A 56,365-nucleotide genomic window follows, 5' to 3' on the forward strand; every position below is an offset into this window, starting at 1 on the left:
AGTTAGAAAATGGGGAACTATTCCACAGTTTTCTTTTGAACCAAAAAGTCACGCAGATTTGATGCTTCAACAAGACATGGTTGATTTTGAACGCGGCACAAAGGTTGCTGGTTTCCGCGGGTACTTTTTAAAGAAAGAAGCGGTAGAGCTTTCATTCGCGCTTTGGCAGGTTGTCTTGGAACACTTTACCAAAAAAGGATACTCACCAATGATGGTGCCATCACTTGTGAAGCGTGAGACACTACTCGGTACAGGATATCTTCCACAAGGAGAAGAAGATTTATATAAAACACAAGACGGAGACTATCTCGCTGGAACTGGAGAAGTTGCAACCATGGGATATTACATGGACGAAGTGATTGATAAATCACAACTACCAATTAAAATTTTGGCATTTTCTCCGTGTTATCGACGAGAAGCAGGAAGTCACGGAAAGGATACAAAGGGACTGATTCGAGTACATGAATTCTTTAAGTGGGAACTTGTCGTGCTTTGTGAGGCGAGTCATGAACAGTCTGTCATTCACCATGAAGAACTTACCAAGGACGCTGAAGAATTAATGCAACTTCTAGAAATCCCATATCATGTAGTTGCAAACTGTGGAGGTGACTTGGGACTTGGGCAAGTTAAGAAGTATGACATTGAAGCGTGGATGCCGTCTGAAAACACATACCGCGAAACAAACTCTGCCTCATATTTTCATGATTTCCAGACTCGACGAACAAATACTCGCTATCGAGATGAAGCTGGAAAAATGCAATTTGCGCACTCATTAAACAGCACAGCACTTTCAGGAAGACCTCTTATTGCACTCATTGAAAACAACCAACAAGAAGACGGATCAATTAAGATTCCTCCTATACTTCAAAAATATCTTGGAAAAGACATAATTGGTGGAGCGAAGTAACTATGCATGATAGGAGAAAGCAATCAGTGCTCGTCTCACGACGCTTTCAGGAGAAAAAGCGTAAACATACTACATGGGTTCGAATCGTACTCTTTGGTCTTACTGTTGTTGCAGTATCAAGTGCAATTAGTGTTTTTTTTATTCCAATATTCAATATCTCAAATGTTCGTGTAGATTTTGGCGCTCAAGAAAATACAGTTTCAAAATCAGTAACTCAAGATATCGAATTCAAGTTGCTTGCAATGGTCAATGAGGCAATGACAAAGCCTCGAGCATTTTTCTTGCCAGCCTCAAGTATTTTCTTTAACCGTGCGTCAAATTGGCAACAAGCACTTGAAAATACTGATCCACGATTAAAAGATCTGGAAGTTGATTCTAAAAATCGAGAACTAATCATCAAGCCGGTTGTTAGAAAACCATATGGCTCATGGTGTGGTTCGGGTTGGTGTGTATCAGTTGATACAGAAGGAGTCGTTCTTGGTAGTCAGGCTGCGGTTGCACCTTCAATGAAAACAGAAGTCGCTGATCTTGTGGTTAACGATGAAGCCCCCGTTCGGTTACTTAGAAAAGATGGTGGAGATGGAGCACCTGACCCAGGTGAGCCATATCTTGATCCTCAGGTGTTTACAGATACGCTGGCATTTGCTGGAGAAATGAAACGGGAACAATTCGATGCTGAAACGCTTATTGTTGACGGCAAATCAAGTATAGGGCAGATTGAAGGTGAACTTGTCAGTGTTTCAGGTCAACGAGTGATGTTTATGCTCTCAAACAAAGAGGGATATGCGGAAACAATAAAGTACTTTCAGTTATTTAAAGCGCAAATACGAAAAGTAGGATTTGTACTTTCTGATTATGAATATATTGATTTAAGGTTTGGTAATGCGGTCTATTATAAGAAAAAGAATTCAGTAAGTAACACAGAAGAAGAAATAACTGTTCAATGAGCATAGGATTTTGGAAACAACTTAAGCGGCCATTTTTTGTATTGGCCCCAATGGCAGACGTAACAGATGCTGCATTTCGACGTGTCATTGCCGCTCGCGGCAAACCAGACGTGATGTGGACAGAGTTTGTTTCCGCTGATGGGTTGGTGCGTGCAACTCCAGAAGGAAAAGCGAAACTGATGAAAGATTTGATTTATGTAAACGAAGAGCGTCCAATAGTCGCTCAATTGTTTTCCGCACATCCTGAATATATGAGAGAAGCCGCAAAGCTCGTTAGGGAACTAGGTTTTGATGGAATCGATATCAATATGGGTTGTCCCGATCGGTCAATTGAAAAACAAGGAGCAGGAGCTGCACTTATCAAAACTCCAGAACTTGCACGAGAGGTTATTAAAGCTGCAAAGGAAGGTGCGAGAGGTGACGGTGTAGAGATTCCTGTTTCTGTTAAGACACGTGTTGGATATAATAGCGTGACACTTGATGAGTGGTTACCAGAAATTCTCAAAGAATCTCCTGCAGCTGTCACAATTCATGCGCGTACTCGCAAAGAAATGTCCAAAGTGCCCGCAAACTGGGACTTAGTTCGACAGGCAGTTCAAATTCGAGACCACCTTGGTTCCTCAGCACTCATATTAGGTAACGGGGATGTTACAGATATTGCTGATGCACGAGAAAAAGCAGAGCGGACTGGAGCCGACGGGATTATGCTCGGACGAGCAATATTTGGTAACCCGTGGTTATTTAATGAAACTCACCCAAAGTCAGCTATTCCACTTAAAGAACAGCTAGAAGCCCTACGAGAGCATGTGCAGCTATTTGATGAGATATTGGGTGGTACAAAGTCTTTTGCGATTATGAAAAAACATTTTAAGGCGTATGTAGAAGGGTTTGATGGAGCAAAGGAGATCCGGGAGGCCCTCATGAATGCAAGTAATCCACAGGAAGTGACCTCGCTACTCTCTGCTATGATAGATGGTACTGCCGACCCTCGTTAGCCTAGGCACAAAGTCACTAATAGTTGACTATATTGATATTTTATATTAAAATAAAGTCCCATTAATTAAAAACTTATTCCATGTTTACATCGTTATTTGCACGTCTTAAGCGCCCAGCATATTACATCCCACTTGCGATTCTCATCGCAGTGTTTGGTGGTATTGCGTACGGTTCATCAAATGGTAACGGAAGTTACGAAGTTGTGACTGTAAAAGAAGGCATACTTGAAGAGATTGCAAAGGTAAACGGAAAAGTTCGTGCTGCACAAAACGTTGATCTGTCCCTTGAGCGTGGTGGACGAATCACCTCAGTCGCAAAGAACGTTGGTGATCGGGTCACTACTGGTGAACTTATCCTTTCAACGTCAGCTGGAAACCTTTCAGCGTCTGTTGACCGTGCACGAGCAAATCTTGATCGTGAAATTGCAAAGCTGGAGTCACTTCGTGAAAGCGCACGACCTGAAGAAATCCAGATTGCAACACAAAAACTGGACCTTGCGGCAACAGAAGTCCGCTCAGCTCTTCGAGATCTATCCGAGCAGGTTAGTGATGCGTACGTTCGTTCAAACGATGCAATCCGAAATACTATTGACCAATTTAACTCAGGTGGAGAAGTCTCACCAAACTTTACACTCCCAATTCGTGATGCAGGTGACGAGACAAAACTTGAAAATGGTCGTCGTCAATTGAAATACACACTAGATCGCTTTGAAGATGCAATTGAAGCCGCAGGGGACGATGCTAGTGATGCTGTAATTTCTGCAAATGTTGAAAGGGGACTTTCGGTACTTACCGACATCAGCACATACCTTACAGATTTTGCTTCAGCAATTAACGATATTCGTCCTGACGATTCATACACTCAAGATGAAATTAACTCGTGGAAAGAAGATATCTCAGCTGCACGAACATCTGTTTCTGTAGGAAGACAAAATCTCATCGCTGGACGACAGCGTCTACAAGATTCAAAAAATGATGTGTTGATCGCACAAAGTGAGCTTGAAATTAAACAAACTGGTGGAAGCGCATCAGAGATTCGAATTCAAGAAGCAGTTGTTGCACAAATGCGCGCAGACCTTCTAGCTTCACGTGCTGAACTACAAGACACAGTCATTGTTGCTCCATTTGCTGGAATCATCACTCGAATCGATGCTGAAGTTGGTGCAAGCGCACTTTCAGGCGACCCACTCGTATCCTTGATCTCAGAAGGATCTCTTGAAATTGAAGCAAACCTCCCTGAAGTGACCGTTGCTCGTGTTTCAGTTGGAGACAGCGCACGAGTGACACTCGATGCCTTTGGAAGCGGAGTCACATATGACGCAGTTGTAACATCAGTTGACCTCTCAGGAAAAGAAGTTGATGGTGTGCAGTCATACCAAACAACACTCCAGTTCGTTAATCCAGATGAACGTGTAAAGGTTGGAATGACAGCAAACGTATCAATCGTCACTGAAGTTCGCTCAAATGCAAAAATTCTCCCAAAGAATGCTGTCTCAAATATTGACGGTAAGTTTTACGTATTAAAAATAAATGGTTCAGAAAAGCCAGTTGAAACTGAAGTAACTGTTGGAATGTCAGCAGAAGGAGGAATTGAAGTTGTTTCAGGTCTTGAAGTGGAAGACCAGGTTGCTATTAAAAACTAATAGGACAGATGACATCATTTAAGGTAGGACTTTTCCTTGCGATTCGCCAACTAAGGCGGGCAAACATTTGGACTAACATCCTGATTTCTTTTGTGATGGTCCTTACCTTCCTCAACCTTGTTGTCATTAACGGTATCCTTGTTGGACTTATTCAAGGCTCAGAAGAGCAATACAAAGACCGCTACACAGGAGATGTTATCGTCTCAAAATTGATCAGTAAGCCGTATATCCAACGTACATCTGAGATTATCGCTGCTATTGAATCTATGCCTGGTATTAAGGACTATGTAGTCCGATATACAGAAGGTGGAAGTGTTCAAGCAGATTATAAAGAAAACATCAAAAAGGAAGGTGACCTCGACATGAGCACGGGTGCACTATTTTCTGGTATTAATCCTGTTAAAGAAAATGAAATCTTCGGACTCGCTGATTTCGTTGTAGAAGGAGAGTACCTACAGCCAGGTGATTTCGACAAGGTGATGATCGGAGCAAACTTGCTCTATCGATACATCCAAATTGACTCCCCTGTCTTTCGTCCGCTTAAAGGAGATATTGGCCCTGGAGACAAGGTCCGCGTAACAATTGGAGACACCATTCGCGAAGTGGAAATCAAGGGTATCGTAAAGACAAAGGTGGATGAAATCAGCTCACGAATTTTCATGGACGAGGCGCAACTTCGACAGATCGCTGGAAGAAATGCGTATGATGCAAACGAAATTTCTATCATCGCTGAGCCTGGGGTAACACAAGAATCAATTCGCGACGCACTTCTTGCTCGAGGATTCGGTGAGTACGCTACGGTCCAGACACAAAAGGAATCTATTCCTGTGTTTCTCGATCAAATCAAAGATACATTCGGCCTCCTCGGTAATGCTATGGGTCTTATTGGTCTTGTGGTTGCCTCTATCACCATCTTCATTGTTATCTTTGTGAACATCATCACACGCCGAAAGTATATCGGTATTCTTAAAGGTATCGGAGTGTCTGGAAAGGCGATTGAAATTTCATATATTTTCCAATCTGCATTTTATGCAATCGTTGGGTCAGTAATTGGACTTGTACTTACATTCTTTGTCCTCCGACCTCTCTTCTATGCGCACCCAATTGATTTCCCATTCAGTGATGGAATTCTTGCAGTTACTTGGGTTGGTACACTTGTCCGTGCTGGAATTCTGATTGTCTGCACAATCATCGCTGGATACATTCCTGCGCGAATGATTGTCCGAAGAAATACGCTCGATTCAATCCTTGGCCGATAATATTTATGTCTATGCAAAATATCATTAGTATCAAAAACCTGACAAAGACATACTCAAGCGGGAATATTGAAACCCACGTGCTTAAGGGTATTGATTTTGAAGTGAAACAAGGAGAATTCGTGGCAATCATGGGACGATCAGGAGCTGGTAAAAGTACACTTCTGTATCAGATGAGTTTGCTCGACCATCCAACTGGTGGCGCGATTGTGCTTGATGGAAAGAACACAGAAAAAATGTCCCAGGACGAACGAACAACATTTCGTTTGATGGAACTTGGATATGTGTTCCAGGACTATGCGCTCATGCCAGAACTTACTGCAATTGAAAACGTAATGATTCCACTCCTTATGCAAGGTTCACCAAAAGCTCGTGCTTCAAAAATTGCAGAAGACGCGCTTACAAAGGTAGGTTTGGGAGATAAGTTGTACAACTTGCCCTCACAGCTCTCAGGAGGCCAACAGCAGCGTGTTTCTATTGCACGTGCCATTGCACACGGTCCGAAGATTATCTTCGCTGACGAGCCAACTGCAAACCTTGATAGTGAATCATCACGACTAATTATTGATATTTTTAGAGACCTTAACGAACGCGCTGGACAAACCATCATCATGGTTACCCACGAAGAGGAATATAGTAAACTCGCAAAAAGAATTGTTACACTTTCTGATGGTCTGATCACGAGCGACATCTCGCGATAAAACTATAGTTACGATATAGTATCTATATGAACGAAGTTCTTCAGACAAATATTTTCCTTGGTATTACCGGGGTAGCAGTCATTATCATAACGTTGCTTGTCATTGTGTTATTGGTATACGGCATCAAAATATTTAGAGATGTTTCTCATATTTCGCATAAGGTAAAAGAGGAAAGCGAAGCGATTGTGGACGATGTTAGAGAATTGCGCAATAATATTAAGGAGAGTTCACCAGTTACGTCGGTTGTTTCTTTTTTCGCAAAAATACTTGGCTCACATACTCGTAAGGCACGCACCAAGCGATCAAAGGAATAATTGAAAGTGTATACTTACTAATTTTAAATTCAGATTTTCATGAGCACTAAGAAAAATACAAATAACGACAGTAAGAGTCTCGTTGAGGCGGGACTAGCCATTGGAGCAATTGCAGCAGGAGCAGCAGGAGCATATTTTATGTTTGGTTCAAAAAAAGCAAAGCAGAATCGAGCGCATATGAAGAGTTGGGTGTATAAGGCAAAGAGCGAAGTGATTGATCGCATGGAGCAGCTTAAAAACGTCAGCGAAGATGAATATAAGAAGCTTGTTGATACAGTCGTGACAACATACCAAAACAAAGGTAATGTAAGCGTCCAAGAGATTGGACAGATCGCAAAGGATCTTAAGGCTCACTGGAAGAACATCAGAAATGACATTAAGAAACACACATCACCACGATCAACAACAGCCAAGCCGGCAGCCAAGAAAAAGACCGCAAAGTAGTCTGGGTAGATCAAAAGCACCAAAAGAGACGTCATGGGGTGGCGTCTCTTCTTGGTATGAGGATGTTGTAGGAGATCCAGCGTCATACCAACAAGCAGTACTTTTACCGAATGTAGTTCGAATGCTCGCTGATACAGCAAAGCCCGGAAACACCATTGTAGATGTTGGCTGTGGTACGGGACTCTTTTCACAAGAACTTGCAAAATCAGGTGCACGTGTCATTGGTATTGATCCAGGTGAGTCCTTTATATCCAAGGCAAACGAAAGTGGAAAGGGAGAATTTAAAGTTGGTACGGCTGACGCACTTCCTGTTTCTAATAACTCAGCTGACGCGGTTATGTGTATTTTGGCACTCCAGAATATTCGCGAAGCACGTGCGGCAATTATGGAATGGAAGCGAATTATAAAAATTGGCGGAAGTGCTTTGCTTGTTCTTAACCACCCTGCATTTAGAATCCCAAAACAAACTGGATGGGGATGGGATGAGGTTGCGAGAAAGCAATATAGAAAGATTGATGCATACATGTCTGAATCAGAAGCAGGTATTGTCATGAATCCAGGAGGAAAACAAGATTCATTGACCGCATCATTTCATCGACCACTACAGTGGTATTTTAAACAGTTACACGCAGCGGGGTTTGCAGTGACACGACTTGAGGAATGGATCTCACATAAGAAAAGCGGAGCAGGACCTCGACAAGTTGAAGAAGACAGAATGAGAAAGGAAATACCACTCTTCCTTTGCTTAGAAGCAAAAAGATTGAGCTAAAGCGTGTCTTTTATATTGTACGCAAATACTACTCCAAGTGCTGCGATGCATGCTACGGCAAAGAATACGTGCGAGAGGGATATGAATGCGAGTGAAGCACTAATTCCGAGTGGAACGAGGATGTATGAAAGACTCGCGATACTCATCCACAGGCTAACAAGTTGTGCCTGGCCGTTCCGTATCATTTTAAAGAAGTAACTCTCGGCCATAATTTCTACAGAACTTGCTCCGACGCGAGTGATAAAGAGAAGCGTTGTCCACGCAACGATTGAAAGTGTATGCATGAAGGGAATTAAGCCTGTTGAAAGTGCAATGATAACAAATCCCAGGATAAGGATTTCTTTTTCACCTAAGTATTTATCTGAAATTTTTCCGAGTGGATACTCAAACAACATAAATGGCAGAAGCATGATGGTAAACATCACACCGATTTCTCCCCAACCAAAACCAATATCTCGAAGATATATAGGCATGTAAATAACCATCGCTGCGAAGAACATCTGCAGGATGAAGTTGCACATGACAATCATCCCAATACTCTTGTTCTTTATTGCAATTCTGACCCCACTTAAAATACTATGGTTACCATAATGAGAATCCTTAAAGTGTTGTACTGAGAGAATTCCGGCGAGCATTGGAAGGGTCATAAGGGCAGAAAGTGCATATACTGATACGAAATCGGTAGCTGAGAGTAGTAGTCCTGAAAGAAGTGGAATGGCCACAAACATGGAGTTAACGATCGTTAAAAACATTCCACGCGCTGATCCCGTCTGACTGTGTTTCGAATAGTGCTGGATGAAAATACTGAAGTGAAAATACATGACAGGGATAATGGCGTGATGGAGGATGAATGCTGCCATTACAACCATAGGGTGTGGGGAAGCTGCCATGACGGCGAGACTTGCCATTTCAATCATGATTGCAACCGCCATCCCTGCTCGGTTACCGATTCTTTGTAAAATAGATGGAAGAATAGCGAGAATCACGATTCCTAAGAATGATCCTCCGGCATATAAAAATCCCACTTTGTCTTCACCGACAATTCCTGAAAGGAAACTGGAGTTTATGTAAATTGTTAAAACGTAATGAACAGCAAAAAAGAGTGTTGCTGTATAAATTCTATTTAAATCCCGTGCAAACGGGTGCATGAACGAACGAAGCATGTGCAAATTATATCAGTAAAAGAAAAAACACCTGATTACCTCTATGAGCATAATCAAGTGCCTGCAATGGGGACTATGAAGCGGGTGTCACGATTCAGGTGCGTCGCCAAATGGATCAGGGTACGGAGAAGCTGTTGGTTGTGTCGAGGGTTGAAGTTCTCGAGCATTTCGAACTTCGTCACGCCCTATTACTTTTCCATTGTGAATGCCGGTTTCATATCCAGTTGCATACAGTCTGTATGCAAACGGAAGTGCTACCACAAAGAAGCACGCCAACATCAAACCCTGTAAAACATCCTTGTTCTTGCTCCTGACTGCGGAAATCATCCAGCCACACGCGAAGCCGATACAGAATACAGCAGCCGTAAGTGAGAACATTGCGAGCAGAGGTGTTTCTGCAAGACGAGAGTACTGATGCATAGGATCTCCTAAAAGAAGTACTGTTATATATTATATCACAAAAGTGATATAAGTCAACTAAACACCTAAGATAACAGGGATGATGATTGGACGCTTAGCAGTCTGTGCGAATAGGAAGTTTGTGATGTTTTCAGTCACACGCTCCTTGAGTGCATCGAAGTTGATTGGGTTCATACCAACAGCTTCGTCTTCGATCGTCTTCTTAATGATATATCGAGTCTGCTGGAGTAGATCTTGCGCTTCTCGGAGGTAGATAAATCCACGAGAGATAATATCAGGACTTTTCTTGAGTTTTCCGGTTGCAGCGTTGATGCTTGCGACAATAACGAACATTCCATCTTGTGCGAGTGCGAGACGATCCTTAAGAACCACCTCTTGCATGTCTCCGATAGAGAAGCCGTCAACAGTCATTGCTTGCCATGGAGCACGTGCCTTAATCTTTGTCACCGTCTCACCATCAGGTGAAATTTCAATGATTGAACCAGTGTCAGGTACAACAATGTTCTTCGCTGGAATACCAGTTGATTCAGCTAATTCAGCGTGGAGGCGTAGTCGGTAATGGTTACCGTGCACAGGCATGAAGAACTTAGGCTTGATCTTTCGGTGTAGCCACTCGAGTTCACCACGATTTCCGTGTCCTGTTGAGTGAATGTACACCTCAGATGTTCTGTAATGGACGATACGTGCACCGGCGCGAGCAATGTTGTCCTTCAACTTCTCTACTGACTTTTCATTTCCAGGAATAATTGAAGAAGAGAGGACAATTGTGTCACGAGGAGTGATGTGAATCACTTTATGATTCTTTGTCGCGATACGCATGAGCGCTGCAAACTCTTCTCCCTGGGCTCCAGTTGAAAGAATGATGATCTTATCTGTTGGATATCGATCCATCTCAGTTGCTTGGATGATGGTGCCTTTTTGCGTTTTTAGCATCTCAGCCAAGATGGCGATCTCAATGTTCACTTTCATACTGCGTCCTTCGATGACAATTTTCTTGCCATATTTCTCAGCAATCTCAATGATCTTGATGATACGTCGGAGTTGGGATGCGAATGTTCCGATGATCAATCGACCAGTTACTTTCTTGATGATTTCTTCCAAGCCTTCGTGCACCAATGTTTCAGGTGTTGAAAATCCGGGGTTCTCTACGTTTGTAGAGTCAGCCATAAGGAAGAGTGTCTTTTCTTTTTCAAATACCGAGTATTCTTTCTCCTCACTTTCAACTGCTTTTCCGTCAACATGTTCAAGTTTAAAGTCTCCAGGGTTAACGATAGAACCGATTGGTGTATCAATAATGACACCCATTGAGTCAGGAATAGTGTGGGTTACACCAAAGAATCGAACGGTAAGTTTTCCAAGTTGGATCTTTGTATCTTTTTCAATGATATTAATAGCCAATGGTTTTGTCTGAGGAAATTCTTCCTGACGTTTCTTGACCATGATAGCAGTCAAGTTTCGTGTGTAAATTGGCGGGTTACCAATACGAGGCATGATATATGGAAGCCCTCCGATATGGTCGAGGTGACCGTGGGTGATGATCATTCCACGGATCTTGTCCTGACGCTCTTCGAGGTATCGTGTGTTTGGAAGGATGTAATCAATACCAGGAGTATCGTCGTCTTGGAATTGGAAACCAGCATCAATAATAATGATGTCGTCCTTGTATTCAATCAAGGTCATGTTTCGTCCAATTTCTTCGACACCTCCAAGTGGGATGATGCGGATATTTTCTCCAGGTGGAGGAATAATCATTACATCTTTGCGAAGTGCTGGGTCTTCAGGACGTGCTTCAAAAGCAGCTGCTGGAATAGGAGGACGCTCAATGCGTCGGTTATTGTTTCGTGGACCTCGTCGACCGTTACGTGCACCAGCGGGAGCGCCAGTTCGTGGACCAGCTGTTCTTCCAAAGTTTCCTCGGGGAGCACTTCCAAAACTACCAGATGGACGACTAAAGCCGCTGCGGTTTCCAGTCGGTCGATTATTAAAACGTGGACGCATTCCTCCTTCAGGACGTGGTCGTGATGTCTCTAGGTGTGCACGATCTGGTCGAAGTGGTGGTGGAGGAGCATCGGGGCGCGACTCAAGACGCTCGCTTCCCATGGGGCGAGGTGAGTGTGGGCGCATTGGCCTATTTGTTGGTCTTCCAAATCCACCAGAGTGGTATGGCCTGCGTCTGCGCTCAGGAGTTCCGCCCATTTGTGGGGGAGTATTCGAATCTGTGTTCATTCTGTACTTGTTCTATGTATGTTAATAATTACAAACCTTTTTATATTTCTATAATATGTCTAAAATATTCTTAAACACCGGCCAAATTCTTTCAGTTTTGAGGTATCCCCGATATACGTGACTCAAGCGCTCTGCGGGAGCTTCGATACGAGCTGGGAACGCCTCCGTGTACTGGATAGGCGAGATGTATATATATGATGGACTATACAGGAAAACTGCCGGCATGTCATCCATGATCTGTGTTTCAATGGCGAGTAATCGCTCACTTCGTGCTGCAATTGAGAGTGTTGAAGAAGCAGATAGTTCATCAAGGGCACGATCAACTTTCGCATTTGAATACATTGCAACGTTAAGTCCTGGATCTGATCGTCGTGTTGAATGCCAAAACGCATAGAGGTCAGAGTCCTTTGCGATAACTTGTCCAAAGAGAAGGGAATCATAATCACGCTTTCGAATGACGTTTTGGTTTAGATCACCCGGTTCAAACATCCGTAGTGATACTTGTACACCAATGCTTTCCCATGCTTCTTTAAGGAGTGATGCAGCAGCCTCAAGATCGGGTGTGCTTGCAGTAGTAATTGTGAGTGTTAATGGAATTTCGTCTGAGCCAACTTTCTTTGAGCGGACACCGCTCTCACGCATAACATATCCCGCTTTGTCGAGCATGAACTCTGCAATTTCAGCTGTTGTTGATGCGTATGGTGCATCAAGTGATTCTGTGGTATCTGAATCAATAGAACGAAGGGAAGATGCAAGAGCAAGTGTGGATGTTGAAGTTGATGCAGCAGCAAGGAGTGCTTCCTGAGCGCTGGTGTCCGCCATCACTTTTAACTCACCAGGAAGTGGAGAAGCAGCTGCGGTACCGAAGCCTGCAAGGACATCAGAAACAATTTGCTCACGTGGTGCAGCGATACTTAACGCTTCACGAACTGCAATATCTGCAAGTGCGCGGTTACGTGATTGGTTAAAGAAAAGGGCAAACACACGTGGAAGTGTATACATTGACCGCTTGGCAGTTGATTCCTCGTCTTCAAGGAGCTCAGATGCACTTTGTGGTGAGAGTCCGCCTACGCTATTAATGTCACCGTTATTGTATGCATTAACGAGTGATTGTTCGTTTTTATAAAAATTAAGTGTAAATGAACGGATGTATGCTTTTCCTGGTGCAAATTCACTAAAACGTCGCAGTTGCAGTGATACCGGAATACCTTGAGAGTCTCGGTTTATTGATGAAATATGAAATGCACCAGCACCAATTGGATTAGTGTGATATTCCGCAAGACCAAAGTCTGCTACTGGAATTTCTGCATAGATGTGTTTAGGTAGTACACCAACTGTTGCAAGTTCCAATGGATCAAGTGATGGTGGGTATGTAACTGTAATTGTTCTGTCATCAACAATTTCATATGTAACCCCTGCAAATTGTGCAGCGAGGGGGCTACGAATAGCAGGATTTTTAATGATGTCGATTGTAAAAGCAACATCTTCAGGTGTTACCGGCTTTCCATCGTGGAATGTTGCGTTGTGTCGAAGTTTGAATACGTATGTTTGAGATCTCTGTTGTATAGGAATTTGCTGCGCTGCGGTCACATCTCCAACAGGAAAGTTTGGAGAAGCAGCGGGTGCAAGTTCAATTGATTCAGCCAGAATTGGTCGGTACCCTCCAGCGTCGCCCTTTTCAACTAGTCCTGCAAATACGAGTCCCACGATATCTCGTGTAGTACCAGTGATTTCAAGAACCGGGTTGATGATTTTAGGCGCACCGATTACTCCTTCTACAACGTCACCGCCGTATCCAGGTACAACAATACTGACCTTTTTGTCTATTGCTGCGATTGCAGAAAAGGCCGAAGTTACTGCAAGGATAGTTAGTAACCCAAATACAATCTTTGCGGTCAGAGAAAAACTAGAAATGACCGATGCCGTCTTGGCTATAAATGATTTCATATGTAAGCAACAGACGCACGCGAGCTATATAACTATACCGTATATATGTAGCAAGGCTACTTTATACGATAATAGAGAGCACGCTTAGTACGGCGAACACGGCAGCTACAAGGATAGTAGCGTTAAAGAGGCCCTTTTCAAGACCACGTCGTGTGAATCGTGTTCCTCCGCCATCAGCGCCGAAAGCGCTACCTAAGTCGGCATCCGATCGTTGCATGAGTACAAGCACGATTAAGAATATCGATAGGCCTATCTGGGCGTACGGAAGTACCGTAGCGACTGTTTGCATTGGTAACCATACTAGCATTTCTGGTATAGTTTGCAAATGGCACACGCGCTCTATCAAAAGTATCGTCCACAAGCATTTTCTGAAGTTATTGGCCAAAGTCACGTTATAAAAGCCCTAGAACAAGCCGTTTCTTCGGGTCGCCCGTCACATGCCTATGTACTTTCGGGAGGTCGTGGAACAGGTAAGACTTCACTTGCTCGTATTTTTGCCAAGGCACTTGGCTCGTCTGACGCAGATATCATTGAAATGGACGCGGCATCGCACACTGGAGTCGATGATGTTCGTGAAATTATTGATAGTGCCTCAGTACTTCCATTCAGCTCTCAATTTAAAGTCTATATATTAGACGAAGCCCACATGCTCTCGAGAGCTGCTTTTAATGCACTATTAAAGACCTTAGAAGAGCCACCTCCACATGCACTATTTATTCTTGCAACAACTGACCCAGAAAAACTTCCTGATACTGTCCTTTCTCGTTGCGCGGTGTTTTTGCTTGATAAACCACGAAATACTGCCATTGAAACAGCACTCTCACGTGCAATTAAAGGAGAGAGTCGCGAAGCAGAAGCCGAAGCGTTAACACTTATGGCAATTATGGCTGATGGATCGTTCCGGGACGGTCTGTCACTTTTGGAGCAGATACTTCGTTCGTATCCACATGGAAAGATTGAGCGTGCGCATGTTGAACAAATGACTGGTGCACCAAAAGGAGAATATGTCTCTGATGTCTTGGCTGCGCTTGATCATGCTGATCCGGAGCGAGCGCTTAAAGCGGTTCGTGCACTTGAAGCTGATGGCGCAAATCCTCAAGTATTTATGCAGCTACTCGTCTCTACTGTTCGTTCTGTTATATATACACGGTTCGGTGGGGCAGGTGCTGGGGAAGAATTATCAAAAGAATCAGAGCATACTCAGTCACTGGTAAACTCGTTTGTAAAAGGAAAGCATGTTAATTCAGCACTCTTGGAATCTTTAATTTCGCTCCACGGAGAAGTCCGTCGTTCTCCAATGCCGTATGTACTTCTTGAAGCACGGTTGATTACGCTTTCAGAGAAAGGGAAATAAAAAAACGCCCAGAACTTAGGTTCTGGGTCGTTTGGTTGTGCCGTCTGTTAAGCGGCTTTTTCAATTTCATTGTCAAGACCTTCAAGGTCGTGGAGGGGGATCGCGAATTCTGTCGGAATGAAACATCCGACATCCGGCAGAACTTTTCCATCGAGGAGGAGTTTCATGTCGAGTTCGGGGTAGTCTGCTTTCGACGCCTTCATCATGTTAGATGTGAGCGCTGGAAGAAGCACTGCTCGCATATCCGCCTCGTCTAGGATTTTATCCTCGACAAGAGATTGAACAAGTAGTGATACTTGCCGTTTACTGATGATTGTTGTGCATCTGGCGTCGTTAAGGAAGAGGTTCCCGTGTGCACCGCATTCGCACATGTCAATCCGTACTCGTGCCTTCGTCGTACCGCTTTCCATTTCGAATACCTCCATGCATTATGAGCATGTTGTTTTGAGAAAAAATAGTGTGCATGGTGGGAACCGTTCCCACCATGCACAATCGGGTGTTAACGAACTTACTTCTATATTATAACACGGTTAAAATAAAAAGCAAGTTTTTTCGGAGAAAACATTGCCAAAAGGGCATTTTTTAGGTATCTTAGTGAGGCAGTATATTGCCGATTCGTCTAATGGTAGGACGACCGCCTCTGGAGCGGTTAATTGGGGTTCGAGTCCCTGATCGGCAGCAACTAACAATGTAGAACATAAGTTGTATTTTAACTCTGGAAAGGAGGGACTATGTCATACGCCCTCGTTCAACAAATTATCGGTTCAGCTGCTCTTATTGCGTCACTGTTCATTGCACTTGTAGGGTTCCCGATGCAAATTCGAAAGAACTACAAGATGAAAAATTGCCAAGGACTGGCTCGATCTCTTGTAATCAGCTGCTCCATTAGCTATACCCTTTGGATGCTACACGGATTTCTTAAGGGTGATTGGTTTTTAGTTATAGCTCAAGGGGCTGGTGGACTTCTTTGTTACACCCTTTTGTTCCAGATGTGGTGGTATCGGGAAGGTAAATGAGGTTAAAACTCATGTGTTTCGCGTGAGGTATATATATTTTGGAAAGACGGGATCAAGACAACATTCCGTTGTCCGTGGTTTTCCATACCACGGCCAGTAGAGGTGATTCGAGACGCTGTCCTTACAGTTCTCTTCCCAGTGCTCGATCTTTTAGATTTTCGGGAATGGTTTCAAAAGAAACTTACCGAAAAACGCGAGTCTGGTTCCTTATTGGTTGCGTCAGTTAAGCATGGTTTTGTATAGGACTGTGCTTATTTTTTTATTACACATTCTGTTGTGGTGCTACGATTAAAGTGTTCTTCATTATTAATATATACATATGGATACAACACTGTTTTTAGCGGGGTTATGGGGTCCGGTTATATTTGCGATGGGCTTGGGTATTTTCATCAGCCGAAATTATTATGTAAAAGCATATCGGGAGTTGGAAAAAGAAACACTCGCAGTACTTCTTTATGGAATTGTTGGGGTTGTAATTGGAATCTTACAAATATCAGCACATAACGTGTGGGATACACTTCCACAGTTCATAATCAGTCTTCTTGGTTGGGGAGTGTTACTCAAAGGAGCAGTATTTATCGTTGCACCGCGATTTGCTGACAAAAGTGGAGATGCATTTCTCAATGCAAAGCTCCTATCAACAGTTGGTGTAGTAATGCTTGTGCTCGGTGGATACCTTTCTTGGTTTGCGTATCTTGTGTAGCTAGTACACACAAATAAAAAAAGCGCTGCAGAGCGCTTTTTTTATTTGTTCTTTTTAGACTTAGGTAACTTAAAATGCCTTGAGTAGAATTCTTTTTGTTCTTTAATTGTATTTTTTGGAAGCCCCTTAAAGAATTCATATTTATCAGCGTGTCCGTCTAAATTGAAGTTGGAAGTCTTTTTTGATGAAACTAAGAATGCGAGACTGATGTCTTGGCTGTAGTGGTTTAGGTATGATTTGTACTCGATGATGCCAAGAAATTTTTCAATCTTGGGGACGATACCTAATTCTTCTTTTGCAACTCGCTTCACTGCTTGTTTCAGATCTTCACCCTTAAGCACAGTTCCTCCTGGAGTGTGCCAGAGTCCCATACCCGGATGAATTGTTCGGCGGATAAGGAGTATAGATTTTTTATGCACATACACGATTTCTACGCAGAGTCGTGGAACTCGGCTGTAAATTGCTTTAAATTCTTCAAAAGGAATTCTTTGTACTTTCATTGACAGTTGAATATATCACAGCGCTTGGCACTTTAAATGTACTAGGTACAATGGGTAGATATTTATAAAATTAATTCTATGCAAAAAATTATCCCTCACCTATGGTTTGATACAGAAGCAGAAGAAGCTGCGACATTGTATATGTCCATTTTTAATGGAGGAAAAATTAAATCTTCAACACGATATGGAGAAGCTGGTTTTGAAGTGCACAACATGAAAGCCGGAACTGTAATGACGATTGAGTTTGAAATTGAAGGACTTACATTTATTGGACTTAACGCTGGTCCAGTTTTTAAATTCACCCCAGCAATTTCTTTTATGGTTAATTGTAAAATCAAAGAAGAAGTTGATGAGTTGTGGAATAAATTAATTGAAGGTGGAACTGCACTTATGCCACTAGACAAATATCCATTTAGCGAGCGGTATGGATGGGTTAAAGATAAATATGGTGAACATTTACAAATTGGGGTTTTTTCTGATTCAGGTATTGTCTATATTCCTGATAAACCGTATCTTATATCCGTGATGGTTCAAACAAAGGGTGGTGACGTGACTGCTGAGGAGAGACAGAAAGTGACAAAATTTATGGAAGATATATCACGTGCTTCCTATGATTTCTTCTCTACTGCAAAAAATACCTATAAATAGCACAACAAAGGCTTGTATCTTGCCTGATTGCTACGTGGTAAAATGAGTGGATGAAAAAAATTATTGGTATTGTTGTCGCAATTGCTGTTTTAGCTGTCGTGGCGTTTCTGTTAGTTAAGAATTTTTCTGATAAGGAAGCGATTCCTAATACAGGGGAAAACAATACTCCAGTAGGTGTTTCTACAACAACAGAGCCAACTGCTACTTCAACTCAAACAACTGAAGATACTGGAAAGAGAGTTATTGGTAAGTCAGTCGAAGGACGAGATATTGTTGCATACTCCTACGGAACTGGTAATACAGACGTGTTGTTCATTGGAGGTATTCATGGAGGATATGAATGGAACACTGCACTCGTTGGATATGAACTTGTTGATTTTCTAAACTCAAATCCATCTGTTGTTCCTGAAAACGTTAAGGTGACAGTTATTCCCGTAATGAATCCAGATGGTTTGAACAAGGTAGTAGGCACAACTGAGAAATTTGATAGCGATGATGTTTCAACTTCAAACACTGTTGTGGTCTCTGGTCGCTTTAATGCAAACAACGTTGACCTTAACCGAAACTTTGACTGTGATTGGAAGGCAAGCGCAATGTGGCAGAACAAGACAGTAAGTGGTGGAACGGCAGCATTCTCAGAACCAGAAAGTCAGGCAATTAAGGCGTATGTTGAAGCAAACAAGCCAGAAGCGGTGGTTGTTTGGTATAGCGCAGCTGGTGGAGTGTATGCATCAAATTGTCATGGTGTTGTTTCAGAGGGAACACTTTCTCTTATGAATACATATGCAAAGGCCTCAGGATACTCAGCTCACAAAGATTTCAATTTCTATGAGATCACTGGAGACATGGTGAACTGGTTTGCAAAGAACAATATTCCAGCAATCAGCGTCCTTCTTACAAATCACGAAGATGTTGAGTGGAACAAGAACAGGGCTGGTATTGAAGCAATCCTTAGATCTTATAACCAATAATGCGTAGGTCTCCGCTACAGAAGTTCATTGGTGTAGCAGTTTTTGTGCTTGGTATTGTTGGACTAATTCTATTCCTTGTTGGGAAGAACGAGCAAGTTAAAGAACCTGATGTTGCCCCAGTCGAACAAGCGACATCATCAGAACCAGTTCGAGAAGTAATTGGCACTTCAGTTGAAGGACGAGAAATTGAGGCGTACACATTCGGAACTGGAGCAAAGCGATTGTTGTTTGCAGGTGGAATGCACGGAGGATATGAGTGGAATAGTGTGCTTTTGGCATATGAGTTTATGGATTACGTTACAGAAAATCCAAACCTCATTCCTGAAGGAATTTCAATTTCAGTCATCCCTTCGATTAATCCAGACGGCGTATTTACAGTAGTTGGAAAAGAAGGGAGATTTACACTTGCAGACATCTCTGCAGCTACACAAAGCATGCTACCAGCTGGCGCCGGCCGCTTTAATGCGAATGATGTGGATTTAAACAGGAACTTCGATTGTAAATGGCAACCAACAAGCACGTGGCGTTCAAAAACAGTCAGTGCTGGAACCGCACCGTTTTCTGAGCCCGAGGCAAAAGCACTTCAAGGGTTTGTATTAAAGTATCGACCGTCGGCAGTTGTCTTTTGGCACAGTCAGGCAAATTCGGTATATGCGTCGGAGTGTACTGAAGGAATTCTGCCTGTAACTATTGATGTTATGAATGCATATGCGAGCGCTGCCGGATATAGTGCAGTGAGCTCGTTTGATGCATATCCAGTTACAGGAGATGCTGAAGGATGGCTCGCTTCAATTGGAATTCCTGCTATTACAGTAGAGCTTAAAACCCACGAAACTATTGAGTGGGATAAAAATCTTGCTGGTGTTAAAGCGGTACTAAAGTATTTTAGTAAGTAACATATATGAAAACAGTTGTCATTACTGGTATCGGAAAGGGAATAGGAAAAGCACTTGCATTAAAGTTCCTTGAGGATGGATTTCGGGTGGTAGGAACAACGCTTTCGTCAATGCCTGATTACTCTCATGAACATCTTGATGTGTACACACTAGACCTTGGTTCGTATGAGAGTATTAGCGCTTGTGTAACTGAAATTACCAACAAACATCCCCACATTGATATTGTCATTAATAACGCTGGAGTACTCCTTGATGAAAGTGAGGTTGCGCTAGTTCCAGAGTTACTTAGAAAAACATTGGAGATTAATGTTATCGGCACGACAACATTTACTGAGCAAATTCTTCCTCATGTTCAAAGTGGAGGTCACGTTGTTGTAATTTCTTCAAGCGCAGGCTCGCTTGAGCGAGCAGGTAAAGCAATTAGTCATTTTCCATTCCATTATCCCGCATACAAAATCTCTAAAGCGGCACTCAATATGTATGTGCGGACATTAGCGTTACGTCTAAAAGAGGAGAATGTTACAGTAAGTGCAATCCATCCGGGGTGGGTGAAAACTGATATTGGTGGTGTTGGAGCAGAGATGGCTCCAGAAGAAGCAGCAGAAGGAATTTACCAAACTTCTATTAATGCTCCTGAAACAGGAAATTTTTGGTTTAAAGGTGAAAAGTTACCCTGGTAAATGCAATCCAGCATTGTAATAGCAGGTACCAATATTTCTTATTCTATTAAGGTTAGTCGTCGAGCAAAGCGAATGAGTGTAACAGTATTTCCCGGTGGAGTGTTAGTGGTGACGGTTCCCAAAAAGACCTCAATTGATGTGATTGAAAACCTATTACACAGGAAGTCTACGTGGATACGCAGAGTAATTAATCGTCTCAGTACTCTTCCACGAGTGTCTCGTATTGAAGACAGTAAAACTGAATATAAAAAATATAAAACAATTGCACTTAAAACTGCACAAAATAAAGTACAAGAGTTTAATACTTTCTATCGGTATCTCGTTAAGTCAATTTCTATTAGAAATCAAAAAACACGCTGGGGTAGTTGCTCAAGACGTGGTTCACTCAATTTCAATTATAAAATTGCTTTCTTACCCGAACCGCTAGTGGACTATCTAGTTGTCCATGAATTGTGTCACTTAGGTGAGTTTAACCACTCAAGTAAATTCTGGGATTTGGTTGCAAAGACTATTCCTGACTATAAAGAGAAGCGGACACTGCTTAAACGGTGTGTGTAGCAAGAATCGGGTTTCCAAGTCCCGTGCTTTACCCTATGATACCTGGATGCATACGGAGTATAAGCACATCGCCAAAGCTTTACAGTTCATCCGTGAACACACAAAAGAGCAACCTAGCCTTGAGGCTGTGGCTAAACATGTGGGAATGAGTCCGTTTCATCTACAGCGCTTGTTTACTGCTTGGGCAGGCATTAGTCCTAAGAAGTTCTTGCAATATATAAGTATCGAGCATGCAAAGGAGGTGTTGCGAGAAAAAGGAGGTACAACAACCGGCGCAAGTTACAAAGCAGGGCTATCTGGCACTGGACGATTACACGACTTATTTATACGTATTGAAGGAATGACACCTGGTGAGTATAAAAATGGCGGTGTTGGAATCACTATTGAGTATGGTTTTGGAACTTCAGCATTTGGAAATTATCTCGTAGCTTCAACTGAAAAGGGAATTTGCAATATATTGTTTTTTGACGCAAAGAAGATTGAAGCAGTGAAAGAATTACAGTCTCACTGGCCACAAGCTCGAATAATTAAAAACAATTCTCGTGCACATGCTGGGGTTCATAATTTTTTTGCTGGTAAAAAAAGAAAGAGAATTGTTCTGCACCTCAAAGGAACGCCATTTCAAATAAAGGCCTGGGAAGCACTATTAAAAATCCCTGAGGGACAACTTACCTCGTACGCCTCTCTTGCTAGTACCTTAGGAAGTGGTGCGTTTCGTGCAGTGGGAAGCGCTATTGGCGCAAACCCGGTAGCGTATCTAATACCGTGTCATAGAGTCATTAAGTCAGTTGGAAACATTGGAGAATATAGGTGGGGTGCAACACGAAAAGCTGCAATGACAATTCACGAGGCACACAAAACTAGAAAATAGCATGAAAAATATTCCATCTGAAATTTTAAAAGATAAGGTATTTGGACCATTAGTGAAAATTTACGGTGCTCCTGACTTCACAAAGTATCATGGTCGCACTACTATCTTTGAGGCATTAATACGTTCTATTATCTATCAGCAATTATCAGGGAAAGCTGCAGCTACAATACGTGGTAGGTTTGCAGCATTATTTCCTCGTAGGAAAATAACACCACAAAAAGTTCTGTTACTTTCCGATGAAAACATGAGAGGGGCAGGAATTTCTCGAGGCAAAGTTGCATATGTTCGTGATCTTGCTCAAAAATTTATTGACGGAACAGTGCCACATCGTTCGTTTAAAAAAATGACTAATGAAGAAATCATTGTTCACTTAACAAAAGTTCACGGTATTGGTGAATGGACTGTTCATATGCTTTTAATATTTACGCTACATCGACCGGACGTGCTTCCGGTTGGAGATTTGGCTATTAGAAAAGGATTTCAGAAAGCCTATGGCTTAAAAACATTGCCAACAGCAAAAGAAATGGAAAAATTAGCGCTCTCTTGGAGGAAATACGCTTCGTTTGCGTCTTGGTATTTATGGAGGCTTGTTGATTAGTTGTGCTTTGGTAAGATAAAACATTAACCCAAAATACATGCGTACATTTGATCCAGAGGTCAGTTCGTATCTTTTAGCACAGCGAGTTGGAGTATTGGCGGTTGAAATGCCAGATGGTTCTCCGCACGGTGCAACGGTGCATTTTGCGCATACTGATGATACGGGTGCATTTTTCTTTGCAACCGCAGTAACTACACTAAAAGCTAAAGCATTGGAAGGAAAGCAAGTAACTCGAGCAACCTTTGTACTTGGAACAAATGAAGAAGACATGAAGACACTCCAATTGGACGGAACTGTTGTGGTCGTTCCTCAAGATGATATGGAAAAGTTTACGACCGTATATCTTGGTAAATTCCCAGAGAAGGAACCGAGAGTGAATTCACCGCAATCGCTGTTATTGAAGTTCACTCCAACGTGGTGGAGGTATACTGATGGGTCACGAAAAAAAGAAAGACTTGTGTTGGTGTCAGAATAAGTAGGTAATTTAAATATATGATTGAAGTTAAAAATATTACAAAGAAGTTCGGAAAATTCACCGCGGTAGACAATGTTTCATTTAAGGTGGAAGCTGGTGAGGTGTTTGCATTTCTCGGTCCAAACGGGGCGGGGAAGTCTACGACAATAAAGATGCTGACCACCCTCCTTCGTCCTACTGAAGGGCAGATTTTCCTCAATGGTCATAATGTGACTGAAAATCCAGGAGAAACTCGTCGTTCACTTGGAATTGTGTTTCAAGACCCTAGTCTCGATAATGAGCTTACTGCGTATGAAAACATGCAGTTCCATGCAATTCTCTATGGTCTTCCAAAGAAAGTGTACACACAGCGTATTGTGGACCTATTAAATCTAGTAGAGCTCTACGACCGAAAGGATTCATACGTAAAGAACTTCTCTGGAGGCATGAAGCGACGTCTTGAGATTGCACGTGGTCTACTGCATCACCCTAAAGTGTTATTTCTAGATGAACCAACAATCGGTCTTGATCCACAGACACGAAACCACATCTGGACATATATTAAGGAGTTAAACAAAAAGGAAAATGTAACTATCTTCCTTACAACTCACCACATGGAAGAAGTGGAGCGAATGGCATCTCGTCTTGCAATTATTGACCATGGAAAAGTAATTGCTAGTGGTTCTATTGAGGATATTAAGAAAGAAGCTGGTACTTCAAACCTTGAAGACGCGTTTATTACGCTTACGGGAAAGCAAATCAGAAAAGAAGAGGCAAACGTTGGTCTCAACCAGATGAGGATCTCTAATAAGCTAATGCGGTAATTACACATGAATACAATCTATATCCTTTGGATCCGTCAGTTAAAGCGCTTTATCCGTAAGAAGGCAGCAATCGTTGGTGCCCTAGGTCAACCAATCTTGTTCTTGTTTGTCATTGGTTTTGGACTTAATCCAGTGTTTTCACGAGCGGGAGATGGTGATTACATTCAGTTCCTCGTTCCTGGAATTATTGTGATGACAGTACTCTTTACCTCAATCTTTACTGGACTTGAAATCATCTGGGACAAGCAATTCGGATTCCTCAAGGAAACATTCGTGGCGCCCGTGTCCCGCCTCGAAATCCTTATCGGTAAAACTCTTGGTGGTGCTACGGTTGCACTTGTTCAAGGTTTGCTCGTGTTCTGTATCTCGTTTTTGGCAGGTTTTCGAGTTGAGAACATCTATATGCTTCCGATAGCGTTTGGCTTCTTGGTACTAGTTGCAATTATGTCGTCAGCCCTTGGAGCTACGATTGCAGCGCGTCTTGAAGACATGCAAAGTTTCCCTTTGATCTTTAACTTCATCATTCAGCCATTATTCTTCGTCTCAGGTGCAATCTTTCCAATCAAAGACCTTCCAGCTGCGCTTGATGTTGTTACAAAAGTTAACCCATTTTCATATGGGGTGGACGGGTTACGGTATGCCTTGGGGAATACAAACGTATTTTCACCGGTATTAAGTCTCACTGTCCTTGTTTCAGTGACCATTGTCATCTGTATAGTGGGCGCCTACCAGTTTTCCCGAGTTGAACTATAGAACGAGCAATTTGTCTATATACCTGCTATACTTTCCCCTGTAAGGCTTATAATCAAATAACAAGAAAATGCCAACAGCAAAAGTAAATTCTGCATTCATGAAACCTATGACAGTTAGCCCGGAGCTAGCTCCAGTTGTAGGAAAGGGTCCAATGCCACGTTCCGAAGCTACTAAGCAAATTTGGGCATATATCAAGAAGAACAATCTTCAGGATCCAACAAACAAGCGAAACATCAACGCCGATGAAAACCTTATGAAGGTATTCGGAGGAAAGAAGACAGTGAGCATGTTTGAAATGACAAAGCTTGTTTCAAAGCATCTTTCGTAGATCTTTTCACAAGAAGAATAAAAAATCACCCTGAAAACAGGGTGATTTTTTATATGAAAAGACACCATACTCATGGTGTCTTAAAATTTGTTTTATCTAGCCAGTTTTTACTGGTGCGTTGTTGTTCCTTAGAGGAAATGAGTCCATGCATGATCGTTTTGTGTAGTATGTGAAGTGAGCTTCACATACGTACACGTTCATCACGGATCCATGAATGTTAACCCAAACCACGTATTTTTGTGTATGTACGCAGTCTTTAACCATGCATAGCTTTGTCGAATCAAACGGTATCTTGATTGTATACACTGAATGGTGCATAGTGCCGAAGATTCGTCTGGCAATAACACTCGGGTTCCAGTCAGTATCTAACCGTAACTCATCAGGCGCGTACTCTTCAATGTAGAAATTGGGGGGTGTTGGTTCATGCGCACGATCTCGATTTCTCGTGAAAATGTAGTATTCCGGTAATGTTCTGCTGTGAAACTGAACGAGTACAGTCGGCGGGTCCCAAAAGTTAAGTTGTACCATTATCACTTCACCTTGCATGTTGTACAAGCATGAATTCTCTGCTACGTCTGTGACGATGTCACCAGGTTTTAACACGTATCCTCCGTTGTTATAGGGGTTTAAGGAAGTTGTCTATGAAAACAATATGCTATGGGAGTTGTAAAGGCAAGATTACGATGCTGTACATAAGTTCACTGGAAGGAACTTATGTATTCGCTTACCCTTAAGAAGTTGTGCTTGTCTCAATAGTTCAGTCTTGCGTTCTTTAATCGTTTTTTGGTCTTTGTACCAGATGACATTTACATTCATCTGCTCAGCTAGACTCTTGAGACTAGATTCAATGAAATTCTTCTGTTCAGTATTCATGTGTATAGTATATGTGAACGATAGTTCACATGTCAATACTACATATCCACAGACACTACAGAACTTTGAATATAGCTAGTTTCATAGCCCTGATCCTTTGAGAAAATAATGAGGGTTTTGACTGTGTCAGCAGTGCTTTCTGTATAGATTCTAATATCCTGCATATATAGGTTACCTCGTACGCGCATCAGTAAGCCTCCACTAATGTCAGTAAATTTAACTCTAAAGCGTCCTTGGACAGATTGCTTCATTTTAGTGATTAATCCAAGAGTAATCCGACTCACATGTGGGTCTTTTAGTGCAGCATCGGAAATGATTGATTCGGCAACATCAATCATCGATGAATGTGTATTTGTAATGTAGGCACGAGGCTTCACGGGTGCTAATAGTTACGGTATTGGTCGTGTCTTGTCAAATACCTTTTAAAAATTCATAGTGTGGAATTTGTTACAATGGCAACCAATGACTCAAGACCGAGCACTCTCTATTCTTAAAACTGGCGCTAATGTATTTTTAACCGGAGAACCTGGTGCAGGAAAAAGCCACACTATTAATGAGTATGTGTCGTATCTCCGTGAGCACGCAATCGAGCCAGCAATCACTGCTTCAACGGGTATTGCAGCAACGCATATCAGCGGAATGACGATTCACTCATGGAGCGGCATTGGCATTAAAAAAAACCTTAACCAATACGAAATAGACCGAATTGCGTCTCTTGAGTACATTTCTCGTCGAATCACAAAAGCCAAGGTGCTCATTATCGATGAAATCTCAATGCTTCCACCTGAGGCGTTGAATGATGTTGATAAGGTGTGTCGTGAAGTCAGAAAAAATGAAAGTCCGTTTGGGGGGTTACAAGTGGTTTTTGTCGGGGACTTTTTTCAACTCCCACCAATTTCTAAAAAGGAAGTAGAACAAAAAGCTCGAGCCCAGACTTCGCTCCACGAAGAAGATTATTCTCAAGATCCGTCTGACGTAGATACTCGCGAGATGCCGGCAGTATTTGCGTACCAATCTGAGGCGTGGCTTCATGCCAAACCACTCATTTGCTATCTCTCAGAACAACACCGCCAGGATGACAGGGAATTTCTTTCACTTCTTGCTGCGATCAGATCAAACTCTTTTGAGGAAGGGCATTTAGAATATCTGGAATCGAGAAGGACCGATCGAGATAAGCTACCTGAAAATGTAACAAAATTATTTTCAAAGAATTTTGATGTAGATACCGTTAATAGCAAAACACTTTCTCATATTACAGAAGAAGAGCGTACATACACCATGTCTCATACTGGTAGAGAAGCTCTTGTCATTGCGCTAAAAAAAGGATGTCTTTCTCCTGAAGTGTTGAAGTTGAAAAAGGGTGCTGCAGTGATGTTTACAAAAAATAGTCCAAAGGAAGGTTTTGTAAATGGAACATTAGGTGAAGTGGAAGGTTTTAGACCTACAGACGGAATGCCAATTGTTAAAGTGAGAAATGGACAATTGATTACGGTTACCCCAATGGAGTGGAGTATGGAAGAGAATGGGAAAGTGAAAGCACAAATTAGTCAGTTACCCCTTCGTCTTGCGTGGGCAATGACGGTGCATAAGAGCCAAGGAATGAGTCTGGACGAGGCAATAATGGACCTAGGTGATGTGTTTGAGTATGGGCAAGGGTATGTTGCACTTTCGCGCGTACGAAGGCTCTCAGGGCTTCATATATTAGGTTGGAACGCGCGAGCGTTTCAGGTACACCCACATGTATTAGAAGAAGATGGCACTCTTAAGCGCTTTTCAAACGAAGCTGACGCGGCGTTTGAAACAATGTCGTCTGAAGACCTTCGGCAGATGCATGAGAATTTTCTAAAAGCAATTGGTGGATCAATTACTAAAACAATTAAAAAGAAATCTTCTGGAAAAGGGGATACTCGAGAAGCAACCCTTACACTCCTCAATCAAGGAAAAACAATTGGAGAAATTGCAGAAGAACGTGGACTGACACGGGGTACAGTCATTGGTCACATTGAAGAATTAATTTCTCAAGGAAAAGCAGATCATACAATTTGTTCTCGATTTATGTCACCAGAACTACTTGAATCCCTTCCCGCAATTCATCGAGCGTTTGATAGCTGTGGCATTGAAAAGATTCATCCTGTCTTTGAAAAACTTAAAGGTGAGTATTCGTATGATGATCTTCGTCTGGCTCGGTTGATGTATAAAAAGGAATAATAGGTTATAGTTATGGTATGGCAAAAAGAACAGCAGTAAATACAAAAAACAGGGCGTCACGTTCACGAAAGACAAAGAAGCGCTTGGTAACAAAGCACGCGCGTCTTGCAGCACAAAAGTCAAAGAAGAGGTAGTTCTATATACGAGTGTTGTGTATATAATGTCTATATGACATTCAATTCAACACATAAAAAGATACTGCTCGTAATTGCGGCAGTGTTTTTTGTTGCAGGAGTAGGGTTTGCAGTGAGTTCGGTAATTGAACAGAACTATCCTAAGCATACTCAAAACGAAGAGCCGCAGGCGCTACCAGACAATGGACCCATTTCTGTGAAGGGAATAATTACATGCCTTCCTCATCGTGAGTCAGCTGGAGAGCAAACACTCGAGTGTGCGTTCGGTCTACAAGACTATGGGGGTAGGTTTTATGCACTTCGTGACACAGATCCAACGTATAAAAATATTACTGCGTTTCCCGGTGAAGCTCCGGTACTTGTAAGTGGAACATTTACTGCAGAAACTCACGAAAAGTACCAAGGTATTGGTCGGATTGATGTAACTTCGGTTGAACTTGCCGATGTGCCAAAACGCACAACGCTTACCGGTACATATATGTGTCTTCCGCACACAAACACAACTGGTCCCCAGACTGAAGAATGTGTATTTGGTTTGAAAGCTGACGACGGAACATATTACGCTGTTGATTTTTACCTAATGTCTTCAATGGTTCCGTCAATTAAAAGTGGAGACAGAATCACTGCTTCAGGAGTGCTTACGCTGATTGAAATGTTAAGCACAGACAGGTGGCAGATTTATCCAATTAAAGGAATATTTTCTATTACTGACTCATTTAAAAAATTATAGATATATGGCATATTCAACATCAATATCTTCTGTTATTACAGCTCCGCTTCCAAAAGTATGGGACGCACTGACACAACCAGAATTAGTTAAGCAATACTTTTTTGGTACAAATCTCGAAACAACATGGGAAGTTGGTGCTCCAATTATCTTTCGTGGAGAGTGGAATGGTGCTGCATATGAAGATAAAGGAACTATTCTTTCTTTTGAGCCACAGAAGTCTTTCTCATATAACTATTGGAGTAATGCTGGAACGCTTCCAGATAGCCTTGAAAACTATCAAATACTTACGTTTACTGTAGAAGAAGTAACTGGTGGAACAAAAGTCACCATTGATCAATCAAATGTTGATACGCAAGAAAAGGCGGATCACTCAGCTGAGAATTGGAAGATGGTACTGAGAGAGTTAGAGAAGCTGGTTACAAAATAATTGAACCTTCTTTTTTTCGGTCCATTTCTGCAAGGTATGCATTAATATGCATTGCTGTTTTGTGACCTGACGCGACTGATACATTTAATTGTCGTTCGACACGGGCAGTGTCCCCGGCGCAATATACTCCACTGACTGACGTTTTACCGTGCTCGTCACAAATAATGTGTCCCGAGTCATCGCGTTCGCAATCTAGATTTTTTGACACATTGTCACGAACGCGAGCTTTGGTCTCTACAATTCCTTCTGCAACTTCGATTCGTACATTACTTTCTAAAGTGACCAACACACCGTTCTTTGTCTTTTCAAGGGAAGTTACTTTTTCAACTATCACTCCACCAGCGTTGGCAATTCTTTGAGTCGTGATGTCATTTAGTACACCTTCAATACATGACCATGAAATGTCTCGGCTCCACGACGGAAGAATGACACTCATGTGATCAATCCAGTTTGCACTACCCATTGCAATAAGTTTTGTATCTTTCGCTTCGTATCCTTCGCAATACGGACAATGCCATATTTTTGTACCCCATAGAGCATCAATACCTTTTATTTTAGGAAGACTATATATTGCTCCTTGTGCAAGAAGAATTGTCCGAGCCTCGAGAGGTTTTCCGTGTTCAAGAGTTACATAAAAAGAACCATCTTCAAGGTATGTAATCGCTGTAACCAAGTCTTCAATGTGTCGAACTGTTGGGTATGTACACACTTGTTGCTTTGCGATTGTATATAAATCGTGTGGGGAAGTATTGTCTCTGGTAAACACACTGTGAGAAAGTGGTGCTACTCGATTACTTTGTTGGTTGGCATCAATTATTGCAATATTTCTTCTTGATCTACCTAAAACCATTGCTGCAGCAAGTCCAGCAGCTCCTCCGCCAACAATGATGCAATCGAGTTGGGCTGGAGTTCGCGACATATATAGTCATCATAACAATTTTGCTATGCTTACCAAATGTATTTTGTGTATATCTTGAAGTGTATGGATGGATCTCTCTATACAGGCATTACAACTGATGTTGAAAGGAGATTGGAAGAACATACAAAGGGTATTGGAAGTCGTTATACGCGCGCGAGGAGGGTTGAAAAGGTGATCTACGTTGAAGAGTGTGAAAATAGAAGTATTGCCTCAGAACGAGAGAGTCAGATTAAGCATTTATCTCGTGAAGATAAACTCGCACTTACACAGACTCAAAAAGTGTCTTGATACGCTATACTATTAGGAAATGGTCAAGAAATATCTCATTCCTCACCACGGAAATGGCTACAGACCTCACTTTTTTAAGGGTGGTCATATTGCATTTCTTTTTATTTTTTGTGCCGCAATCTTCATTTCCTCACAATATGCTATTAGACATGTTGGGGAATGGAATCTCGCAACAGCTATTGCTCCAGATTTTTTGATTGATCTAGCAAATAAAGATCGTGCAAGTGCTGGACAGTCAGACCTAGTTGAAAACCCCAAGTTAGCAGAAGCTGCACGATTAAAAGCAGAAGACATGGCAAGTAAGGAATATTTTGCGCACAATAGTCCCGAAGGATTAACACCGTGGCACTGGTTTGCTGCAGTGGATTATAATTTTGCATATGCCGGAGAAAATCTCGCAGTTAATTTCAGTGACTCAGAGCCTCTTCAGAAAGCATGGATGGATTCTCCATTACACCGAGCAAATATTTTAAACGGTCAGTTTACTGAAATCGGTATTGGAGTCGCTCGCGGAACGTACAAAGGAAAACAGACATTATTTGTTGCACAAATGTTTGGTGCTCCAAAATTAGCTGTTGTAACTCCAACACAACAACCAGTACAAAATACAACGGCGCTAGTGACACCTGTTACAGTAACTCCAGTTCAAGAAGTCACACCAATACGCGTTGCGGTAGTCAGTGAACATGCTACTGAAAAAGAACAATTTGTATCTGTCAGAAATGCCTCAGTACAAGCTGCGTCGGTAGTTTCGATTCCTCAACCAGAGTCACGTACAGAAAGCTCACCGGCGGCTCCTTGGTATGCAAAATTTGTATTTAACCCTGCATTGCTTGCTCAATATGCATTCTCGTTGATCATGGCCGTTACAATCATTGCAATAGCACTCCTCATTGGAATTGAGGCTAGCAGAAGGCATCCGAAGGACGTTGTCTTCGGCTGTGCATTATTTGCTCTTGTTCTGGGGCTTCTGGTATGGAATAGCCAATTACTTGCGTAATTCCTGTGTTACAATTTCTTTGATATGAAAATTGCGCTCGTAGGTCCGGGAGGCGCAGGCAAGGATACCTTGTCAGAATTCGCGGCCGCTGAATTTGATTTAAAACATGTTTCTTGTGGTGATATGCTCCGATATCACGTAGTAGAGAACAACTTAGGGACTCCAGATAGGCTAACACTGCGAGTTGTCGCTACTCATTTGCGCGCTGAAAAAGGTGCTGATTATTTAGTCAGGAAAGCAATTGAAATGCATCCAGATGGGCTAGTTCTTTCAGGGTTAAGAGCAGCGGCTGAAGCAGAAGCATTCAAGAAGTTGGGAGGAACCATTATCTCTGTTACGGCTCCAATGGAGAAAAGATTTGAATGGGTAAGAAAAAGGCCAGATATTGATAATGAAATGTCCTATGAGAAATTTTTAGAACGAGATACGATTGAATCATCAAATCCTGATCCAAATGCTCCAAACATAGCCGCGGTTATGTCACATGCTGACATTCATATTAATAATGATTCAGACAAAGAGACATTGTTTTTGAAGTTTAGACAGGCAATGAGCTCGCTACTCTCGTAGCGCATTTACTAGTCGCAATTGATATACTGCTACTGTTCTGTTTAATAGTTCATTACAATTTTATGGTTACAAATACTCGGCTCTCATGCGAAGGAGAGAAAGGGTTTATTTTCATTGCTGTTGTTGCAGCAGTAGCTCTCGCACTTGTTGCGGGTGGTACGTACTACATGTATAACAAACAAGATGCATCAGATGAAAATATTAAATACCCATCTGATATGACAAATGAAGAAAGGGATGCACAGGTAGGTGTGCAGGCAAACAATAACGGTAGTAGTTCAATTAGAACCCTCTTGTCCCTAGGAAAGAATGTTCGCTGTGATGTTAAGACTGATGAAAGTAATGGGGTAGCGTTTGTAGCAGGTAATCGAGTTCGAGCGGATTTTGAAGTTACGGCCTCAGCTTCTACTGCTGATGATGCACATATGATCGCCGACGGAGAACATGTGTATGTATGGTCAGGTTCGCAGGGTATGAAGATGGTTGCAGCTGATGCAAATTCGTCTACTTCAGCACAAACACAAGGAAATACACAAGCAGGACTTGATACACAAATTGAGTACACATGTACTGACTGGGTTGTAGATGAAGAAAAATTTACACCTCCAACAACTGTTAACTTTACCGACATATCAGCAATGATTCGAGGAAATGTTAATTCGGGAGTTAATGTAAATACATCTGTTACGGGTACTGTGACAGGGGGAGATAGATAAGTAAGACAACAAAAAACCGCCCACCGGGCGGTTTTTTTATTTGAATGATTTCTTGGAACTATTCAATTACGTTTAGTTCAATGTCATCACTTTCTGCTTCACCATCGAGTTGGTCAGCATCAAGCTCTTCGTCACCTTCAGCAACAATATTATCAACGTTATCCTCGTCCATGAAGATAACAATTTCATCTCCATCGTCGTAGTTTCCATCTACTTCAGCAAATTTAACCATGACATATGCTGTGTATGTTTCGTCACCCTCGAGTTCGACATCACCATCTAAGTCAAATGTAACTACCGCAACCTCATCGTCTTCATCCTCAATATCGAAATCATCGTATTCGTCACCGTCGATTTGGATCTTGATGTCATCGATAACGTCATCAAATGATCCCTCATCGAGGAATTCAATTGTAATTGGGAGTTCTGTAAGCTCAATGTCATTGTCACCAGTTTCGATTTCGAATGCGAAGAGTGTGTACCATCCTGATACTGTGTCTTCGTAGACATTTACTGATGTTGAGACACTTGCGCTTGAGTCATCGATTGAAAGTTCATCGTCATCACTATTGTCATTGTCATCGTCGTCGTCGTTATCGCCATCTTCTGCAATATCAATCGTGATTTCTTCTTCAGAATCTCCGATTTGTTGATTTACTCCTTCAGCATCAAAGGCACGAATACCCTTATCTGGAACTGAGATTTCCCATACTGCATCTCCATCATCTGACCCTTCAACATCTTCTGCGATATCAAGTGCTAGGATGATTTCAGCTGTTTCTCCTTCGCGGACAATGGTATCAACACCACTAAATCGTAGGCGGTAGACATCGTCGTCTTCTTCTGACCACTCATCCTCATCACTTGCGTCCATATCAGCAACTTCTTCGCCGCCAACGAGAACACGAGCTGTCTCAAAGACATCCCACGGTTCATCATCTGCGTTGTCTCCACCGCTAAATACGAAATCGAAGTCTACTCGTTCGATGCGGACGTCTCCATCTTCAACATCAAATGAGACCTCCATGACTTCTGCATCAGAGTCACCTTGTCCTGGCTCATCGTCATCACCTTCACTTACTTCGAAGTTTTCAAGTGATGCTTCGTTGCCTTCTAGGTCGCCAGTATTATTGCTGTTTCCGTTGTTTGTTGTGTTTCCAGTTCCTGAAACACTCTTGTAACAGACACTCATTCCACTGTATACAGTTGGATAAAATCCTGGAGGGCAGACACCTGCTCCTGGGTTAACTGGTGTGGGAGTACCAGTTGTGCCACCTCCAACGAGAGAGTTGTACATTGCCTTTGTGGCAGGTCCAAAGCGACCATTACTTGGTGTAATTCCACTTGCTTGTTGGAATTTCATGACGCCACCATGTGTAAGTGCGCCATATGTACCACGGATAACATTTCCAGGAATAACTACGTATCCCTTCGCTTCAAGGAACGATTGCAACACAGCCACATCAGGGCCGTTTGAACCGATTTGAAGCTCGCGTGAGATCGGCTGCCATGATGAACTCTGTGCCGAAGCTCCTGTTGCGGAGATCAGGGACAAGGCCATCGCGGCGAGCGCGAACATGCATGTCTTCTTAATCATAAATAAAGGATAAATTATTACTAAAATTACTAATAATGCCCACTCTGTTTGAAGGACATCTTATTGTATAGAGTAATACCAATACGTACTCTTAGCAATGCCGCTTGAAACTGTAATAGGAGGGGTACAATACATATATGCTTTGGTACGTAATTACAGGTGCAATTGATACACGCGTTGCTCATGACCTAATAACCTGGGCGAGTGAACAAGTGTATGCAAAACAAGCGAGTCAATTAACCGTTTTCATTTCTTCTACAGGAGGAGATGTGGACTCTGCAATTCGCATGTACGCGTATCTTAAGGCACTCCCCATTGAAGTGAATACAATTGGTTTTACTCAAATCGATTCTGCTGCAAACACAATTTTTTTAGCAGGAAAGAAGCGGTCAGCGTTACAAGGATGTCGATTTTTTCTCCACGAGGGAACATATACCATTGGAAACCAAACTGCGTCACTCCATAGTCACGAAGAAACACTGACAGTGTTAAAAGAACTGCTGAAAAGAAATATTGAGATCATTGCCAGTGAAACTGGGAAAACAAACAAAGAAATTGCAGATACTTTGCGTGAAAGTAAGATACTCACCGCAAAACAGGCAGTGGAGTATGGTATTGCCACAGATATCATCACAAAACTACCCGGAGGAGCACCAATTGGCGCTGTAGGAGGCTCTGCTGGGGTGTAAATGTGAGAGGTGCATAACCCGCTTGAAACATATATTGACCCTCCTATAATTAGCATGGGATATAGCAGGAGGCGGTTGAGAACATTATTAGTTCTAAATCGAAAACACACTATGTCAACGCAACAACGAGGTCTCGGATCAGAAAATATGGATCCGCAGAAGAAACGCGAGATACAGAGTATGGGAGGACAAGCTTCCAGTGCGTCTCGCGTGCAAGATGATTCTGAAGAGCAGTCAGGACGTGGAAGAGGATCGGGAGGTAATTTTGCAAACGATCCTGAACGTGCTCGAAGAGAAGGTTCTAAGGGTGGTCAAGCATCAGCACGTAGACGGCAAGAGAAGTCTATGGAAGATTCAGACCAAGAAGGGTACGAAGAAGATGACTTCTCTTCCCGAGATTAGAAACCGGACTAATTATCAGCTAATTAGCAGAGTGCCTCATATAATTTAATATTCTGATTTCTTCAGGAGGCAACCGAATCGTAATCGTTGACCGTCGCTATAGTCCCTGGAAACCGGCTCACAAGGCCGGTTTTTCCATTGCAGGAGAAGATAATTCTGATAGGCTGGAAAAATATATGCGTATCGCACTACTCATCCCGACATACAACGAGCAAAAAACCATTGCCGAGGTTGTTACTCGTGTCATTGAAACAATTTCTCCTCTACAGCAACATGCATTTTTTGTGGTGGTGATTGATGGTAATTCACCGGACGGAACAGCGCTTGAGGTTCGTAAACTTCAAACACAGTATCCAGATACTGTTAAGTTGATTGTGGAAAAAGAAAAGAAGGGAATTGCCGCAGCGTATCTTGAGGGAATACAGTATGCAATCCACAACCTTTCTGCAGACGCATATCTTGAATTTGATGGAGATGGTCAACATGATCCTGTGTATATTCCTCACATGATTCGTGCCTTTGATGCGGGGTACGACTATGTTATTGGTTCAAGGTATGTCCCAGGAGGCAGTGTGCCAAGGGAATGGGCGCTCTATAGGCGTATTTTAAGTCGATTCGGAAGTTTATTTGCAAAGTTTGTACTCGAGTTGCCAATCAATGACGTTACGTCAGGTTTGAAGCTTTCTCGCGTGAAAGGATTTGCAGAAAAGTTACCAAAAATTGTAGAAGATTTGATAACACGACATTATGCGTACAAAATCCAGTTACTGTATTTGATGTATCGATATGGTGCACAGGTTCGTGAAGTTCCAATTGCATTTAAGGTGCGTGAGCATGATGTGTCAAAAAGTACAGCGAAAGACATCTTTGAATCAATGAGAGTTGTTCTGTTACTCCGTTTGCAAACACTCGGTTCTTGGAAGTTATTCCGAATTGGGTTGATTGGAATAGTGGGAATCATTGTTCAGACCGTTGTCTTTGAACTCTTGGGTATTTCATATGAAATTGTTCGTCCAAGTATTGCAGCAGTTCTGGGTGGGGAATTGGCAATACTTTCTAACTTTACACTTAATAACCACCTCACATTTAAAGGGACGGCAAATGCCATTGATTCACTTGTAAGGCGAATCGGAAAATTTCATCTCGTATCACTCGGCTCGATTTGTATTCAGTGGGTATTGATATTTGCGACAGAACAAGTGACAAGTGACCCAACAATTTTGCGTTCTGCATACGCACTCGGAATTATCTTAGGGTTTTTCACTAACTACATTGGCTACACGTTGTTTGTGTGGAAGCGTCGCTAGTTAAACGCATAGACAGTAATTGAGCTTCCAATGACTGTTGTTGGTTCAATATCTTTGAGCCATAGGTATCCACTTTCTGTTGCCCACGCCTCTTTAAGTGTAGTGTAAGAGATAGCAATAACAGAATTAGTAGATTCTCGTCGCGCTAGAAAATCTTCTAGAGAAGTATATTTTTCACGCCACAGTGGCGCGTATGCATCGCCTAGATAGTATTCTGGATCGGTACTTGTAAATAGGTCAGCTTCTACTAGGGGTATTGACTGTGAGTCCGCCCAAAACTTAAGGCGTAGTATGTCTTGTCCCCAATCAACATTTGAATCAGTTACGTACTCGTTGCCATGCTTTGACCCACCAGCGAATTTGTTGAAATAACTCAGATACGAAGGGAAAGTGATGAGTGCTTCAAGTATGTGCCACAGTAGGATAGCCATAAGTACTCCATATCCAAATTGTTTGTATGAATATGTTTTTATTCTTTTGATGAGTAACGTAATCGTGCCAGCTGTGAGGATAACAATGAAAGGATAGATTGGAAGAAGGTGACGAAGGCCAATGTTTAGGTTTCCAAAGATTGATATTGCGCTATAGAGGATAATCCATAGAGCGATAGTAACTTCATCGATGTGGTAGTGAATATGTTCCCCGATGTTCATTTTTTTATTTTCTGTAATATGTCTACGTTTTACGAAATTGATTGTGCGGAAAATTCCATAACCAACTGAAACGAGAACGAGCGAAAGCCATGGAATGGTTTCTTTAAGAGAGTACAGAAGTGGAAAGTATGAGGCATGAGTTTCTGTCCCAACAGTGCCGAGGAAGTAGTGGGTATTTCCATCCTTTGTGCGGATACTGTTCATTGCCACTCCAAGTGCATATTGACTCAGTGGACGAAGCACTGACTTATCTGATGACCAAATAATTGGATAAAACACCGATGGAGCATTTTTAAGTATTGCTACTGTATCTTCATATTGTCGTGTGCCTTCGTACGAAGAAATATGAAAGGCATACAAGGGATAGATAATTCCAAAGCACGCAACAACATATATCAATACTAATTTTGATGCATACTGTCCAAAGAGCTTTAGTTTTCCGCCACTCGGTGAGGAATATACATATATACACAAGAGGAGAAACAGAAAAGGAATAAGTATCACCGCAGAAAATTTGGTGATCAGCGCTATTCCAAGTGTAACGCCAGCAAATATCGTACGTACAACTGTTGGGTTATGTAAAAATCGAACAAAGAAAAATAGTGATATTAATACACCACAGAGTACCGCCATGTCATTTGTGACAAGTCGACTGTGGGCAAGAATGGTTGGAGAAAAACAAAAGGCGATTGTGGCAATGAGCGCAGCGAGGTATCCAAATCGTTTCTGTGTCCAGAGGTGTACAAGTATGGATGCGACAATAAAAAATACTATGAGTGGTATACGTGCTGCTCGAGTTATGTTTTGAGTATTGTTTCCCGGTGCGAATAAAAAGTCATTTCCAAATTGCCACTGGTCATTGTGGTTAGTGGTCCACGAAGGATTTGAAAAGACAGATTGTTGTATTGGACCTGCAATGCCTAGAGTTAGAGGTAGTGCTGCAATGTCTTTAAAAAGTACCGGGTGCTCTGGGTTCAGGCGCATTTCTTGGGTTGCAAGATATGAGTATCCGGCGCCAATATGTGGTACTTCGTCAAAAGTTAATGAGTCATTCCAGGCACTGGTAAGTGCAATGACTGTTGCACTTACAATTAGGAGGAATATAAGGCCGATTCGAGCCACACTATCTTCACGTAATGAATTCATGGTGTTCATATGCTAACAGACTGTAACAGAAATTCTTTCGGTGTATACTTTTATATTATGAAACACATACTTATTTGGCTTGTGGCGATAGTGATTGTTGGTGCAGGAATTTTAACACTTGTCACTTCAAAACACTGGAATACTGAGCCTGAACCAACACCAGTCATTACACAAGATGGTCCAGGTCGCGTACGAGCTCCAGAAGAAAAAACATTGAAAGTGGGTGAGATCCAAGAGATTGCAGGACTCTCGGTTCGGTTCGATAGGTTTGTACAAGATAGTCGCTGCTCAGGTGATAATTGCCCTGAATATGGTGCTGTGGCACTAGCGGTGACACTTTCAGCAGGTGACAAGGTCTTGAGTCAAAACATTGCTTCAGACGGTGTGCCGTATGAGTTTGAAGGCTATGCAATTTCAATAGTTGCTATTAATCCACCTCGACCGACCGATCGAGAGCTTCGAGAAGATGAATACATGATTACATTCCGTGTTGCTCCATTGGCTTGGACAGATGTTCAAAATAATCAGGGAATATAACAATTAGTTGCTTTAGTCAAGTATCTACGGTAGTTTAGAGGTAGGTGTTCGAAACATTTTACATGGGAGGGCTCTAATGAGTGCAGAATGGTTTCCTAATGCCGTACTTCATGGATGGGGTCGTCCCGTCCTTACACCCCAACTTCGTTTGTTACATAGGCTGTTATATCGGCCTAAGTATGTAAGTCACGTAACACCCATGCTCGTTGAGCGAGCATTTGGTAAGGTCTTCGCAGATACTGACACGATTCAGGTAACTGAAAAAATTAAAACCGTTGATGAATCAGTGTGGTTTTTTGGAGCCCTGATCAATCATACGTGTCACTCCGAAGCGATTGTCTCAGAGCAAAAGGCGATGATCCTGTTTCCGTACCCGTATGATTTCCATATCCGAGATAGGTGTATGTCTGTTCGTCACATGGCGCTCTATGTTACTGGTGACCACAATGATTTGTGGTTGTGGGAACAAAAGATCATGTGCCTTACTGGTTCATTAATTCTTGAAATGGAAGCTGAAAAAGGGAAGATTGTTTTACCGAAGGGAGGTGGTTATGAAGTCGACTGGGCAGATGATGACCTTGAGTGAAAAAACTCAGAGTGTCATGGTGAACGCAAATAACGAGGCACAAAGATCTGGTAGTGAAAATATTCAACTTATCCACGTGCTTATAGCAGTGCTTAGTGTTGAAGTGTTGAGTGGAAAGCATAGGGCAAGTGTTGTGCTATGGAACTTAGGTCACGCTATTGACACTATTCTCCGAGATGCGCGCCTCTGTGTTACTCCAGATGGAAGTGCAGTCCACTCTTCAAGATTGGAGAAAGCACCAGAAACCAAACAGGTGCTTATAATTGCGTCTGGTGTTAGTGCGGAATGCAATTACAAGGTGATACACACTGATCACATCTTGTATGGACTTGCTGTGTATGCAGAAAATAATCCCGAGGATGATGTTGGGGTGATATTTGCTCGACACTGCATTTCTTCCAAGGCTGTGAAAGATGAACTCAGTGTTGAACGTGAATAGAACAATGTTTGGCCCCGGGAAAACCCCGGGGCCTTTTCTTTTGTCATGACATCCGGTTTAATTCGTCATACATATATATGAAAAACGCAGCACTGTGGATCGTTCTTGGTTTGGGAGTATTTATTATCGGTATTGGAGTATATGCATGGTCACAGGAACCGATACAGAAAGAACAGGTTGTAGATGTTTCTACTTCAACTGTTGAAACCGAGGGTCTATCAACATATAAGGATCCTCAAGGTCAATTCTCCTTCTCATATTTAAGTGATTTTGATATTGCACCTGCTTCAGAAATACAAGGGCAACCGTGGAGCATGATTGAGACAGATGGTGGAATACTACATGCAAAGGTTAATGTTCCGCGCTCAATACAACCGAATACTAATTTTGGCGATGCTCGAATCACTGTTGGATCAACTGATGATCAAAATGCAGTGAGCTTATGTGCTACTGCTCCTACCAACACAACCTCTGGTGAAAATATCACCATTAATGGAATAAAGTTTTTTAAAATTACACAGTCAGATGCTGGAGCTGGGCAATTTTATGAAACGGTAAGTTATCGAACTGTGTGGAATGAAAAGTGTTATTCGATTGAGTACACAATTCACTCTTCAAATATTGGTGCATATGATCCAGGACAAGGAATCACAGAATTCAACCAAGATGTTGTTATTAATGTATTGGAAGGAATGGTACAAAGTTTCACTTTTATTGAACTTGCAAACCAAACGTCATCATTTGACGGCATCCTTGCATGTCTTCCACATCGAGATGTAAGTGGTCCTGTAACTATGGAGTGCACATATGGAATACAAACTGAATCAGGAACGTATTATGCACTTCACATGGATTCTATTCGCTCACAAAATATTTCAAGTATTGCAATTGGAACAAAGGTACGTGTATCGGGCTCACTTGTTCCAGCCCTAGAATTAGAAACGAGTCGTGAATGGAAAATATATGCCATTGTGGGTATTATGAAAGTTTCTTCTGTTGCAAAGATATAAAAAGAAAAGCCACCAAGAAATTGGTGGCATTAATGTTTGAAATTTGGCTCAGTCTTGGGTATGGGCACGTGCCGCAACCTGCTCTTTGTCGTGAGTCAAACTTCGTGCGTCTTGAAGCTCCATCAAACGATATGTGATGGGACCAAGAATGAGTAGGGCAACAATTGCTGTGAGAATCGCGCCGCACCCAAAACCTAGAATCCATGACTCTCGGTTCGTTCTCATTGTGGATATCCTCGGCTGAGCCGAAAAGTAGATTGAATGTGCTAATTAACGCTGTGTGCATGATAGCATATTTATCATCTATTGTCAAGTATCAGGGATATGGTTAAAAACTTATAATTACATAAGTTATCAGCCGATCGAAAGATCTTAAACAAGTACATATATGAAAAAACATTCACTACTCATCATTCCTGGATCTTTACGAGATGCGTCCTATAACAAAGGGTTGGCAAGAGAACTTTCGAAAATAGCATCTGAACAAGGAATGGACGTTGAAATCGTTGATATTAGTACTATTCCGTTTTATGACCAAGATGAAGAATCTTCGTTTCCTAGTGAAGTGCAAGAGTTAAAGAATAAAATTCGTGCGGCGTCTGGTGTGCTTGTGGTAACTCCTGAATACAATCGTTCAATTCCTGGAGTTCTCAAGAATGCGATTGATTGGACCTCACGACCATATGGAGATAGTGCGTGGGCAAAGAAGCCATTTGCTGTTATTGGTACAACTGTAGGTAACGTAGGTACTGGTCTTGCACAAATGCACCTCAGGCAGATCATGTCGTATCTTGATGCACATACTATGGGTCAACCTGAAGCATACATAAGTGATGCAATGCATAAATTTGATGCAGAAGGGAACTTAACTGACGAAAATACACGAACACACCTTGTTTCTTTTGTTGAGAAGTTTTCTGCTCACATGGCAATTTTTAGTAAATAATTAGTTTGTAGGGTAATAAAAAAACCGGTTTTAAACCGGTTTTTTATTTTCAATAATTATTTTGTTTTAAACAATTTCACACACACCTCCTGCACACGCGAGTTCTTTCTTCACGTCAAGTTCATTTGTCTTTTCGTACGCAATGATCTTTGAGTAATCAATGTGTTCAAAACCCTTTGATAGTTCTAGGTATTTTGCTTCATCAATCGCTTCATACGGTGCGAGTTGGTACACATGGTTATCTCGAGGAAGGAATGAAAGACCTCCAACAATATCCCAGTTCTTGTATACCCAGTTAGCCACCTCGATCCACTCATCTTCTCCAACCGAAACAGTTACAGATGGGTTGTGTTCTGTGTAGTTAACTTTAACCATCTTCCAGTGTTCTAGTTGGTCGATAGCTGTAACATCGTTTTTGTAGATTGAATTTTGCGGAGCCTTAACAGGGAATTCAAGGACGAATGTTGTTGCACTGTCTGCTGACTGTCCAACTTCAGGATGATACGGAACTCCTGAGTCTCTGAGCATCTTGAATAGTGAGTCAGTTGCTGAGATTCGGATACGTCGGATGTAGTACGGAGCGTGACGTGGGTGCATTCCTGATGAACAGTCTACGGTTTGTGAAAGTGTTCCAGAAGGCTTTACACATGTAATACATGATGATGCGCTGATACCTATTCGCTTTGCAAAGAGTTGGTTGATGCGGATAGCTTCCTTGCGAAGGTTTTCAAGTACCTTAGGGTTTCGTACAGCTGGGCTGTCCCATTGGCCAGTGATAGATACACCGAGAAGGCGTTCCTTTTCACAATTTTCTCTCCACTGCTTTGAAAGGTATGGGAAGTTTGTAAGTGATGACTGGTATGTACCGATGATTGTAGCGATACGCATCTTTCTCATGAGACTCTTTTCAGTATCCTCTTCGCGTGCAACTACCTCTGAAAGGTTACAGAATTGCTTAGACTGCAAGATAATCTCTCCACACGGGTTTGTTCCCATAGGCGCAGTGATGACTTCACCTGATGGATCAAAGTATCCCTTGATTTCCTTGAGGAGTTTGAGACGTCGGTCGGGGAGTGTCTTTGTGAGTGATCCTCGGTTGAAGATTCCTCTCTCTCCAGAGCCCGACTTCATGAGCGCTGTCCACTCTTCAATAAATTCAGTGCTTGATGGCTTGTGAGAATACACTGCTGAGTTATTAGCAAGTGTTCGCTGGATCTCAGTGTTATAAAATGCACCTTGTTTTGCATCTCGAAGATCAGTGTCGTCAAGATCAGAAAGAGAGATCATGGCGCTTCGTCGAACTCCACCTGCAACCACACAGTTACCAATGGTGCAGATGATGTCGTGGACATCGATAGTTCGGAGACGCTTACCTTGTCGTGAAAGCATTTTTGTTCGAACAAACTGCATAAGGTTTCGAAGTGGTTCAGGACCAGATGCTTTTCCTCCCATAGTCTTAAGTCGTGCTCCAGCTGGTCGAAGAAGAGAGTAGTCAAAATCAATGTCCTTTCCAGAAGCCCAAATCTTCATTCCAAACGCTAATGTATCTGCCCATCCTTCTTTGCTGTCGGGTACAACGTGTGTAGGAAGCTTCTCGCCAGTCTGCATTGCAATTTGTGGAAATTTTTCTACGTTTTGGCTCTCTACTGAAAATCCTGCTCCTGTACCACACATTGAAACATACATGATCTCAGCGAGATCCTGGAAGCTTTCAGGGGCAATATATGAGCAGTTGTATGCACACACGTTAGTCTTTCGTGCAGCGGGTCCTGCAAACTGGAGGAGGCGCATAGAAGGCATTGCTTCTTGCTTGAGGATTCCTTCACGAACTTCTTTGTACTCAGATTCCTTGAGCTTGTTTCCGAGGTTTTCCTTCATGAACTCAACGTACCTGTCCACAGTCTCAATCCATGTCTCACGGCGCTGCTCATCGTCCTTCCACTTTGAATATGTTCGGTAGTACACGAACTCACCAAGTGGGTTTTTGAAATATTGCTTACTGTCCTCAGCCAACTTTTTCACCTTTGGAGGAATTTCAACAGCCTGTTGGGATCGGATCTTTGCGTGCTCTTGTCGGTAAAGGATATATGCCTTTGCAGTCTTTACGTATTCAGAAAGGATAAGTTCTTTCTCCACTGAGTCTTGGATACCTTCAACTCCCGGAATGAAGCTCTTATACTTTTTTGTAATTCGTACCACGTCAGCAAGGACTTTATTGGCAACCATCATTGCCTCTTCGTCTGATCCTTCACCAGTTGCCTGCATCGCTTTACCAATCGCGTGTGCAATCTTATGGATATCAAACGGCACGATAGACCCGTCGCGCTTTTGGATTTTCTTTACAAGAACAGTTTCTGTAGAAGACCTCTCGGCTGTTTTCGGTGACATAGTTATGACTGTGGTTGTTACAAATGCTAATTACTAATAAACGTACAGTGAAGTATATCCCCGACGGTGGGTCGAAACCCCTGTGGAAAAGCTGCCTCGCAAGTTCGAGGAGTTGTTGTCAACGATTGAAACGTAGCACGGCCTAGTGTAGGGTATTATTGAGAGAGGAAAAAATTTATTTCTCAAAACTCAGAAAAAAATATTCATGATACTCATTATTCTTACTCTATGTGTGGCCGCGGCAACAGTAATTGGGCTACTTGTTTCATATGTGCTCAAAGACAGTGTACATATGATGCTCTCGTTTAGTGCAAGTGCACTTATCGCAACCGCATGTCTTATCCTTATTCCCGAATCAATTGAGATTGGGGAATCAATACATGACATACAGTATTTATTGATGGTGATGGTTGGTGGTTTTTTCTTAGCATTCTTTGCGTCTCTTGTGTTTAAACATCACAAACATACACACGATGTTCATGAGGACGTAGGGCACGCAGGACTTGCACCAGCATCTGTCTCCGCTCATGGAATCATTGATGGACTAGCGTCGGGCGCAGCACTCATTGCACTCCCCGGGCTCGCGCTTCCTGTTATCGCTGCAATTAGTATGCACAGGATTGTAGATGGTATGACGGTTGGCCCAGTTCTCATTCGGAATGATGTTAGCAAGCGACAAGTACTCATTTGGTCAGTGCTGACTATACTTTCTCCACTCTTTGGTATTGCACTCAGTCAAATCATTACACTCAACGATTCTGTGTTAAGTCTTGCGCTCGCAGCGCTCGCTGGACTCTTTTTATATGTCGGTGCGTCAGACATTTTGCCTGAAACACGGCACGCACATCCAAAACTTTCTATAATTGGCGCATCAATCGTTGCAGTCCTCGCTGTTTATTTTCTTTCAGGACTCGAATAGATTTTAATAAGTATTGAGTTGAGTAGTGCTTGTATGTGCTATGGCACGTACGTGGATAATTGCTCTATCTATATGTGTATGTGGAGTGTATCTTGGTCATTCTATTGGAGTTAGAGCATTATTCCACCAAGATGTGTATATGGTGAAGAAGGTTATTGATGGAGACACTATTAATGTCTCAAAAGGAATTTTTGGAAAAACATACACAGTACGGCTATTAGGAATAAACGCACCTGAATCAGTTGATCCACGAAAACGTGTTGAATGTTTTGGAAAAGAAGCATCCGTCTTTCTAAAGCACAGACTTATAAAGGGGACATTTGTATATCTTGCGTCGGACACTGAAAAGTCAGATACGGATAAATATGGGAGGTTACTTCGATATGTATTTACCAAAGATTCAAACTCTACCTGGAGACTTATTAATAAGGAAATAGTCTCCTTGGGATATGCATTTGAGGAGTCTTTTGGAGAGCCGTACCAGTTACGGGTATATATAGAGTACGTAGAGAACGATGCTAAGGCATTTAAAAGAGGACTATGGGGAATTGAGGGATGTAAGGCTGCGTGGTAGTGTCAGGATATGAATCGAACAGTTAAAGTACTACTTTTCTTCCTCCTGGCACCAATCTACATTCCAGCAGCTTTTTTGATGAATTTTACGTTCGAGTGGTGGGTTAAACTCCTAGAGGATTAGAGAGTCCTTTTCTTGTCTCGTCACTATAAATATGGTACAAGTTTGCAGTAAGTACGTTGTTTTCTTTTTTTGTCTTCAAACCACGGAGGTAGCAGATGGTTGGTAAAGTTCGTCCGAATCGTCCGAATCGAATGGTGTGTGTCGTTCTTGTTGGTAAACCCTTCTCTGGGAAAAGTGAGGCGCGCAAGACCCTCGAGAGTTTGTATGGAGCGGCTTCCCAAACAAGTTCAACTTCAATTTTGGAGGCAATTTCAGCTGGTGTCTTTACTGATGAGAGTGATGAGGCTCGTCGGCACGCAGACATCCAGCAGCTGCTTGCAGATGTGGGCGGAAAGATGCAGTGCGGTGCATTGGTTGAGGATAGAATTGTCGTGAAGAGTTTCATGCACGGATTTAATTCTCGTATTCCACAAATTACACGGTCAAACATGTTTGTGTCTGACGGATACCCGAGAACACATAAGCAAGCAGAACTGCTTCGGGAGCAAGTCGGCACACGTGTCGAGATTATCCCCATGCTTCTCAAGGTGTCTGACGAAGACTGTTTTAATCGAATGCCGGGTCGTCAGATTACTGAGAAGCGAACTGATGACACCCATGAAAGACTTGCTCATCGACTCCAGGTTTTTTCAGAGTCATTTGGCAGGTTTGACAGTTCGAGTCCTTGTCTTGCAATGACGCTCAAGCAGTTATCGACGTTGCCCGAACACGCAATCGCCTCTAGGGGGTATTTCGAAAACGGTTTCATAAACATTGACGCCAGCCAAAGTAAGGAAAACGTGGCAACTCAAGTTACTGAGTTGCTTGCTGAAGCGCTCGAGTTCATTAATCAGGTACGTCCATCAGTTGGGCGACGGGGAGATAAGTTACTAACGTAGCTTTTACACAATTAGAAACAAAGGCACCACCTCTACGGAAGTGGTGTTTTTTTTATTCGCACACCATTTCGTACAGGAACGTGCTCTACAAGCGCAGCGATGTCTTCAAGGCTATCTGTAACCATAAAGAGATTAAGATCGTCTGGATCAATTGTATCAAGTGGAAACATATTTCGTTTCATAAAATCAATTAGTGGGTTCCAAAAATCTGTTCCATAGAGAACCATTGGAACTTTTTCAATCTTTCTGGTTTGCACGAGCGTAGCAATTTCAAAGAATTCATCCATTGTTCCAAAACCGCCCGGAAAAAAGATGTACGCTTCAGCAGAGAAGGTGAGCATAACCTTTCTTATGAAGAAATAATTAAACTGCATTCCGTGGTTGATGTATGGATTTACGTGTTGTTCGTACGGAAGCTTGATATTTAATCCAATAGAATGGCCGTGATGCTCTGATGCGCCACGATTTGCAGCTTCCATGATGCCGGGACCACCACCAGTTACGACACTAAAGCCTTTTTTTGCGAGCATGCCAGATAATTCACGGGCATCTTTGTAATATTTATTTGTTTCTGGAAAACGAGAAGAGCCAAAAATACTTACTGACTTTGGTTGTCGCTTAATTAAATTAAATCCCGCAATCATCTCATCGTTGACTGCGTGAATACGTTCTCGAATCTCTTCTTCTACCTGGTGAAGTGTTACTGGAACGTACGAGGTGTTGGAAAAAGGCTGGTTATCTTTGTCAGCTTGCATATAATGAGGATATGGTACCACATGCATACGCTGAAGACGGCTCTTTAAATCTTATTAGCTGCGGAAAAACACTCGATGACCAGTGTGATTTTTATGACTTAATTAATCTTGGACATAGCGTTATCAACGCAGTTATTTTCCTCGCACTCATTTTATTACTATTCATGCTCTTAAAAGCAGGATGGCAATATTTATTTGCGGGAGCGAGTGATCCAGGAGTGCTTAACAAGGCCAAGAAATCATTTACAAAGATCGCAGTTGGAATATTTTTGATGTTAATAGGTTGGCTGGTGATAAACTTCGTCGTTGAAAGTGTAGTTGATACAAGCAAGTTCGATAATCCACTCACTGCAACATCGACAACATCATAAATTATAAATAATTAACAAACACATGAAATCATTCAAAGCGTATTGGCCGATTTACCTTCTTGGGTTAGCATTAGTGGTCTTATTAGCATTACAAATTATTATGGACGTTAGAGATTCATCAAATAGCCTAGGTGAGGATACACAGAACACACAAGAAGAAATTGTAGAGGTAGTGGATGTTAAGAATTCACAGCAAGTAGAAGCGACAGGTGAAACAAACTCACTACAGGTAACTGACAGTGTTGTTGGAATTGGTGCCGAGGCCGTTTCAGGAAAGACAGTAACAGTACACTACACAGGAAAGTTTACCGACGGAAAAGTATTTGATAGCTCAGTTGGAAAACAGCCATTTTCATTTATCCTCGGAGCAGGACAGGTAATCGCTGGATGGGACACTGGTGTTGCTGGTATGAAGGTTGGTGGAAAGCGTTCACTCGTCATTCCTTCATCCCTCGGATATGGCCCAAATGATTACGGACCAATTCCAGGCGGATCAACACTCCTTTTTGATGTTGAGTTGCTTGACGTTAAGTAACAGGGTAGAACTGGGTAATGAAATTCACGCTTTCTAAGCGTTTAAAGACAGATCTGACACGATCCATTTCTCCAGATGTAAGTGGAAGAACTGGAGTCATAACAACTGATCACGGGGTTATCAAGACCCCGGCTTTTGTTGCAGTAGGAACAAAAGCAACACTTAAAGCAATTACACCAGAGCAAGCGGTTGAAGCAGGTGTCCAAGCGGTACTGGCTAATACATATCATTTATATCTTGAGCCAGGTGCTGACATGGTTTCAGCAGCTGGAGGGTTTGCAAAGATGATGAACTGGAAAGGACCAACAATGACTGATTCAGGAGGTTTCCAGGTGTTTTCTCTTGGTGCGGCATACGGAAAAGGAATTTCAAAAATTCTTAAATCTTCCTCGGAACTTTCACTTGCCGCGGGTGATGTTGATGAAGAAGTAAAAGCACCACTGGTCTCAATTGATCACGATGGTGTGATGTTTCGGTCGCACATTGATGGGACTGCACACTATTTCACTCCAGAAAAATCAGTAGACATTCAACACGCACTTGGAGCAGACATGTTTTTTGCTTTTGATGAGTGTACGTCTCCAACAGAGACGAGGGTCTATCAAAGAGAAGCACTTGATCGTACACATCGTTGGGCAAAGCGATGTCTCACGCAACATCGAAATTCAATACACGCAACGAGACAAGCCATTTTTGGAGTGATCCAAGGTGGAAGAGACAGAGATCTTCGCGAAGAGAGTGCAAAGACAATTGCCGACATGGGATTTGATGGGTTTGGAATTGGTGGATCATTTGCCAAAGAAGACATGCAAACAGCCGTTTCATGGGTGAATGCACTTTTACCAGAAGATCAACCTCGTCACTTGTTAGGTATCGGAGAGCCAGAAGATTTGTTCATGGGTGCAGAACAAGGAGTTGATTTGTTTGATTGTGTAGCTCCAACTCGAATCGCACGAAACGGTGGTATTCATACAAGTGCTGGGAGGATCAATATTACAAACGCAGTATATAGACAGGATTTTGGGCCACTAGACAATGGTTGCGCGTGTTATACATGCAAAAACTTCACCCGAGCGTATGTAGCACACCTCTTTCACTCCAAAGAAATGCTTGCCGCGACACTTGCGACAATCCACAACCTCTTTTTCATTTCTGACTTCATGCGAAAGATCAGGGAGTCAATGGAAGACGACACATTTTACGATTTCAGAGACAACTTTATAAAGAAGTATTATAGTAGGTAAGTGAAATTCAATCTCAAAAGCCAATTTAAGCCAGGTGGAGACCAGCCACAAGCAATCAAGAAACTTGTGAGTGGTTTACGTAATGGAGACAAACACCAGACACTCTTGGGGGTAACTGGTTCTGGTAAGACATTTACTGCTGCCAACATTATCCAGGAGATGCAGAAGCCTACACTTGTTATTGCGCACAATAAGACTCTTGCAGCCCAGCTTGCGCAAGAGTATCGGGAATTCTTTCCGGATAACGCGGTTCACTACTTCGTCTCGTACTATGACTACTACCAGCCAGAAGCGTACATGCCGGTAACTGACACGTATATTGAAAAGGAAGCGCAGATTAACGAAGAGATCGAACGACTCCGTCACGCCTCTACTCAGTCTCTTTTAACTCGAAGGGATACCATTGTGGTGGCATCAGTATCCTGTATTTATGGTCTTGGTAGTCCTGAAAATTATGAGCGTGTAAATATGCGCGTGGAAAAGGGAATGAAAGTGACACGTGCTGACTTTATCCGCCGCCTCATTGATATTCATTATGAACGAACCCCGGCTGACCTTTCATCTGGAATGTTTCGAGCAATTGGATCCTTTGTAGAAGTGATGCCGGTATCTGAAACAGAAATTTACCGAATTGAACTTGTTGATGATGTGATCCAGACAATTGAAATTCTAGACTCTATTACCCGAGAAAAGAAAGGAACACCGGATGCATTCTTCATTTTCCCAGCAAAACACTTCATCACCGGTGAAGAAGACCGAGAGCGTGCAATTCGAACAATTAAGGCTGAGCTCGATGAGCGACTCAAAGAGTATGCAGGAATGGAAGGAAAGCTACTTGAAGCAGAGCGTATAAAGCGTCGTACGTCATATGACCTCGCAATGATCAAGGAAGTAGGATATTGCTCAGGTATTGAAAACTACTCACGGCACTTCTCGGGAAAAATGGCAGGTGAACCGCCTGACACATTACTTTCATATTTCCCAAAGGATAAGGATGGTAATCCTGATTGGTTACTAATTATCGATGAATCCCACGTAACAATTCCACAGATCCAAGGAATGTATGCAGGAGATCAGTCTCGAAAAAATACTCTTATCGAGCACGGCTTTAGACTTCCATCTGCGAGAGACAACCGACCACTCAAGTTTGCAGAGTTTGAAGAGCGTATGCCACAGGCGGTGTACACATCAGCTACACCAGGCCCTTATGAGAAAACTCATAGTACTCAGGTTGCGGAGCAAGTTATTCGACCTACTGGACTTATCGATCCTCAGTTGGTCATCAAACCGGTTGTTCAAAATGGAGACTATCCAGGACAAGTTAAAGATTTTATTGAAGAAGCAGAGAAGACAATTAAAAAAGGTGACCGTGTCATTGCGACAACCCTTACAAAAAAGATGGCTGAAGACTTGGCCGAATACTTAAAAGAAAAGAAAATCAAGTCAGAATATTTACATAGTGACATTAAAACAATTGAGCGCATTCAGATCTTGAGTAAATTTCGAAAAGGGGAGTTTGATTGTATTGTTGGAGTTAACTTACTTAGAGAAGGATTGGATCTTCCTGAAGTATCACTCATTGGAATTTTGGATGCTGACAAAGAAGGATTCCTCCGATCAGAGACGTCACTTATCCAAACAATTGGTCGTGCCGCACGAAACGTTGATGGTCGGGTAATCCTCTACGCTGATCATATGACTGGATCACTTGATCGTGCTATTGCAGAAACCAATCGTCGTCGCGAAATACAACTTGCGTACAACAAAGAGCATGGTATCACTCCCAAAACCATTAAAAAGAAGATTTCTGACATTACAGAGCACCTTGCTTCAGCACATGATAAGACTGTGTCTCAACTATTGAAGTTTGATGAGAAGCGTTTTAGTAGCGACCCTGAAAAACTCATAAAAGAGAAGACTTCTCAAATGAATGATGCCGTGAAGATGCTTGATTTCGAGACGGCAGCTATCCTTCGAGATGAGATTTACGCCCTAGAAACAAGGCTATACGGGGGAAAAGAGGCTAAAAAGAAGCGTGAAACAAAGGCAAAGGAAGCTTCCGATATCCACAATAAGGATGAGGATATTGACAACTAGGTAAATTAGGGTTACATTCAGGTCGGAAGTACGACGTTCGTACCTCATTTTTCATCGGCTTTGCAAGGAGATCCTATGCTAGTGCTCACACGCAAGGTCGGTGAGGTGATTGTGGTTGGTGATGATGTCAACATAGAAGTTTTGGAGATTATAGGCGACAAGGTTCGCATACAAATCTCAGGACACATCTCGAAAGAGATGAAGTTGGGAATCGATGAGGTCTACTCCATCGATTGTTTCCAGATAATGCTTGTTGACATTCGTGGTGACGAAAAAGTTCGGTTAGGCATCACTGCCCCGATAACCGTTGCCATCCATCGTCTTGAGGTGTACATGCGGATAAAACGAGAGAATAAGGGTAAGAAATTACCACCTGATCCAATAGATCCGCCCCCAACATGTTTGTGTGCGTAATGAATAGGCGTCTGGAGGGGCGCCACCCATGGCTTCAAGAGTTGTAGTACACACTTGAGGCCATTTTTTATACCCAAAACACGTAGATGTATTTTGATTATTTGCTCATTTTTTGATATACTGTACGGACGTTCACTAAATCTCTCATGGCACAAAAAACAGAATTTGTTCACCAATATGGCAAACCTGAAGATCGCGACAAGATTGTTGTTAAAGGTGCCCGTACTCATAACTTAAAAAACGTAACAGTTGAGATGCCCCGAAACAAAATGGTGGTATTTACTGGTCTTTCTGGATCTGGTAAGTCATCTTTGGCATTCGATACTATCTTTGCTGAAGGTCAGCGCCGTTACGTTGAGTCCCTTTCTTCATATGCTCGCCAGTTCCTGCGACAAATGCAGAAGCCTGACGTTGATGAAATAACCGGTCTTTCACCGGCTATTTCTATTGACCAGAAGTCTCGTTCAAATAACCCACGTTCAAACGTAGCAACAATCACTGAGATCTATGACTATCTCCGGTTGCTCTATGCGCGCATTGGAAAGCCTCACTGTTTGGTCTGCGGTCGTGAGATTAAGAAGTTGTCTCAAGAAGAAATTATGGCAACGATTCTTGAATCAGTTGCAAAAATTTCGACATCTGGAAAAGGAAAGAAGGAAGTCATGGGTGTTAAGTATTCTGATGCAAAACTCGCAATCTACGCTCCTGTTGTAGTTGGACGAAAGGGTGAGTATTACCAAATGCTCTATGACTATCTTGGAAAGGGATACGAGCGCGCACTTGTTGATGGAGAAGAGAAGAAACTTCGAGAGCAGATTACACTTGATAAAAACAAGAAACACGACATCGACATTTTGATCGATGAGTTTTTCGTATCTCAACTTCAAAGTGATAGTAAGGACATGAAGGAGCGACTTTCTGAGGCTCTTGAACGATCTCTCACTGAATCTAATGGATTAATCCGTATTAAAACTGGTGATGAAGAACGTTTGATCTCAGCAAAGTTTATGTGTCCGTACGATGGATTTGCGTATCCTGAAATCGAACCTCGACTATTTTCTTTCAACTCACCATACGGAGCATGTCCAACATGTAACGGACTTGGTACAAAGTATTTTATGGGAGAAGACCCATGTGAGACATGTGGAGGAGCACGACTTCGCCAAGAAGCACTCCATGTATTTATTGGTGGAGAGGACAGTGGTATTGAAAAAATTAATATTCATAGCCTCATATCAAAGTCAGTTGAAGATGTATTTGATTTTTTTGAATCCCTCAAACTCACAACATCTGAAAAAATTATTTCAAAAGTTATCCTTCGAGAAATCCAGTCACGACTTCAATTCATGCTCGACGTTGGTATTGAATACTTAACACTCGATCGTCGCGCACATACACTTTCTGGAGGAGAATCACAACGTATTCGCTTGGCATCACAATTAGGATCGGGTCTCGTGGGGGCACTCTACGTACTTGATGAACCAACCATTGGACTTCACCAGAGAGATAACGATCGTTTGATTAAAACACTTACAAGTCTTCGTGATGCAGGAAACACCATTATTGTCGTTGAACACGATGAGGACACTATCTTTGCTTCTGACTATCTTGTAGATATTGGACCAGGCGCTGGAGTTGCTGGAGGTGAAATTGTAGTAGCTGACTATTTAGATAAACTTCTTACTGCAAAGAAAAACGATTCAGGATCATTAACACTCGCGTACTTGCGTGGTGAAAAGGTTGTTGAAATTCCAGAGCGTAGAACAAAGGAGGCTGGAAAGATTATCATCCGCAATGGAAATGCATTTAACATCAAAGGACTCAACGCAGAAATTCCACTTGGAAAGCTTGTGTGTATCACTGGCGTTTCTGGATCAGGAAAGTCTACATTTATGTACGAGATCGTGCATAAGAATCTCCAAGCTCGTCTTGAACGAAAGTACCGTTCGAATGAAATGATCAATTGCTCAAGCTTTACTGGTAGCGAATACGTATCACGTACAATTTTAATTGACCAATCAGCCATTGGACGAACTCCACGATCAAACCCTGCAACATACACTGGTTCATGGACTTTTATTCGTGATATGTTTGCATCAAGTAGCGAAGCGCGTGCACGTGGCTGGAAAGCAAACCGATTCTCATTTAACGTAAAAGGAGGACGATGTGAAGCTTGCCAAGGAAACGGTGAAATTGCAGTTGAAATGAGTTTCCTCCCAACGGTATATGTTCCTTGTGAGGTGTGTGGTGGAACTCGATTCATGAAAGAGACTCTCGAGGTGAAATACAAGAAGAAGAGTATTTACGATGTCCTTAAAATGACTGTTGATGAGGCACTAAAATTCTTTGAGGATATTCCTGCAATTCATGACCGACTACAATCACTTAATGAAGTGGGTCTTGGATACCTCGAACTTGGTCAATCCGCAACAACACTCTCAGGCGGAGAAGCGCAACGCGTAAAAATCTCTTCTGAGTTATATCGACCACATACTCAAAAGACAATCTATCTTATGGATGAGCCAACTATCGGACTCCACTACGAAGATGTTCGAAAACTAATTGAAATTTTGCAGAAGTTGGTTGATAAAGGAAATACAGTACTTGTCATTGAACACAATATAGATTTGATTAAATCATCTGATCACATTATCGACATTGGTCCACTTGGAGGAGTGGGTGGTGGACAAATCGTTGCAAAGGGAACTCCAGAAGAAGTTGCACGAAATGCAAAAAGCTATACGGGTCAGTATTTGAAGAAACATCTGAAGTAGGGGGGTGGTTTGGTAGTATAAAACTATCGTATGACTATCGAAGATTTTGAAAAAATCGGTTTACCAGACGTTCCTGGTATATATAAATTTACGGACGCATCCGGGAAGATTTTGTATATCGGAAAAGCAACATCACTTCGATCGCGTGTTCGTAGCTATTTTAACCATGATGTCATCGCTACTCGTGGTCGACACATCGTCGACATGGTCACTCTTTCAAAAACGGTGGATTATGAGGTGACTCCATCAGTGCTTGAAGCGTTGATTATGGAAGCAAATCTCATTAAAGAACATCTTCCTAAATACAACTCACAACAAAAAGACAATAAGAGCTATAACTTTGTTGTTATTACCAACGAAAAATTCCCAAAACTCCTCACTGTTCGTGGGCGGACACTTTCCATGACGTTTCCAAAAAAGTCTGTGAAATATTCCTTTGGACCGTTTCCAAATGGAGGGTCACTTAGAGAAGCGTTAAAAATTATCAGAAAGATTTTTCCATATAGAGACGATAAATGTGTTCCGGCAGAAACACAGCTTGAAGGCGGTAAAACGACACCTAAACCCTGCTTTAACAGACAGATTGGCCTTTGTCCTGGAGTATGTACTGGTGAGGTAAACGCAGAGGAATACGGACGAAATGTAAGACACCTTGTACTATTTTTCAGTGGCAAAAAGAAGCAACTAATTGAAATACTTGAAAAAGATATGCGTAGTGCCGCAAAAGAACAGCGCTTTGAAGAGGCTGGCCGTATTAAGCGCTCAATCTATTCTCTTGATCACATTAACGACATAGCAATCATCAAGCGTGATGATGTAGATGACAAGCCAATGATGGAGCGAGAAAAATTAGGAGAAGACTTTTCTGATCCAGATGAAGAGATTCAGTATGATCCTGAAGTGGCAGATGAAATGCGAAGGAACAATGGAAATGTATTTCGTATTGAAGCGTATGACATCGCGCACATGTCAGGAAAAGAACAGGTTGGGGTAATGGTTGTTGTTGAGAATGGCATTGTTGAAAAGAGTTGGTATCGAAAATTCAAAATTCGTACACAACGTGGTTCAAATGATGTTGGTGCACTCGCTGAAGTGGTTAAGCGTCGTCTTAAGCACGATGAGTGGCCAATGCCAAATTTAATTATCATGGACGGTGCACAACCACAAAGAAATGCAGCCGTTGAAGCAGTTATAGAAGCGGGACTTGAGGAGAAGGGGATTGTTATTGCA

At 42.2% G+C, this 56,365-nt stretch carries 63 protein-coding genes and 1 tRNA gene (1 of these 64 cut by a window edge); 49 read left to right on the top strand and 15 right to left on the bottom strand.

The genetic code is table 11. From position 1 onward, the window contains the following. From serS to PLF31_02440, 9 genes are all read left to right on the top strand, one after another. Window positions 1–907, top strand: a 907-nt coding sequence (serS, locus tag PLF31_02400) for a serine--tRNA ligase (protein HRH26296.1), incomplete at its 5' end; no start/stop codon positions are given. Window positions 908–909: 2 nt separating this feature from the next. Then, window positions 910–1,854 (top strand): hypothetical protein, encoded by a 945-nt coding sequence (locus tag PLF31_02405; GenBank protein ID HRH26297.1) that lies wholly within the window; start codon window positions 910–912, stop codon window positions 1,852–1,854. A gap of 50 nt (window positions 1,855–1,904) precedes the next feature. Further along, window positions 1,905–2,849, top strand: coding sequence for a tRNA-dihydrouridine synthase (locus tag PLF31_02410; GenBank protein HRH26298.1), 945 nt, complete (start codon window positions 1,905–1,907; stop codon window positions 2,847–2,849). Between the two features lie 80 nt (window positions 2,850–2,929). Continuing rightward, window positions 2,930–4,492, top strand: a complete 1,563-nt coding sequence (locus PLF31_02415; GenBank protein HRH26299.1) for an efflux RND transporter periplasmic adaptor subunit — start codon at window positions 2,930–2,932, stop codon at window positions 4,490–4,492. 8 nt (window positions 4,493–4,500) lie between these two features. Then, a complete protein-coding gene (locus tag PLF31_02420) occupies window positions 4,501–5,751 on the top strand; it encodes an FtsX-like permease family protein (protein HRH26300.1) in 1,251 nt (416 codons plus the stop codon). A gap of 11 nt (window positions 5,752–5,762) precedes the next feature. Beyond that, window positions 5,763–6,449 carry an ABC transporter ATP-binding protein gene (locus PLF31_02425; protein HRH26301.1) on the top strand — a complete coding sequence of 229 codons (687 nt, stop codon included), beginning with the start codon at window positions 5,763–5,765 and terminating at the stop codon, window positions 6,447–6,449. 26 nt (window positions 6,450–6,475) lie between these two features. Next, window positions 6,476–6,763, top strand: a complete 288-nt coding sequence (locus tag PLF31_02430; GenBank protein ID HRH26302.1) for a hypothetical protein — start codon at window positions 6,476–6,478, stop codon at window positions 6,761–6,763. A 39-nt stretch (window positions 6,764–6,802) separates the two neighbouring features. Next, on the top strand, window positions 6,803–7,207 hold the full coding sequence (locus PLF31_02435) for a hypothetical protein (GenBank protein HRH26303.1): 405 nt from the start codon (window positions 6,803–6,805) through the stop codon (window positions 7,205–7,207). Continuing rightward, window positions 7,134–7,976 (top strand): class I SAM-dependent methyltransferase, encoded by an 843-nt coding sequence (locus PLF31_02440; GenBank protein HRH26304.1) that lies wholly within the window; start codon window positions 7,134–7,136, stop codon window positions 7,974–7,976. Before PLF31_02435 ends, PLF31_02440 begins: the two co-directional genes overlap by 74 nt. Here PLF31_02440 and PLF31_02445 read toward each other — a convergent pair. From PLF31_02445 to secG, 5 genes are all read right to left on the bottom strand, one after another. Further along, the gene (locus PLF31_02445) at window positions 7,973–9,139 is read right to left on the bottom strand and encodes an MFS transporter (protein ID HRH26305.1); all 1,167 of its coding nucleotides are present in this window, start codon (window positions 9,137–9,139) and stop codon (window positions 7,973–7,975) included. The genes PLF31_02440 and PLF31_02445 overlap by 4 nt on opposite strands. Window positions 9,140–9,226: 87 nt before the next feature. Then, entirely contained in the window at window positions 9,227–9,559 is a 333-nt protein-coding gene (locus PLF31_02450; protein ID HRH26306.1) for a hypothetical protein, read from the bottom strand. A gap of 57 nt (window positions 9,560–9,616) precedes the next feature. Next, window positions 9,617–11,785, bottom strand: coding sequence for a ribonuclease J (locus PLF31_02455; GenBank protein ID HRH26307.1), 2,169 nt, complete (start codon window positions 11,783–11,785; stop codon window positions 9,617–9,619). A 48-nt stretch (window positions 11,786–11,833) separates the two neighbouring features. Continuing rightward, on the bottom strand, window positions 11,834–13,732 hold the full coding sequence (locus PLF31_02460; GenBank protein ID HRH26308.1) for an ABC transporter substrate-binding protein: 1,899 nt from the start codon (window positions 13,730–13,732) through the stop codon (window positions 11,834–11,836). A gap of 61 nt (window positions 13,733–13,793) precedes the next feature. Beyond that, window positions 13,794–14,021 (bottom strand): preprotein translocase subunit SecG, encoded by a 228-nt coding sequence (secG, locus tag PLF31_02465; GenBank protein ID HRH26309.1) that lies wholly within the window; start codon window positions 14,019–14,021, stop codon window positions 13,794–13,796. 36 nt (window positions 14,022–14,057) lie between these two features. Here secG and dnaX point away from each other — a divergent pair, with 36 nt between their 5' ends. Beyond that, window positions 14,058–15,086: a DNA polymerase III subunit gamma/tau gene (dnaX, locus tag PLF31_02470; GenBank protein HRH26310.1), complete on the top strand. Its 1,029-nt coding sequence runs from the start codon at window positions 14,058–14,060 to the stop codon at window positions 15,084–15,086. A 47-nt stretch (window positions 15,087–15,133) separates the two neighbouring features. Here dnaX and PLF31_02475 read toward each other — a convergent pair whose 3' ends face one another. Beyond that, complete coding sequence (locus PLF31_02475; protein HRH26311.1) at window positions 15,134–15,511, bottom strand: hypothetical protein; 378 nt, start codon at window positions 15,509–15,511, stop codon at window positions 15,134–15,136. A gap of 183 nt (window positions 15,512–15,694) precedes the next feature. Here PLF31_02475 and PLF31_02480 point away from each other — a divergent pair. The 3 genes from PLF31_02480 to PLF31_02490 all read left to right on the top strand — a co-directional run bounded on the left by PLF31_02480 (window position 15,695) and on the right by PLF31_02490 (window position 16,805). Further along, window positions 15,695–15,765, top strand: a tRNA-Gln gene (locus tag PLF31_02480). 52 nt (window positions 15,766–15,817) lie between these two features. Continuing rightward, a complete protein-coding gene (locus PLF31_02485; GenBank protein HRH26312.1) occupies window positions 15,818–16,102 on the top strand; it encodes a SemiSWEET family transporter in 285 nt (94 codons plus the stop codon). A gap of 319 nt (window positions 16,103–16,421) precedes the next feature. Then, window positions 16,422–16,805, top strand: a complete 384-nt coding sequence (locus PLF31_02490) for a hypothetical protein (protein ID HRH26313.1) — start codon at window positions 16,422–16,424, stop codon at window positions 16,803–16,805. A gap of 41 nt (window positions 16,806–16,846) precedes the next feature. On the opposite strand, the gene PLF31_02495 is transcribed toward PLF31_02490, so the two are convergent. Next, on the bottom strand, window positions 16,847–17,305 hold the full coding sequence (locus PLF31_02495; GenBank protein ID HRH26314.1) for an NUDIX hydrolase: 459 nt from the start codon (window positions 17,303–17,305) through the stop codon (window positions 16,847–16,849). A 78-nt stretch (window positions 17,306–17,383) separates the two neighbouring features. Here PLF31_02495 and PLF31_02500 point away from each other — a divergent pair, with 78 nt between their 5' ends. From PLF31_02500 to PLF31_02550, 11 genes are all read left to right on the top strand, one after another. Then, entirely contained in the window at window positions 17,384–17,953 is a 570-nt protein-coding gene (locus PLF31_02500) for a VOC family protein (protein HRH26315.1), read from the top strand. 50 nt (window positions 17,954–18,003) lie between these two features. Then, entirely contained in the window at window positions 18,004–18,924 is a 921-nt protein-coding gene (locus PLF31_02505; GenBank protein ID HRH26316.1) for a M14 family metallopeptidase, read from the top strand. Then, window positions 18,924–19,820: a M14 family zinc carboxypeptidase gene (locus PLF31_02510; GenBank protein ID HRH26317.1), complete on the top strand. Its 897-nt coding sequence runs from the start codon at window positions 18,924–18,926 to the stop codon at window positions 19,818–19,820. Before PLF31_02505 ends, PLF31_02510 begins: the two co-directional genes overlap by 1 nt. Before the next feature lie 5 nt (window positions 19,821–19,825). Next, on the top strand, window positions 19,826–20,500 hold the full coding sequence (locus PLF31_02515; GenBank protein HRH26318.1) for an SDR family NAD(P)-dependent oxidoreductase: 675 nt from the start codon (window positions 19,826–19,828) through the stop codon (window positions 20,498–20,500). Then, entirely contained in the window at window positions 20,501–21,058 is a 558-nt protein-coding gene (locus tag PLF31_02520; protein ID HRH26319.1) for a SprT family zinc-dependent metalloprotease, read from the top strand. Window positions 21,059–21,104: 46 nt separating this feature from the next. Next, entirely contained in the window at window positions 21,105–21,929 is an 825-nt protein-coding gene (locus tag PLF31_02525) for a methylated-DNA--[protein]-cysteine S-methyltransferase (GenBank protein HRH26320.1), read from the top strand. A gap of 1 nt (window position 21,930) precedes the next feature. After that, complete coding sequence (locus PLF31_02530; protein ID HRH26321.1) at window positions 21,931–22,527, top strand: DNA-3-methyladenine glycosylase 2 family protein; 597 nt, start codon at window positions 21,931–21,933, stop codon at window positions 22,525–22,527. Between the two features lie 37 nt (window positions 22,528–22,564). Beyond that, window positions 22,565–23,002 carry a pyridoxamine 5'-phosphate oxidase family protein gene (locus PLF31_02535; GenBank protein HRH26322.1) on the top strand — a complete coding sequence of 146 codons (438 nt, stop codon included), beginning with the start codon at window positions 22,565–22,567 and terminating at the stop codon, window positions 23,000–23,002. 17 nt (window positions 23,003–23,019) lie between these two features. Continuing rightward, window positions 23,020–23,805 (top strand): ATP-binding cassette domain-containing protein, encoded by a 786-nt coding sequence (locus PLF31_02540; protein HRH26323.1) that lies wholly within the window; start codon window positions 23,020–23,022, stop codon window positions 23,803–23,805. A gap of 6 nt (window positions 23,806–23,811) precedes the next feature. After that, on the top strand, window positions 23,812–24,558 hold the full coding sequence (locus PLF31_02545) for an ABC transporter permease (protein ID HRH26324.1): 747 nt from the start codon (window positions 23,812–23,814) through the stop codon (window positions 24,556–24,558). A 97-nt stretch (window positions 24,559–24,655) separates the two neighbouring features. After that, complete coding sequence (locus PLF31_02550; protein ID HRH26325.1) at window positions 24,656–24,886, top strand: SWIB/MDM2 domain-containing protein; 231 nt, start codon at window positions 24,656–24,658, stop codon at window positions 24,884–24,886. 678 nt (window positions 24,887–25,564) lie between these two features. On the opposite strand, the gene PLF31_02555 is transcribed toward PLF31_02550, so the two are convergent. Continuing rightward, on the bottom strand, window positions 25,565–25,759 hold the full coding sequence (locus PLF31_02555; GenBank protein HRH26326.1) for a hypothetical protein: 195 nt from the start codon (window positions 25,757–25,759) through the stop codon (window positions 25,565–25,567). 38 nt (window positions 25,760–25,797) lie between these two features. Beyond that, window positions 25,798–26,136 (bottom strand): DUF2103 domain-containing protein, encoded by a 339-nt coding sequence (locus PLF31_02560; GenBank protein HRH26327.1) that lies wholly within the window; start codon window positions 26,134–26,136, stop codon window positions 25,798–25,800. A gap of 85 nt (window positions 26,137–26,221) precedes the next feature. Here PLF31_02560 and PLF31_02565 point away from each other — a divergent pair, with 85 nt between their 5' ends. From PLF31_02565 to PLF31_02575, 3 genes are all read left to right on the top strand, one after another. After that, window positions 26,222–27,967 carry a helix-turn-helix domain-containing protein gene (locus PLF31_02565; GenBank protein HRH26328.1) on the top strand — a complete coding sequence of 582 codons (1,746 nt, stop codon included), beginning with the start codon at window positions 26,222–26,224 and terminating at the stop codon, window positions 27,965–27,967. A gap of 168 nt (window positions 27,968–28,135) precedes the next feature. Next, window positions 28,136–28,831 carry a hypothetical protein gene (locus PLF31_02570; protein ID HRH26329.1) on the top strand — a complete coding sequence of 232 codons (696 nt, stop codon included), beginning with the start codon at window positions 28,136–28,138 and terminating at the stop codon, window positions 28,829–28,831. A 4-nt stretch (window positions 28,832–28,835) separates the two neighbouring features. Further along, on the top strand, window positions 28,836–29,258 hold the full coding sequence (locus PLF31_02575; protein ID HRH26330.1) for an SRPBCC family protein: 423 nt from the start codon (window positions 28,836–28,838) through the stop codon (window positions 29,256–29,258). On the opposite strand, the gene PLF31_02580 is transcribed toward PLF31_02575, so the two are convergent. Further along, entirely contained in the window at window positions 29,248–30,177 is a 930-nt protein-coding gene (locus PLF31_02580; protein HRH26331.1) for an NAD(P)/FAD-dependent oxidoreductase, read from the bottom strand. The two genes, PLF31_02575 and PLF31_02580, sit on opposite strands and share 11 nt — an antisense overlap. Before the next feature lie 36 nt (window positions 30,178–30,213). Here PLF31_02580 and PLF31_02585 point away from each other — a divergent pair, with 36 nt between their 5' ends. From PLF31_02585 to PLF31_02600, 4 genes are all read left to right on the top strand, one after another. Further along, on the top strand, window positions 30,214–30,465 hold the full coding sequence (locus PLF31_02585; protein ID HRH26332.1) for a GIY-YIG nuclease family protein: 252 nt from the start codon (window positions 30,214–30,216) through the stop codon (window positions 30,463–30,465). A gap of 19 nt (window positions 30,466–30,484) precedes the next feature. Further along, window positions 30,485–31,465 (top strand): CAP domain-containing protein, encoded by a 981-nt coding sequence (locus PLF31_02590; protein HRH26333.1) that lies wholly within the window; start codon window positions 30,485–30,487, stop codon window positions 31,463–31,465. A 24-nt stretch (window positions 31,466–31,489) separates the two neighbouring features. Beyond that, entirely contained in the window at window positions 31,490–32,035 is a 546-nt protein-coding gene (locus PLF31_02595; protein HRH26334.1) for a nucleoside monophosphate kinase, read from the top strand. Between the two features lie 62 nt (window positions 32,036–32,097). Beyond that, a complete protein-coding gene (locus tag PLF31_02600; GenBank protein ID HRH26335.1) occupies window positions 32,098–32,751 on the top strand; it encodes a hypothetical protein in 654 nt (217 codons plus the stop codon). 58 nt (window positions 32,752–32,809) lie between these two features. On the opposite strand, the gene PLF31_02605 is transcribed toward PLF31_02600, so the two are convergent. Next, complete coding sequence (locus PLF31_02605) at window positions 32,810–34,348, bottom strand: peptidoglycan-binding protein (GenBank protein ID HRH26336.1); 1,539 nt, start codon at window positions 34,346–34,348, stop codon at window positions 32,810–32,812. Window positions 34,349–34,485: 137 nt separating this feature from the next. Between PLF31_02605 and PLF31_02610 the strand changes: the two genes are divergently transcribed. The 3 genes from PLF31_02610 to PLF31_02620 all read left to right on the top strand — a co-directional run bounded on the left by PLF31_02610 (window position 34,486) and on the right by PLF31_02620 (window position 36,746). Continuing rightward, window positions 34,486–35,037, top strand: a complete 552-nt coding sequence (locus PLF31_02610) for an ATP-dependent Clp protease proteolytic subunit (GenBank protein ID HRH26337.1) — start codon at window positions 34,486–34,488, stop codon at window positions 35,035–35,037. 111 nt (window positions 35,038–35,148) lie between these two features. Further along, entirely contained in the window at window positions 35,149–35,439 is a 291-nt protein-coding gene (locus PLF31_02615) for a KGG domain-containing protein (protein ID HRH26338.1), read from the top strand. 176 nt (window positions 35,440–35,615) lie between these two features. Further along, window positions 35,616–36,746 carry a glycosyltransferase gene (locus tag PLF31_02620; GenBank protein HRH26339.1) on the top strand — a complete coding sequence of 377 codons (1,131 nt, stop codon included), beginning with the start codon at window positions 35,616–35,618 and terminating at the stop codon, window positions 36,744–36,746. On the opposite strand, the gene PLF31_02625 is transcribed toward PLF31_02620, so the two are convergent. After that, on the bottom strand, window positions 36,743–38,554 hold the full coding sequence (locus PLF31_02625; GenBank protein HRH26340.1) for a glycosyltransferase family 39 protein: 1,812 nt from the start codon (window positions 38,552–38,554) through the stop codon (window positions 36,743–36,745). The two genes, PLF31_02620 and PLF31_02625, sit on opposite strands and share 4 nt — an antisense overlap. A gap of 48 nt (window positions 38,555–38,602) precedes the next feature. On the opposite strand from PLF31_02625, the gene PLF31_02630 reads away from it, so the two are divergent. The 4 genes from PLF31_02630 to PLF31_02645 all read left to right on the top strand — a co-directional run bounded on the left by PLF31_02630 (window position 38,603) and on the right by PLF31_02645 (window position 41,117). After that, on the top strand, window positions 38,603–39,082 hold the full coding sequence (locus tag PLF31_02630) for a hypothetical protein (GenBank protein ID HRH26341.1): 480 nt from the start codon (window positions 38,603–38,605) through the stop codon (window positions 39,080–39,082). Window positions 39,083–39,158: 76 nt separating this feature from the next. Continuing rightward, window positions 39,159–39,668 (top strand): hypothetical protein, encoded by a 510-nt coding sequence (locus tag PLF31_02635; GenBank protein ID HRH26342.1) that lies wholly within the window; start codon window positions 39,159–39,161, stop codon window positions 39,666–39,668. Beyond that, complete coding sequence (locus PLF31_02640) at window positions 39,634–40,107, top strand: hypothetical protein (protein ID HRH26343.1); 474 nt, start codon at window positions 39,634–39,636, stop codon at window positions 40,105–40,107. The genes PLF31_02635 and PLF31_02640 overlap by 35 nt, the downstream gene beginning before the upstream one ends. 77 nt (window positions 40,108–40,184) lie before the next feature. Continuing rightward, complete coding sequence (locus PLF31_02645) at window positions 40,185–41,117, top strand: hypothetical protein (GenBank protein ID HRH26344.1); 933 nt, start codon at window positions 40,185–40,187, stop codon at window positions 41,115–41,117. Window positions 41,118–41,165: 48 nt separating this feature from the next. On the opposite strand, the gene PLF31_02650 is transcribed toward PLF31_02645, so the two are convergent. Then, window positions 41,166–41,342, bottom strand: a complete 177-nt coding sequence (locus PLF31_02650) for a hypothetical protein (GenBank protein HRH26345.1) — start codon at window positions 41,340–41,342, stop codon at window positions 41,166–41,168. Window positions 41,343–41,505: 163 nt separating this feature from the next. Here PLF31_02650 and PLF31_02655 point away from each other — a divergent pair, with 163 nt between their 5' ends. Next, window positions 41,506–42,063 (top strand): NADPH-dependent FMN reductase, encoded by a 558-nt coding sequence (locus PLF31_02655; protein HRH26346.1) that lies wholly within the window; start codon window positions 41,506–41,508, stop codon window positions 42,061–42,063. Window positions 42,064–42,129: 66 nt separating this feature from the next. Here PLF31_02655 and PLF31_02660 read toward each other — a convergent pair whose 3' ends face one another. Then, window positions 42,130–44,451: an ATP cone domain-containing protein gene (locus tag PLF31_02660; protein ID HRH26347.1), complete on the bottom strand. Its 2,322-nt coding sequence runs from the start codon at window positions 44,449–44,451 to the stop codon at window positions 42,130–42,132. A gap of 232 nt (window positions 44,452–44,683) precedes the next feature. Here PLF31_02660 and PLF31_02665 point away from each other — a divergent pair, with 232 nt between their 5' ends. The 3 genes from PLF31_02665 (at window position 44,684) to PLF31_02675 (ending at window position 46,945) form a co-directional block, all read left to right on the top strand. Then, window positions 44,684–45,370: a ZIP family metal transporter gene (locus PLF31_02665; protein ID HRH26348.1), complete on the top strand. Its 687-nt coding sequence runs from the start codon at window positions 44,684–44,686 to the stop codon at window positions 45,368–45,370. A gap of 40 nt (window positions 45,371–45,410) precedes the next feature. Continuing rightward, window positions 45,411–45,944, top strand: a complete 534-nt coding sequence (locus tag PLF31_02670) for a thermonuclease family protein (GenBank protein ID HRH26349.1) — start codon at window positions 45,411–45,413, stop codon at window positions 45,942–45,944. Window positions 45,945–46,162: 218 nt separating this feature from the next. After that, window positions 46,163–46,945 (top strand): nucleoside monophosphate kinase, encoded by a 783-nt coding sequence (locus PLF31_02675; GenBank protein HRH26350.1) that lies wholly within the window; start codon window positions 46,163–46,165, stop codon window positions 46,943–46,945. Between the two features lie 32 nt (window positions 46,946–46,977). Here PLF31_02675 and PLF31_02680 read toward each other — a convergent pair whose 3' ends face one another. Further along, window positions 46,978–47,700: a TIGR00730 family Rossman fold protein gene (locus PLF31_02680; protein ID HRH26351.1), complete on the bottom strand. Its 723-nt coding sequence runs from the start codon at window positions 47,698–47,700 to the stop codon at window positions 46,978–46,980. A gap of 11 nt (window positions 47,701–47,711) precedes the next feature. Here PLF31_02680 and PLF31_02685 point away from each other — a divergent pair, with 11 nt between their 5' ends. The 7 genes from PLF31_02685 to PLF31_02715 form a co-directional block, all read left to right on the top strand. Beyond that, window positions 47,712–48,071, top strand: coding sequence for a hypothetical protein (locus PLF31_02685; GenBank protein ID HRH26352.1), 360 nt, complete (start codon window positions 47,712–47,714; stop codon window positions 48,069–48,071). A gap of 172 nt (window positions 48,072–48,243) precedes the next feature. Continuing rightward, a complete protein-coding gene (locus PLF31_02690) occupies window positions 48,244–48,606 on the top strand; it encodes an FKBP-type peptidyl-prolyl cis-trans isomerase (GenBank protein HRH26353.1) in 363 nt (120 codons plus the stop codon). Window positions 48,607–48,623: 17 nt separating this feature from the next. Beyond that, window positions 48,624–49,850, top strand: a complete 1,227-nt coding sequence (gene tgt, locus PLF31_02695; protein HRH26354.1) for a tRNA guanosine(34) transglycosylase Tgt — start codon at window positions 48,624–48,626, stop codon at window positions 49,848–49,850. Further along, window positions 49,851–51,947 carry an excinuclease ABC subunit UvrB gene (gene uvrB, locus PLF31_02700; GenBank protein HRH26355.1) on the top strand — a complete coding sequence of 699 codons (2,097 nt, stop codon included), beginning with the start codon at window positions 49,851–49,853 and terminating at the stop codon, window positions 51,945–51,947. 75 nt (window positions 51,948–52,022) lie between these two features. Beyond that, entirely contained in the window at window positions 52,023–52,361 is a 339-nt protein-coding gene (locus PLF31_02705) for a carbon storage regulator (GenBank protein ID HRH26356.1), read from the top strand. A 146-nt stretch (window positions 52,362–52,507) separates the two neighbouring features. Continuing rightward, a complete protein-coding gene (gene uvrA / locus PLF31_02710; protein ID HRH26357.1) occupies window positions 52,508–55,135 on the top strand; it encodes an excinuclease ABC subunit UvrA in 2,628 nt (875 codons plus the stop codon). A gap of 30 nt (window positions 55,136–55,165) precedes the next feature. Beyond that, a protein-coding gene (locus tag PLF31_02715; protein ID HRH26358.1) for a GIY-YIG nuclease family protein crosses the window boundary here: on the top strand, window positions 55,166–56,365 show its 5' portion. The gene runs 171 nt beyond the window's last position; the window shows 1,200 of its 1,371 coding nt (coding positions 1–1,200); the start codon lies at window positions 55,166–55,168; the stop codon falls past the right edge of the window.

Source organism: Candidatus Paceibacterota bacterium (assembly GCA_035438625.1).
Lineage (GTDB): Bacteria > Patescibacteriota > Minisyncoccia > Phycocordibacterales > DAORIS01 > DAORIS01.

Excerpts from the sequence above, each read along its gene's own strand:
- PLF31_02555 (HRH26326.1), bottom strand. The coding sequence starts at position 25,759 with ATGAATACTGAACAGAAGAATTTCATTGAATCTAGTCTCAAGAGTCTA.
- PLF31_02630 (HRH26341.1), top strand. The coding sequence starts at position 38,603 with ATGAAACACATACTTATTTGGCTTGTGGCGATAGTGATTGTTGGTGCA.
- PLF31_02675 (HRH26350.1), top strand. The coding sequence starts at position 46,163 with ATGGTTGGTAAAGTTCGTCCGAATCGTCCGAATCGAATGGTGTGTGTC.
- PLF31_02535 (HRH26322.1), top strand. The coding sequence starts at position 22,565 with ATGCGTACATTTGATCCAGAGGTCAGTTCGTATCTTTTAGCACAGCGA.
- PLF31_02435 (HRH26303.1), top strand. The coding sequence starts at position 6,803 with ATGAGCACTAAGAAAAATACAAATAACGACAGTAAGAGTCTCGTTGAG.
- PLF31_02525 (HRH26320.1), top strand. The coding sequence starts at position 21,105 with ATGCATACGGAGTATAAGCACATCGCCAAAGCTTTACAGTTCATCCGT.
- PLF31_02645 (HRH26344.1), top strand. The coding sequence starts at position 40,185 with ATGAAAAACGCAGCACTGTGGATCGTTCTTGGTTTGGGAGTATTTATT.
- PLF31_02490 (HRH26313.1), top strand. The coding sequence starts at position 16,422 with ATGGATACAACACTGTTTTTAGCGGGGTTATGGGGTCCGGTTATATTT.
- PLF31_02455 (HRH26307.1), bottom strand. The coding sequence starts at position 11,785 with ATGAACACAGATTCGAATACTCCCCCACAAATGGGCGGAACTCCTGAG.
- PLF31_02580 (HRH26331.1), bottom strand. The coding sequence starts at position 30,177 with ATGTCGCGAACTCCAGCCCAACTCGATTGCATCATTGTTGGCGGAGGA.
- PLF31_02440 (HRH26304.1), top strand. The coding sequence starts at position 7,134 with ATGACATTAAGAAACACACATCACCACGATCAACAACAGCCAAGCCGG.
- secG (HRH26309.1), bottom strand. The coding sequence starts at position 14,021 with ATGCAAACAGTCGCTACGGTACTTCCGTACGCCCAGATAGGCCTATCG.
- PLF31_02570 (HRH26329.1), top strand. The coding sequence starts at position 28,136 with ATGACATTCAATTCAACACATAAAAAGATACTGCTCGTAATTGCGGCA.
- PLF31_02485 (HRH26312.1), top strand. The coding sequence starts at position 15,818 with ATGTCATACGCCCTCGTTCAACAAATTATCGGTTCAGCTGCTCTTATT.
- PLF31_02660 (HRH26347.1), bottom strand. The coding sequence starts at position 44,451 with ATGTCACCGAAAACAGCCGAGAGGTCTTCTACAGAAACTGTTCTTGTA.
- PLF31_02430 (HRH26302.1), top strand. The coding sequence starts at position 6,476 with ATGAACGAAGTTCTTCAGACAAATATTTTCCTTGGTATTACCGGGGTA.
- PLF31_02460 (HRH26308.1), bottom strand. The coding sequence starts at position 13,732 with ATGAAATCATTTATAGCCAAGACGGCATCGGTCATTTCTAGTTTTTCT.
- PLF31_02450 (HRH26306.1), bottom strand. The coding sequence starts at position 9,559 with ATGCATCAGTACTCTCGTCTTGCAGAAACACCTCTGCTCGCAATGTTC.
- PLF31_02685 (HRH26352.1), top strand. The coding sequence starts at position 47,712 with ATGGTACCACATGCATACGCTGAAGACGGCTCTTTAAATCTTATTAGC.
- PLF31_02635 (HRH26342.1), top strand. The coding sequence starts at position 39,159 with ATGAGTGCAGAATGGTTTCCTAATGCCGTACTTCATGGATGGGGTCGT.
- tgt (HRH26354.1), top strand. The coding sequence starts at position 48,624 with ATGAAATTCACGCTTTCTAAGCGTTTAAAGACAGATCTGACACGATCC.
- PLF31_02405 (HRH26297.1), top strand. The coding sequence starts at position 910 with ATGCATGATAGGAGAAAGCAATCAGTGCTCGTCTCACGACGCTTTCAG.
- PLF31_02595 (HRH26334.1), top strand. The coding sequence starts at position 31,490 with ATGAAAATTGCGCTCGTAGGTCCGGGAGGCGCAGGCAAGGATACCTTG.
- uvrA (HRH26357.1), top strand. The coding sequence starts at position 52,508 with ATGGCACAAAAAACAGAATTTGTTCACCAATATGGCAAACCTGAAGAT.
- PLF31_02615 (HRH26338.1), top strand. The coding sequence starts at position 35,149 with ATGTCAACGCAACAACGAGGTCTCGGATCAGAAAATATGGATCCGCAG.
- PLF31_02605 (HRH26336.1), bottom strand. The coding sequence starts at position 34,348 with ATGATTAAGAAGACATGCATGTTCGCGCTCGCCGCGATGGCCTTGTCC.
- PLF31_02625 (HRH26340.1), bottom strand. The coding sequence starts at position 38,554 with ATGAACACCATGAATTCATTACGTGAAGATAGTGTGGCTCGAATCGGC.
- PLF31_02420 (HRH26300.1), top strand. The coding sequence starts at position 4,501 with ATGACATCATTTAAGGTAGGACTTTTCCTTGCGATTCGCCAACTAAGG.
- PLF31_02705 (HRH26356.1), top strand. The coding sequence starts at position 52,023 with ATGCTAGTGCTCACACGCAAGGTCGGTGAGGTGATTGTGGTTGGTGAT.
- PLF31_02620 (HRH26339.1), top strand. The coding sequence starts at position 35,616 with ATGCGTATCGCACTACTCATCCCGACATACAACGAGCAAAAAACCATT.
- PLF31_02425 (HRH26301.1), top strand. The coding sequence starts at position 5,763 with ATGCAAAATATCATTAGTATCAAAAACCTGACAAAGACATACTCAAGC.
- PLF31_02495 (HRH26314.1), bottom strand. The coding sequence starts at position 17,305 with ATGAAAGTACAAAGAATTCCTTTTGAAGAATTTAAAGCAATTTACAGC.
- PLF31_02565 (HRH26328.1), top strand. The coding sequence starts at position 26,222 with ATGACTCAAGACCGAGCACTCTCTATTCTTAAAACTGGCGCTAATGTA.
- PLF31_02520 (HRH26319.1), top strand. The coding sequence starts at position 20,501 with ATGCAATCCAGCATTGTAATAGCAGGTACCAATATTTCTTATTCTATT.
- PLF31_02650 (HRH26345.1), bottom strand. The coding sequence starts at position 41,342 with ATGAGAACGAACCGAGAGTCATGGATTCTAGGTTTTGGGTGCGGCGCG.
- PLF31_02410 (HRH26298.1), top strand. The coding sequence starts at position 1,905 with ATGGCAGACGTAACAGATGCTGCATTTCGACGTGTCATTGCCGCTCGC.
- PLF31_02445 (HRH26305.1), bottom strand. The coding sequence starts at position 9,139 with ATGCTTCGTTCGTTCATGCACCCGTTTGCACGGGATTTAAATAGAATT.
- PLF31_02670 (HRH26349.1), top strand. The coding sequence starts at position 45,411 with ATGGCACGTACGTGGATAATTGCTCTATCTATATGTGTATGTGGAGTG.
- PLF31_02610 (HRH26337.1), top strand. The coding sequence starts at position 34,486 with ATGCTTTGGTACGTAATTACAGGTGCAATTGATACACGCGTTGCTCAT.
- PLF31_02475 (HRH26311.1), bottom strand. The coding sequence starts at position 15,511 with ATGGAGGTATTCGAAATGGAAAGCGGTACGACGAAGGCACGAGTACGG.
- PLF31_02640 (HRH26343.1), top strand. The coding sequence starts at position 39,634 with ATGAAGTCGACTGGGCAGATGATGACCTTGAGTGAAAAAACTCAGAGT.
- PLF31_02655 (HRH26346.1), top strand. The coding sequence starts at position 41,506 with ATGAAAAAACATTCACTACTCATCATTCCTGGATCTTTACGAGATGCG.
- PLF31_02550 (HRH26325.1), top strand. The coding sequence starts at position 24,656 with ATGAAACCTATGACAGTTAGCCCGGAGCTAGCTCCAGTTGTAGGAAAG.
- PLF31_02415 (HRH26299.1), top strand. The coding sequence starts at position 2,930 with ATGTTTACATCGTTATTTGCACGTCTTAAGCGCCCAGCATATTACATC.
- PLF31_02545 (HRH26324.1), top strand. The coding sequence starts at position 23,812 with ATGAATACAATCTATATCCTTTGGATCCGTCAGTTAAAGCGCTTTATC.
- PLF31_02575 (HRH26330.1), top strand. The coding sequence starts at position 28,836 with ATGGCATATTCAACATCAATATCTTCTGTTATTACAGCTCCGCTTCCA.
- PLF31_02680 (HRH26351.1), bottom strand. The coding sequence starts at position 47,700 with ATGCAAGCTGACAAAGATAACCAGCCTTTTTCCAACACCTCGTACGTT.
- PLF31_02500 (HRH26315.1), top strand. The coding sequence starts at position 17,384 with ATGCAAAAAATTATCCCTCACCTATGGTTTGATACAGAAGCAGAAGAA.
- PLF31_02585 (HRH26332.1), top strand. The coding sequence starts at position 30,214 with ATGTATTTTGTGTATATCTTGAAGTGTATGGATGGATCTCTCTATACA.
- PLF31_02530 (HRH26321.1), top strand. The coding sequence starts at position 21,931 with ATGAAAAATATTCCATCTGAAATTTTAAAAGATAAGGTATTTGGACCA.
- PLF31_02505 (HRH26316.1), top strand. The coding sequence starts at position 18,004 with ATGAAAAAAATTATTGGTATTGTTGTCGCAATTGCTGTTTTAGCTGTC.
- PLF31_02510 (HRH26317.1), top strand. The coding sequence starts at position 18,924 with ATGCGTAGGTCTCCGCTACAGAAGTTCATTGGTGTAGCAGTTTTTGTG.
- PLF31_02600 (HRH26335.1), top strand. The coding sequence starts at position 32,098 with ATGGTTACAAATACTCGGCTCTCATGCGAAGGAGAGAAAGGGTTTATT.
- PLF31_02515 (HRH26318.1), top strand. The coding sequence starts at position 19,826 with ATGAAAACAGTTGTCATTACTGGTATCGGAAAGGGAATAGGAAAAGCA.
- PLF31_02590 (HRH26333.1), top strand. The coding sequence starts at position 30,485 with ATGGTCAAGAAATATCTCATTCCTCACCACGGAAATGGCTACAGACCT.
- PLF31_02540 (HRH26323.1), top strand. The coding sequence starts at position 23,020 with ATGATTGAAGTTAAAAATATTACAAAGAAGTTCGGAAAATTCACCGCG.
- dnaX (HRH26310.1), top strand. The coding sequence starts at position 14,058 with ATGGCACACGCGCTCTATCAAAAGTATCGTCCACAAGCATTTTCTGAA.